The organism is Neobacillus kokaensis (assembly GCF_014656545.1).
Classification (GTDB): domain Bacteria; phylum Bacillota; class Bacilli; order Bacillales; family Cytobacillaceae; genus Neobacillus; species Neobacillus kokaensis.
In genome coordinates this window covers 57,672-115,342 of the sequence record NZ_BNDS01000005.1, presented here as the reverse complement: position 1 = coordinate 115,342, position 57,671 = coordinate 57,672, and the positions used below count along the sequence as shown (strand labels likewise).

Here is a 57,671-nt window from a genome sequence, read left to right as displayed (position 1 = left end):
AAGAACAAATTAGCTGCTGACGGCCAGTACTATTATGAAATTGCTGCTGCAATTGACTTCCCTGGTAAAGTGCCGCAAACAGTCAGGTTCCCTGTACTTGTTGATACGGCTGCGCCAAAGGTAACGGCCGTACTTGATGGGAAAAAGCTTTCCATTAATTCGACTGACGGCGATGGATCTGGAGTTGCTTACTATGATGTTTTAGTTCATGGAAAATCTGTTTTGGCTGATCCTTTAGCAGGCAGTGCACAAGAATTTACATTTGATGAAACGCCTGTTGGTTTAGTTGAGGTTGTTGCCTATGACTTTGCCGGCAACACAAGTAAAGTAGAACTGCGCGGCGGAGCGGACAACACGATTCCGTATGTTCATGTCACTTCCATTGGAGCGGCTAATGTGTATCCAACTCATGAGCTTCCAGTCGCTGGATATGTGACAGATCAGTCCAAATTAAAGAGTCTATCAGTTAAAGTAGAACCATCTAATCAAGCGGATCAAAAATATTACACTGCTCAGTCAGTCGACTTCAGCTGGAATGCGGAAGAGGCTCGGTACGAATTCGAAACAGCAGTGACTGTGAAGAAAGATGGTGTCTATAATATCCGGGTTACGGGTAAAGATGATGCTGGTAACGAAATTAATTATCTAGTACGTGATTTGATGGTGGATACGACTGCACCGCAAATCAAGGTAAATAAAGCAGTTCCTGCAAAGGTAAAAGCAGATGTTAAATCTGTAAATCTTGATGTTACGGTGTCCGACAATTATGATGAACTTCATTATTATGTTGACGGCAGCGAGGAATTCAGCAAAGATTTTGCCGAGCCATATGCAATGAGAAGCCTAAGCAAGCAGGTGACAACACCATTAGACCTTGAGCCTGGAAATAACACTTTTACCCTGGAGCTTGTTGATATTGCCGGTCATAAAACAACGAAACAAATTAAGGTCTACCGCGGCGATTTTTATAAAGTAAAATATTACAATGGCAAATCTGTTTTGAAAACAGATGAAGTGATTAAAGGTTCAAAAACAAAAGCTCCGGCAGCACCGAAGAAGTCCGGATACACTTTCATCGGCTGGTATAAAGACGCTAAGTTCAAGACTAAGTTTGACTTTACGAAACCAATTACCGCTGATGCTAATGTTTATGCACGTTACGCAAAGAATCTAGCAAAACCTTCCAAAGTAAAGGCTGTATCGACTGATTACAACAAACTAACTGTCAGCTGGGCAAAAGTATCCGGCGCTGCCCAATATGATGTGTACCGTGCAACATCAAAATCAGGTAAATATACGAAGGCAGCAACGGTTAAGGGGACAAGCTACAGCAACAGTGGTTTAACGATTGGAAAAACGTATTATTATAAGGTTTTGGCTAAGTCCACTGTAGACGGCGTGAAGCTTGCCAGCCCTTATTCGGCGGTAGTAAGCGGCAAACCGGCACTTAAGACGCCAACGGGAGTAAAAGCTGCTAAGGTAAGCAGCACTTCTGTGAAGGTTACCTGGTCTAAGGTAAATGGTGCGAGCGGCTATAAAGTATACCGTGCAACGTCAAAATCAGGAAAATATTCAGTAGTTAAGACGGTTACTTCTGGAAAAACAGTAAGCTTTACCAATACAAAATTAGCAAAAGGCAAAACATATTATTACAAGGTAAGAGCTTATAAGGTAGTGAGCGGCAAAAATGTATACAGCTCCTATTCATCAGTAGTCTCAAAGGCTTTAAAAAAATAAGTTGATTTTACTAGAAACGCTCGGAGCTTTTCAAGTCCCGAGCGTTTCTTTTTATTTTTCACGTGTCATTTTGATCAGTGCTGTAATATCTCTTGTAAGTCTGCTGTAGGAAGGGTTGTCCACCTTTATGGTAGATTTAATTCTGTCAATTAACGTGATTGCATTTGGATTGGTCACCGTCAGAATTTGGACTTGACCGTCAAACGCTTTGTTCATCAGTTTTTTTGCTTGATCTAAATTATCATCTGTATTGACGTCGGTTTCATCTACGCCATCAAAACTCCCTTTTCCGGAAAGACCTGTCGTCCCTTTTAACACTTTATTTTGCATTTCATCATATCTGGTAGAGGTCGCTTCCGGCTTTGACCGGGCAAGAATCACTGTGTCATCAAGGACAAATACTTTGATTCCGGTAATCCCTTCCCCGGCAAGTCTTGATTCTAAGTGAGACGAAATCCCCCCGTCATGCAGACTGGAGCTGCCAATTAAGCTGTAGACGTTTGTCCCCATACCTTCTGTTGTTTTCGTCGTATGTTTTTTGGATCTGTCGACACTTGGAATGACATCTGGATTGTTTGTGCCCTGAACATGTCCGTTTCCTCGTTCATTTAGTGAGTTGTCATGCAGATTTTCCGCTGCATTGGCTTCATTTTTGTGAAACTCCTGCTGGCTTGTACAAGCGCCAAGTACTAATAAGGCGCCGACAAAGGGGACACCCCAAATCTTCCAATTCCTTTTCATAAATCTTCCTCCTTTTTATCCAATACAATTCCCCTTATTTTTTCTGAGTATGCATGGATAATTTTTGGGAACTATACTAGTCAAATGGCGGAAAAAATGCCGTATTTTACATGTGAAGTTGACTATTTCCTTGGAGGTGGACCCAGGTGACTGAAGAAAACAAAGAAATGCCGCAGGACATATCGAGAAGAAAATTTTTACGAAATACCGGTTATACAGTTGGCGGACTTGCTGTTGGAGGAATCTTAGGAAGTTTAATTCCATGGAGGAAGGATGATAAAACCAACAACCCTCCCCCGCCCCATGAGGAGAATTTTAATCAGGCACTGATGTATTTTACCCCTGAGCAATTTAAGATTGCCGAAGCTGTAACGGAAAGGATTTTTCCAAAAGATGATAATGGTCCAGGGGCGAAAGAATTGGGTGTTGCCTTTTTCATTGATCATCAGTTAGCCGGCGATTGGGGCTTTAACGCCCGTGATTATATGCAGCCGCCGTTCTACCGTGGTGAAAAAGTTCAAGGTTATCAAGGAAGGTTAAAGCGGCGCGATATTTTCGATATTGGCTTACGGGAAATCGACAACCACAGTATGCAAACATTTAAGAAAACCTTTATTGAATTAAGCGGTGAAGAACAGGATAAGATTTTACAGGATTTTGAGGGAGATAAGGTGAATGTTACGACTATTTCACCAAGCGGTTTTTTCCAAATGCTGCGAAGTGCAACATTAGAAGGTGTTTACAGCGATCCGTTGTATGGCGGTAACCGCAATATGGACGGCTGGAAAATGCGGAACTATCCCGGCAGCCAAATGGCTTATGCCGATGTCATTGAGAAGGACTTTACAAAAATTAAACCGCAGAGCCTGCAAAGTCATATGAATCATTAGAAAAGCGGAAGGCGCCCGCTTATCGGCGACAAGCGAAGACGAGAGCCGGCAGGAAGGTTGCTTTTTAACCTTCATGACGGATTGGCTGAAGACCATCGAGCCGCTGGCGCCTGGAGCTAGATAATTCTTAAAGTTATTTGAAGTTTTTTATTGAATTTCGACAAAGAAGGTGAAATCATGGCGAGAAAGTTACCAAAGGTAGATGTCGTCGTTGTCGGTGTCGGCTGGGCAGGCGGTATTATTGCCTCTGAACTGACAAAGAAAGGTTTAAAAGTGGTTGGTCTTGAACGTGGAAAAGAGCGGAAGACAGAAGATTATTTTATGGTTCATGACGAATTGAGATATGCATTGCGTTATGACCTCATGCAGGATCTATCAAAAGAAACGATTAGCTTCCGCGGAAACGAGAGAATCCGCGCCCTGCCGATGCGGCAGTATGGTTCGTTTTTAATTGGGGATGGCTTAGGCGGTGCGGGTGTTCATTGGAACGGTCAAACATTCCGCTTTTTGCCGTATGATTTTGAAATTCGTAGCAAAACGATGGAACGGTATGGGAAAAGTAAAATACCTGCCGAGATGGCACTGCAGGATTGGGGCATCACCTACGATGAACTGGAGCCATACTATGATAAGTTTGAAAAAACCTGCGGGATTTCCGGAGAAGAGAATCCATTAGGGGGCAAACGCTCTGATAAATACCCGACACCGCCAATGAAAAAATCACCCGCAATAAAAATGTTTGAAGAAGCAACGAAAAATATGAAACTCCATCCTTATATGATGCCGTCAGCGAATTTGTCGCAAAGCTATACGAACCCGGATGGTGTCGCCCGGGCAGCCTGCCAGTATTGTGCCTATTGTGAACGGTTCGGCTGTGAGTATGGGGCAAAGGCCGACCCGGTTGTCACGGTTATCCCAGTGGCCAAGAAAACAGGGAAATTTGAAATTCGGACTCATTCCAACGTAAGACGCATTTTACATAAAGGCGGAAAGGCGACGGGAGTCATCTATACGGATACGACAACCGGCGAAGATATTGAGCAGCCGGCCGATATAGTGGTGCTGACAAGCTATGTATTTAATAATATTCGTTTATTATTAATGTCGGATATTGGGAAGCCATATGACCCGGGTTCCGGCAGGGGTGTAATTGGTAAAAATTATGCCTACCAGGTGATTAAAGGAAATGCGATTGGCTATTTCAATGATAAACAATTTAACACGTATGCCGGCGCTGGTGCTTTGGGCATGGTGATTGACGATTACAATGGTGATAACTTTGATCATAAAGATGTGGACTTTATCCACGGCGGTATGGTATCACTCTCTCAAACAGGACTGCGGCCGATTCAAAATAATCCGGTTCCACAAGGCACCGCTGCATGGGGCAAAGAGTTTAAGGAAACATCGTTAAAATATGCTAACCGCTATTTATCTGTCGCTGCCCAAGGATCTTCAATGCCGTTTAAGCATCACTATCTCGATCTTGATCCAACCTATAAGGATGCTTTTGGCGATCCGCTGATTCGGATTACCTTTGATTTCGAAAAACAGGACCGAAATCTCGCTGTCTTCCTGGCCAATAAATGTGCCGATATTTTAAAGGAGATGGGTGCTGATCATATTGATTCATTAAAGGAACTGGGTCCATATGATATTACCACCTATCAATCGACACATAATACAGGCGGCGTGATTATGGGGGCAGACCCGGCAACATCGGCGGTCAATAATTACCTGCAAATGTGGGATATGGACAATTTATTTGTTGTCGGGGCATCGGCGTTTGCTCATAACTCCGGCTACAATCCAACTGGAACGGTTGGAGCCTTCGCGTACCGAGCAGCTGAAGGAATTCTAAAGTATCGGGATAAGGGCGGGCAAGTTGTCTAAATAACAAAAGGGGGCTTCTCAATTTGTGAGGTCCCCCTTTAAATTTTCTTTTAGGTAGGCTGCGAATCTGGCTAATAACGTCATGGAGTTAATATCGGTTTCAAACAACGGAATCTGGCATTTCTGCTGTCCTGGGAATTCCCGGTTAATCCAGTCAAGGTACTCTTCTTCGTTTTTCCTTCTCTTTTGCCAAAACGCTCCTGTCGCTTCCTCCCCAAGCACTTTATTGATGAACAGCGTGTTGACCTCTAATCCGTGTTGTTTTAATAGTTTAATAGCCTTTGAGGTTTCTAGGATAGGCAGGCGTTCGGCATTCAGGACAAAAATAAAGCACGTTGACTGATTGTCCATAAGAATTTGGCGTACGGCCGCAAAGCGCTGTTTTCTCAGTTGCAGCACTTGATAAATCGGGTCATCGATGGGGTCACCGTCATTTAACAGCTGGGTGTAATTGTCGGTTGTTTTCTTCCGCCGTTCGAGCATACCGTTAATCCACACTCCCATGATTTCTGGCAGAGTCAGCAGCCGGATGGTGTGCCCGGTGGGTGCGGTATCAAAGACAATCGCATCATACCGCTCCCCCTCATCAAGAATAATCGAAACGATGCGGTCAAACAAGGCTGCCTCCTCTGCCCCTGGAGACGAGCTTGCGGCATCAATCTGCCGGTGCACCTCTGCTTGCATCTGGGCACTGATGACCCCGCGGATATTTCTTTTTACTGTTTTGATATAATTCCGGCATTCGGCAGCAGGGTCAATTTCGACTGCATCCAAATGAGGTGATACTTCCAGCGGTTTATTTTTCAATGGCTTGTGAAAAATATCGCCGATGTTGTGTGCCGGGTCGGTGGATACAAGCAGGGTTTTCTGTTGCAACTGCTCCGATAAGAGGAGCGCTAGAGCGGCCGCGCTGGTTGATTTCCCCACTCCCCCTTTTCCGCCGACAAACCAGATTTTTTTCATGTTTTCCCCCTCCTTTAACAGCAGCGAAAGCCGGTAAGCGGTGATTTTTCCATGCCCATTCTTAGGTGCCAATCATGGAATTTTTCAAGTATATACGGATAAAGCTCAAGCGTATAGTAGTAGGCAGGGTTTGGAAGGCCAAGCGTCTCCGACAGGCAGAGAAATAGGAATAAATCATCTTCATCACGTAGTTCTCTGGCAATCTCGGTGCGGTGATTGACAGAGATAATGTCTTCATACAGCTGTAATAGTTTTTTTAAGCTTTTCAAATCGGTCACCAGCTTTTTAAATTTAAGTAATTTCGCTAATAAATCTAGTAATTGCTTAGAAAAATGGTGTTCTTTTTTGGTTCGCCGATAAATTTGCTCTTTTCGCCGATAAATTCAAAATATCGCCGATAAGAGGTTTCGTTTCGCCGATAAATACGGAAGATTCGCCGATAAAATGCCCCAATCCATTACTGGATCGCTCTCGTATAGAAAAAACAATAGGGAGCCCGGAGGAAGCCGGGTCCCCCAACTGTTTACCTGTTCATTGGATTGCTTTTTTTCGATAACTCCATCAGAGCAGTGATGGTAATCCAGATGGCAAATACGAGAATAATCGCTCCAAAGATAAACAGCAGCAGATTGGCGTCCGTTCCCCCGAGTCCGGACCATTCAAACACGACCTGCTGAACCATCGCCCAGACGGTCATAAATAGCAGGAAGACCATAGGAATAAAGGTGACTAAATAGTTGCGTCCGAGCCGCTTCAGCCAGACGGAGATTAATAGTAAACTAATACCGGCGAGCAGCTGATTGGCTGTTCCAAATAACGGCCAGAGCAAATAACCGCCTGAACCGAAGCCGTTTGGCCCTTTCGGAAGGAGCACTAATGCCGCACTTGAGGCAACCGCGACTGCAGTAGCTGCATGTGTTCTTGTTAACGGCTTGAAGTTGTACTCATCCGCTAATTCTGCAATAATATAGCGCATTAACCGGACGGATGAATCCAGCGTGGTAGCGGCAAAGCTGACAACGATAATCGAGATGATGGTCATCGCGATATCGGCAGGAATTCCTAATCCGCCTGCTAGATTCGCCCCGCCTTGAATAAAGTTGCCTAGCCCGCCGCCGTTTGCTGCGCTGAAGCTTGAATAAGCTGCTTTAAATTCACCGGCATTGGCGAACAAGCTGACACAGGCAATAATGGAGATTAGCGCTAGGAATCCTTCGCCAATCGCCCCGAGATAGCCGACAAAGCGGGCGTCTGTTTCCTTGTTTAATTGTTTCGACGAGGTCCCAGAAGACACGAGGCCATGGAAACCGGAAATCGCGCCGCAGGCGATCGTGATAAATAAGAGCGGGAACCAGGATTTGTCCGTAGCCGCTGGATTTGTCATTGGTGCCGTAATTTTCGGATTTAAAAAGAATAATCCTAAATACATAATGGCCAGCCCTACAACCAGTTGGTGAGAGTTGATAAAATCACGCGGCTGCAGCAGCTTCCAAACAGGCAGTGTAGAGGCAAAATAACAGTAGACCATAAGAATAATAATCCAGACGAAGAAGGCCATTGATACGCCGTTTAGCCCGAATAAAGTTGTCGCGTCAGGGCCGCCGAAATATTTTACTAAATCAATCTGCAGTGCTGGAATTCTGCTGGATAAAATCGCAGTTCCATACATAATCGCCAGGGCAATTAGTGACGGAACGAGCATTTTCTTTTGCTTTTTATAAACGATATAGCCAATCCAGATGGCTAAAGGTATTTGAATAAAGACAGGAAAGACACTTGCCGGGAACTTGACAAATAGATTTGAAATGACCCAGGCAAAGACGGCATTCACCATTAATACAAGAATTAAAATAATAAATAAGAATAGTAGTTTTGCTCGTTTTCCGATGAGTTTGTTGGCCAGCGTGCCAACTGATTGCCCCTTGTTGCGGACCGATAATACGAGCGTTCCAAAGTCATGGACCCCGGCGGCAAAGACGGTACCGAGGACGACCCATAATAATGCAGGGAGCCAGCCCCAATACACCGCGATGGCTGGTCCAACAATAGGAGCGGCACCGGCAACTGATGTAAAATGGTGCCCCCATAAGACAATTTTTTTCGTAGGAACAAAGTCTACATCATCCCTAAATTCATGTGCAGGAGTAACAAAATTAGGATCAAGACGATAAATCTTTTCTGCCACAAATTTTGAGTAGTAGCGATAACCGAGAATAAATACAACGGTTCCGATTACCGCTAACCAGATTGCAGACATCTGATCTCCTCCCATTCAATTTTTTACAGGCAATGCCTGTTTAGTATCAAGTATATGAAGAGTGGCGGATATTATAATCGGAATATTTAGAATAACTAATTGCCTAAAAAAGATGTCATCTTTGCTATTTAGGGGGAACTTTTATTACAATAGCAATAGTGTTAAAATAGGAATTTGAATTGGTAAAAGGAGGAATTGTTAATGATGCAGCATGATAATAATACGTTGCCGCCAAAAACTTGTACGATTGAACGGATGGTAACATTAGAAGAGGATGTTAAAAAGGTGCTTGCCGGGGAAAAAACAGCTACCCGCCGCAATGGCCGCTACGCTGACCCTGGTGAAATCATGACGCTTGAAGGCCGTCAGTTTGTGGTTGATAAAGTGTATTCACAAAGCTTAGGCGAGTTGACAGATGATGACGCACGCCGCGAGGGCTTTGCAACGGTTGAGGAATATAAACAATCCATTCTTTCGATCCACCCTGGTATGCCATGGCTGCCGCAAATGCGAGTTTGGGTGCATGAGTTTAGCGAAGTAAAATAAGTAGCGCGGTCCACAATTGTTGTGGACCGTTTTTTTGTTTGGACACCGTTAATTGGAGAGCGATAAACGCTAATAGAAGAGGCATTCGCGCTGATTGGAGGGCGATTTATACTAATAGAATAGCCATCTGCTCAATAAGCCAGCTATCCACCAATATCCACTTTCCCCTAGATTTTATCCCCAAAAGCTCAATCATTTGTCTATTTTTAGGAAACAAAATTATAATAGCTTTATCAACGTTCAAGGAGCATACCCTATGAATTTTTTAACAAAATACATCAAAAAATATTGGCTGTCTTTCGGGGCGGCGGTGGTGTTTCTTACGTTTGAAGCGATTTGTGATCTGCTGCAGCCGACGATCATCGCCAAAATTATTGACGAAGGTGTGGTAAACAAAGACATCGACTACGTCTTAAAGATGGGCAGCGTGATGCTGCTCGTTACCGCATGCGGTGCCGTCGCCGCTACGTCTAGAAGCATTCTGGCCAGCATTGTCTCGCAAAAATTTGGTACTGAACTGAGGTCTGATTTGTTTAAAAAAGTTCAAAACCTAGCCTTTAAAAATCTTGATCAATTTGACCGCGCGTCACTGATCACAAGGCTGACAAATGACGTCACCCAGGTGCAAATTTTCGTCAACGGTTTGATGCGTATCTTCGTAAAAGCACCGCTGCTGGCAATAGGCGGACTGATTATGGCAACGAGGCTAAACCTCCACCTTGCTGTCGTCCTAGCCGTTGTCGTACCGCTTGTGGCGATACTGATTATTATCAATCTAAAACTAGGTTTCCCTCGTTTCGCTAAAGTGCAAAAGGCCCTTGATGGGGTCAACAGTATCATGAGGGAATACCTGTCAGGTGTGCGCGTCGTCAAGGCGTTCAACCGCTTTGACGTGGAGATTAACAAGTTTACCAAAGTGAATGATCAGTTTAAGGACCGCTCGATTTCAGCCAGCCGTTTGATGTCAGTGTTCAGTCCAGCTATTATGCTGATGGTTAATCTTGGGATTGTTATCGTCATTTGGCTAGGCGGCCTTGGCGTGGAATCAGGCGAAATCCAAGTCGGGCACATTATTGCCTTTATAAACTACATGACGCAAATTCTCTTTTCACTGATGATGATTTCAATGGTGTTTAATATGTTCGTCCGGGCCAAGGCCTCAGCCGGCCGAATTGGTGAAGTCTTTTCCCAGGAAAGTAAGCAGACATGGTCCAAGGAAGTTCTCCAACAAAACAGCAATCAAAAAGGCAGAATTGATTTTGAAAATGTCTCCTTCTCCTATGAAGATACCGGACTTGAGCCGGTGTTAAAGCAGATTAACTTAACGATTTTTCCAGGAGAAACCGTCGGCATCATCGGCTCAACCGGATCAGGAAAAAGCACTCTCGTCGGACTGATCCCCCGCTTCTATGACGCCGTCCAAGGGACTGTGAAGGTCAACGGTGAAGATGTCAAAACCGTAAGTCCGAAAGCACTCCGCGACAAAATCGCCTTCGTGCCGCAAAAGAATATTTTATTTACTGGCAGTGTAGCGGACAATATACGCTGGGGCAAGGAGGAGGCTACGCAAGAGGAAATTATTGAAGCAGCGAGGATTGCCGGAGCACATGATTTTATCGCCGCATCCCCCGAAGGCTATAAAACGTTGATTGGCCAACGCGGGGTTAATTTTTCCGGGGGGCAGAAGCAGCGCCTTTCGATTGCCAGGGCGTTGGTGAAAAAGCCGGAAATCCTCATCCTTGATGACAGCACGAGTGCCGTTGATGTGACGACCGAGGCGAAAATTAAAGAAGGCTTGAAAAAATATGCCCAGGGCTTGACGTGCATCTTAATTGCGCAGCGAATTACATCTATCATGGATTCTGATAAGATTGTCGTGCTCGACCATGGGATGGTTGCCGGTGTCGGGACACATCAGGAATTAATCAAGGATTGTCAGGTGTATCAAGAGATTTATCGCTCACAAATCGGCAAGGAGGTGGCCCTTAATGGCGAAGACAGCAGCACAAGAGCGGAATAATCCAGTAACCCCGCCTCCCTTGAGACCAGGCGGGGCCCACTCCCGAGGCGGGCCGGTTGTGAAGCCGAAGAATTTCGCAGGAACCCTTAGGCGGTTATGGGATTACATCGGAAAAGAAAGAAACATGCTTACGCTCATCTTCATCTTTATTTTGGTAGATTCAGTGTTAATGCTGCTTAATCCCTTCCTTATCGGTAAAGCAATCGATGCGATGAGTTTGAATCATGGCAAGGTTGATTTTGATTTTTTAGAAGTAATGATTTTAGTTTTAGCAGCTGCTTATATCGCCGATGCTGTGCTGACATGGCTGCAGGGCTGGCTGATGGCAGGTGTGGCCGGCAGGATTGTAAAGAATCTAAGGGATGCCCTATTTAAAAAACTGCAAAAGCTTCCGGTTGCCTTTTTCGACTCACGGACACACGGGGAACTGATGAGCAGACTATCCAATGATGTCGACAATATCAGCAATACGATTTCGCAATCAACAACCCAGTTAATGTCAGGTGTTGTCATCCTTACCGGGTCGTTTATCATGATGATGGTCTTAAGTCCGGTTTTAACGTTAGCCAGCATGGTGACGATTCCACTCGTGTTTTTGCTGACGCGGACAATTGCGAAACGAACTAGAGTGCTGTTTAAAAAGCAGCAAATCGAATTGGGGACATTAAATGGTCATATCGAAGAAACCATTTCTGGGATTGAAGTGGTGAAAGCCTTTAACCATGAGGATAAGGTGATTGAGGAATTTGATCAAGTCAATACAAGGCTGCGTGAGGTCGGCCTTAAGGCGCAAATTTGGTCTGGGTTCCTGATGCCGATTATGAACGTCATCAACAATCTGGGCTTTGCCATCGTGGCAATTGTCGGCGGTATCCTGGCGGTAAAAGGTCATATCACAGTTGGCGCGATTGCCAGCTTTATTACCTATTCACGGCAATTTGTCCGCCCTCTCAATGACCTCGCCAATATTTTTAACATCCTTCAGTCGGGGGTTGCCGGCGCGGAGCGGGTGTTTGAAACAATGGACGAAGAGGAGGAAACGGCTGATAAGAAGGAAGCTGTTCCATTAGAGCAGCCAAAGGGCCATGTCGTATTTGATCATGTCAGCTTCGGCTACCGTCCTGATGTGCCGATTTTGAAAAATGTCAGCTTTGAAGCGGGTGTTGGCACGAGCATTGCCCTTGTTGGCCCGACTGGCGCGGGGAAAACAACGGTCGTCAATCTGTTAACAAGATTTTATGATGTGACGAGCGGGCGAATTTTACTCGATGGACGCGATATTCGTGACTATACAAGAGACTCGTTAAGGCGTTCCTTTGGGTTTGTGCTTCAGGATACCTATTTATTTTCCGGGACGATAAAAGAAAATATTAAGTACGGGAAGCCTGATGCGACAGATGAGGAAGTCGATCTTGCGGCGAAGATGGCTGGTGCCGCCGGCTTTATTAATCGTCTCCCGCAACGGTATGACACGGTGCTTTCAGAAAATGGCGGCAACCTCAGTCAGGGTGAACGCCAGCTGTTGGCCATTGCCAGAGTAATGCTGGCTAAGCCGGCGGTGTTGATTTTGGATGAGGCAACAAGCAGCATTGATACCCGGACAGAGCTTCACATTCAGCAGGCGCTGCTTTCTTTAATGGAGAACCGAACAAGCTTCATCATTGCCCACCGTCTTAACACGATTCGCGATGCCGACATAATCATGGTGATTGACCAAGGGCAAATTATTGAAAAAGGCAGCCATGATGAATTAATGAAGCAGCAAGGCAGATATTATCAGATGTTTTTTAATCAGTTTAAAAATATAGAAGACGCGTCTGAATAGGAGAGAATCATTCTCTCCTACTTTTTTAGTGACAACTGTAAAGACACTTGTTAAAATACTTGTGTAAATAAGATTGACTATTTTTCCAAAAAAAATAGGGAATAATGGTACTAACTTGTTCAATATAGGGGGTTTAAGCAAGTGGACAATACAAAGGGGATTACCGGCGGACGTTTATACGGAGCGGCTGGTCAAAGGAAAGAAGTCTCGAGCCGCAAGCTGCTTGGTATTGCAGGAACGGCTTGGATGTTCGACGCTATGGATGTCGGGATCTTAAGCTTTATAATTGCGGCATTACACGTAGAATGGAATTTAACGCCTGGACAAATGGGCTGGATCGGCAGTGTGAATTCCATCGGTATGGCTGTTGGGGCGCTTGTCTTTGGGTTAATGGCCGATAAAATTGGCCGGAAGAATGTTTTTATGATTACTTTGTTACTCTTTTCACTTGCAAGTGGCGCCTCAGCGTTTACAAGCAGTTTAGCCATCTTTTTAATTTTAAGATTTATTATAGGCGCTGGCTTAGGAGGAGAGCTTCCGGTCGCTTCTACGCTTGTCTCAGAAAGTGTTCCGGTTGAAAAGCGCGGCAGTACGGTCGTGCTTCTTGAAAGCTTTTGGGCCGTCGGCTGGCTGATTGCGGCTTTAATATCTTATTTTGTCATCCCTGCATATGGCTGGCAGACAGCTTTGATTATCAGTGCTCTGCCTGCACTTTATGTATTATATTTACGGGTTGGGCTGCCGGATTCACCGCAGTTTACAGCGGTCCAAAAGAAAGAGAAGGTTTCCGTGGTTGAAAACCTTACAAAGATATGGGCAAAGGACTATGCACGGCAAACGACAATGCTTTGGATCGTGTGGTTCTGTGTCGTTTTCTCCTATTATGGGATGTTCCTCTGGCTCCCTAGTGTGATGGTAATGAAAGGCTTTAGTTTAATCAAAAGCTTTGAATATGTATTAATTATGACGTTAGCGCAGCTTCCGGGTTATTTTACTGCAGCATGGTGTATTGAGCGGTTTGGCCGTAAATTTGTATTGGTTGTCTATCTGATCGGAACGGCAGTCAGTGCCTATTTCTTTGGGACAGCTGATTCAACGGTCTTGCTATTGACATCAGGAATTCTCTTATCATTTTTTAACCTCGGTGCCTGGGGCGGCCTATATGCCTATACCCCCGAACAGTACCCTACGATCATCCGTGGAACCGGCTCGGGAATGGCCGCGGCAGTAGGACGGATTGGCGGCGTGCTTGGTCCATTACTAGTAGGGTATTTCGTAGCCCGAAATATCTCTGTTTCAATGATTTTTACTATTTTCTGTATATCAGTCTTAGTCGGAGCATTAGCCGTATTTATTTTGGGAAAAGAAACGAAGCAAAAAGAGTTAGTATAATATTTATTGGCAGGGATCTCCTTTTATGGAGGTCTCTTGTTTTATGCCTCGTAAGAAGATTCATATTTAGACAAAATATTTATCAAGCAACTTTTTTAAAAATAAAAAAGTAATCCTTACTGACTTTAAAGTGATAAAGCGTATAAAAACAGGATTGACACACAAGATTCATTATTTTCAAAATTATTTCAAAATAACACATCTTAGTACTAGACGAACAACTGAATATTATGTACAATGTTTTCAGAATATTATCTTTTTTGGCAAGACTTAGACTTCCATGTTGGGAAAATTATTAAAATCAGGGGGTAATGCTATGAGAAAGAAAAAAGTAGCGGGTATTTTTGCATCATTGATGCTGGCAGCAGGGGTAATGGCAGGCTGTAACTCTAGTACCAGCGGGGGCGGCGACAAGGATGGAGATAAAGGCGGCGACATTTTAATCGGTGCAAACCTTGAATTGTCCGGCGGAGTTGCGTCTTACGGCCAATCCATTAAAGAAGGTATTGATTTAGCGCTCGAGGAAATCAACAAAGAAGGAATCGACGGCAAGAAGTTAAAGCTGGTTCCATTTGATAATAAGTCAGATGCGCCTGAAGCGATTAACGGTGCCACCAAGCTGATCAGCCAGGATAAGGTTGTAGCGATTATCGGGGCGGCAACAAGCGGAAATACAAAGGCACAAATCGAAATTGCTCAAAGCAATAAGGTGCCTATTTTAACGCCGACAGGTACAGCAGATGACGTAACTTTTAAAGATGGAAAATTGAATGATTATGTCTTCCGTACCTGCTTCATTGACCCATTCCAAGGGACAGTAGCTGCGAACTTTGCAGCAAAGGAATTAAAGGCTAAAACAGCTGCCATCTTTATTGACAGCGCCAGTGATTATTCCAAAGGGTTAGCGGCTTCCTTTAAAGAATTGTTCACGAAGGAAGGCGGCAAAATCGTGAAGGAAGAGGCCTATGTAGCAAAGGATACAGACTTCAACGCCCAATTAACAAATATTAAAGGGAAAAATCCAGACTTCATTTTTATCCCAGGATACTATGAAGAGGTTGGTCTAATCGTAAAGCAAGCCCGCGAGCTTGGTATTGCCGCTCCAATGATGGGGGCTGACGGCTGGGATTCTCCGAAGCTGATTGAACTTGCCGGCAAGGACGCTTTGAACAATACGTTTATCACAAACCACTATTCTTCTGGCGACAATGATCCAAAGGTTCAGGAGTTTGTAAAAGCATTTAAAGCAAAGTACAAAGACAAATCTCCAGATGCGTTCAACGCTTTAGGCTATGACTCTGCTTACTTTATTGCTGACGCTATCAAACGCGCTGGCAGCACGGATACTGAAAAAATCCAGAAGGCCCTGGCTGAAACTGACGGTTTAGAGCTTGTAACTGGAAAAATGAAGCTTGATGATAAGCACAATCCAATTAAATCTGCTGTTATTTTGGAATACAAAAATGGCGAACAATCATTTAAAACAAAGGTTAATCCATAAATTTTATAATTTTAAATGAATAGGGAGCATGTTCATGTTCCCTATTCCAATTTTTAGAGATTGGGAGTTTATTCCTATCTCCAATGGAGGGAGTGCTTTCATGGAGCAATTAATACAGCAGCTGGTCAACGGTATTTCCTTAGGAAGTATTTACGCATTGATTGCCCTCGGGTACACAATGGTTTACGGCATAGTAAAATTAATTAACTTCGCCCATGGGGATGTCTTCATGGTCGGTGCATTTATCGGTTTTTATTCCATTACTGTTTTTCATTTAGGATTTTTCCCTGCTCTGCTCATTTCGATGGCAGCCTGTGCCATATTTGGTGTGTTGATTGAACGGATCGCCTACAAACCACTAAGGAATGCCACGAGGATTGCCGCTTTAATTACGGCCATTGGGGTTTCATTATTTATTGAGTACGGCACCATCTATATCCGTGGTGCTCAGCCGGAAGCTTATCCTAATGGGATTGTGCCGCTAAAGAGCATTGAAATCCTTGGTGTGAAAATCAGCGGCCAGTCATTATTGATTTTAGCCGTTTCCATTTTTTTAATGATTTTACTGCAATTTATCGTTCATAAAACAAAAATTGGTAAAGCGATGCGTGCTGTTTCTCATGACCAGGATGCCGCTAAATTAATGGGTATTAATGTAAACAATACGATTTCCGCAACGTTTGCCATTGGCTCGGCGCTTGCTGGTGCTGCAGGTGTGGTTTTCGGGATGTATTATACAAAAATTGAACCATTGATGGGGATCATCCCAGGACTAAAGGCCTTTGTTGCTGCCGTTTTAGGTGGAATCGGCATCCTTCCTGGAGCAATGGCCGGCGGATTATTGCTGGGCGTCATCGAGGCGCTGGTCAGTGCGGCGGGTTTCTCCCTATGGCGCGATGGTGTGGCATTTGTTGTTTTAATCCTTATCCTGATTTTCCGTCCTGCCGGATTATTTGGTAAGAATGTCAGAGAAAAGGTCTAGGGGGTGGCTTAAGCGATGAAATCTAGTAAACATGCAAAAGGATTTTGGCTCTCAATCGTTTTAGCCGTTATTTTTTCAATCGTCATGCAGTTTCTTATTTCCGGGGGAACGTTAAACCCCTTTTACGTCAACACACTTTTTTCCATCGGGATTAATATTATTCTGGCAGTAAGCTTGCACTTAATTATCGGGATTACCGGGCAGTTCTCGATTGGACATGCCGGTTTCTTGGCCGTCGGCGCCTACATGTCAGCCATCGTCACGATGAAATTAGCCTTGCCATTTCCAGTTGCCATCCTTGCTGCTGGTATGGCCGCTGCGGTTGCTGGTTTAGTTATCGGGATTCCAACGCTGCGCTTGCGAGGCGACTATTTAGCGATCGCGACGCTTGGTTTTGGCGAGATTATGAGAATCGTATTTTTAAATATTGATTATGTCGGCGGAGCGAGCGGGATGACCGTAACCCACCTGACTACCTGGCCATGGGTGATCGCCTGCGTGTTAATGACAATTATCGTGATTGTCAATTTCACTAATTCCACTCATGGGCGCGCCTGCTTGTCGATTCGTGAGAACGAAATTGCTGCTGATGCGATGGGGATTAACACGACGTATTATAAGGTTATGGCGTTTGTAATCGGTGCTTTTTTTGCCGGCGTGGCTGGCGCCCTGCACGCTCATAACTTTTACATCATTCAGCCGGGTAACTTTGGCTTTTTGAAATCATTTGATATTTTAATTTTGGTCGTAATCGGCGGTTTAGGCAGTATGTCAGGGTCCGTGTTTGCGGCAATTTTGCTGACGATTATTTCAACTTACCTCTCCAATTATCCTGAACTTAGGATGGTCATTTACAGCCTTGTACTCGTTGTGATGATGCTGTTCCGTCCGCAAGGATTGATGGGGACAAAAGAAATTACGGCATTCTTAAAAATGGGCAAGTCTGCTAAAGGAGGTTCTCATGATGACGGCAAACACACCACTGCTTAAAGTAGACAAGGCGGGAATCCGATTTGGCGGGCTGAAGGCTGTTTCCGAGGTCAATCTTGAGCTCCAAAAAGGAGAATTAGTCGGCTTAATCGGTCCAAACGGTGCCGGGAAGACGACGTTTTTTAACCTGTTAACGGGGGTATATGTGCCGACAGAAGGAAGCATCTCCCTCGATGGAGAAAAATTAAATGGCTTTGCCCCCTATAAAATTACCAAAAAGGGCATCAGCCGGACGTTCCAAAACATACGCTTGTTCAGCGACCTGACCGTTTTGGATAATGTAAAAATTGCTTATCACTCGCTTGCCAAGCATTCGATTATCAGCTCGATTTTCCGCCTCCCTTCTCACTTTGCCGGTGAGCGTGAAATGGAAGAAAAGGCGATTGAGTTTTTAAAAATCTTTAAGCTCGATAATGTCCTGTACGAGCAGGCCAAGAACCTTCCTTATGGACAACAGCGCCGGCTGGAAATTGCCCGGGCATTAGCGGCAAATCCTAAATTGCTGCTGTTAGACGAACCGGCAGCGGGGATGAACCCTCAGGAAACGGACGAACTGATGAATCTAATCGCGTTAATTCGCGAACGGTTTGATTTAACGATTCTGTTAATCGAACATGACATGAACCTCGTCATGGGTGTATGTGAGCGGATCTATGTTCTTGACCACGGGCAGTTGATTGCAGATGGTACTCCGGAGGAAATCCGAAACAACCCAAAAGTCATCGAAGCGTATCTTGGCGAGGAGGTCTCATAGCATGTTGAAAATCAATGATATCAATGTTTATTATGGTAATATCCATGCCTTAAAGGGTGTTTCCCTGAACATCAATCCGGGCGAAATTGTAACTTTGATCGGGGCGAACGGTGCCGGGAAAAGTACGCTGTTGAAGACGATTTCGGGGCTTTTGAAGCCGAAGACCGGGGAAATTTTATTTGAAGATGAATATGTGGCTGGCAAGGTGCCGCAGTTGATTGTGAAACGGGGAATTTCCCATGTTCCTGAAGGACGCCGCGTGTTCGCCAATATGTCGGTGGAGGAAAACCTGGAATTAGGTGCCTTTTTACGGAAGGATAAAAAGGGAATCCGTGAAGATTTTGAGAAGATATATGGGCTGTTCCCCCGCCTTCTGGAACGCCGCAAGCAGCTTTCTGGTACATTATCAGGCGGTGAGCAGCAAATGCTGGCGATGGGAAGAGCGTTGATGGCCCGGCCGCGGCTGCTGCTGTTGGATGAGCCTTCAATGGGGTTAGCCCCGTTATTGGTAAAAACGATTTTTAGGATTATTGAGGAGATTAATCAAACAGGAACTACAATTCTGTTAGTTGAGCAGAATGCAAATATGGCATTGTCGATTGCCAACCGTGCATATGTCATTGAGACGGGAAAAATTGTTGCTTCCGGTACGGCAGAGGAACTTGGACAAAGTGATCAAATCAGGAAGGCATATTTGGGCGGGCATTGAATGGAGATGCCCGTCTTTTCTTTGTGGTTTTATTATTAGGGGTGCTCGGGCTTGGGTGCTCGGTGCGTGGGCTGGGGCTGGCGGGATTTTACGAAAAAGGGGTGCGATTTTACGGGGTTCGGGTGGAATTTTACATAAAACGGGAGTAATTTTACAAAAGTCAGGGGTAATTCTACAAATTTTCGGGTTAATTATACAAATGTTGGTATAATTTGGAATTTAAGTTAGTGTGGGCTATTGGTGGGGAAATGGAGGTGGCGTGCATTACCTAAAATGCGGGAAAACTTTCCATTTCGGTCAATGGAGGGTGGTTGCATTGCCCAAAACGTGGGAAAACTTTCTATTTTGGCCAATGGGAAGGGGTTGCATTGCCCGAAAAGCAGGGGAACTTTAAATTTTGGTCAAAGGAAGTTGGTTGCATTGCCCGAAACGTGGGGAAACTTACTATTTTGGTCAATGGGAAGGGGGTGCATTGCCCGAAAAGCAGGGAAACTCTAAACTTTGGTCAATGGAGGGTGGTTGCATTGCCCGAAAAGCAGGGAAACTCTAAATTTTGGTCAATGGAGGGTGGTTGCATTGCCCAAAACGTGGGGAAACTCTAAATTTTGGTCAATGGAGGGTGGTTGCATTGCCCAAAACGTGGGAAAACTTACTATTTTGGTCAAAGGGAAGGGGTTGCATTGCCCAAAACGTGGGGAAACTTACTATTTTGGTCAATGGGAAGGGGTTGCATTGCCCGAAAAGCAGGGAAACTCTAAATTTTGGTCAATGGAGGGTGGTTGCTTGCCCAAAACGTGGGAAAACTTACTATTTTGGTCAATGAGAATGGTTCTACGTGCCCGACCAGCTAAAAAATAAGAGTTTGTGGTAACGTAGAAGGAGTCTACGTGCCTGACCAAGCGAAAAATAAGGAGCAGAGGTAACGTAAAGGGTGTCATGTGCCCGATCAAACCCAAAATAAGGGCCTAAGGTAACGTAGAAGGGTTCTATGTGCCCCAATTAAGAAAAAAGCAAAAATTAAAGTCGCGTAGAAGCAGTCTATATAATTAATTTGCCATAAAAAAGTACCGGAACCCGCACCGCTCCGATACCTAACTCTATTATGATTTTCCCTTTGCCTGTTCCGGATCTAATGTAAATTGCAGCCGCTGTTTTGGCTGCAGCAGGTACTTAATTTTATTGGCATAGTCCTGATACAGCTGCTCCAATCCAACCAGCGCCAGCGAGAAGAAGTTGGCATAGTTTTTTTGCACCTCCCACTTCAATTCATTTTGACCGCAAATGCTGTAGCTGTTTAGCTGCTCAATTTCGTTGCGCAGCTCTGCAAGGGCCCCAGCCTGCTCAGCCTCCGGAAGCGCAAGAATCCGATCAATTTCTCTAATATACTCTTTCGACTTTTCAATCTTCCATTTAATATCTTCATAGCTATCATGATCAATAAGACCATATGTTAGTTTAAACTCGTTGAGCCTTTCCGCTGACTCATAGGTAGAGTTGACGATGTCATTGCGGGTCATATCCTTTGTTTCATAACTCAGCATGTGCTTCCATGATGGCTGGGCAATCGCCTTGCGGTGGTCCTCAAGCGTATGGCACAGCTTTTTGTAGCCATAGATATCCGGATGCTCAAAAGCAGGACTCGCTGGGTCAAGAAATGGTGCAAGTGGTGCCACAAAATAATAGATTCGTGGATCCTTATTACAGGCGAGATGAATCGTTTCACAGAAATCAATATTTTCAACGGCACTTTGCGGTGTCTGCCCCGGAATTCCGACCATAAAGAACAGGTCGATTTTTTTACAGCTATGCTTTAAAGCGGAATTCAAGGTTTCAAAGACCTTAGCGTTCGTACAGCTGAATTTCCCGTTATATTCACGGATTTTCTCGTCATGTGTCTCCAGCGTGATTTCGATGCTGTAATTTGGCACACTCTCTTCGATTTGTTTGAAATAAGTCTCATCTGCATATTGAAACAGCTCAAAGACGATTTCATTTTTCAAATGTAATTTTTTCAGACGCTGGAGAAATTCGTCGACATACTCGCGCCTGCCCTGCCTTAGGTCATGGAGGATAAAAATCGGCGCCCGGCTGAAGCGGGAAATAAATTGAATATCATCCACTAGCTTTGCCGGCGACCTTAATGCCAATGAATGGCGTTTGCAGATTTGCTCATAAGCCTCCCGCGAACCGCCGCAAATCAGGCAATTTTGGGTGCAGCCGCGTGCGGTCAACAGTGCTGTGTTAGGATATTGCAGCCAGCCGTTATATGGCAGCGGATCAAGAAAATTCTTATATTTAAATACCGAGCGAATTGTATAGCGGTAGCCCGGAACATCGATGTCATCTAAATCCTTCGGCACATAGGTCAATGGATTATAACCGACCTCGGGCCCTTTCCTCCAGGTTAAATTTGGAATATCGGCATAATAGGTGCTGCCCATTTCCAATTTATTCATCAGAAGCAGCATCAGCTTTTCCGTCGAATCGCCTCGCATGACAAAATCAATAAATGGGTAATCAATTAATTCTTTGTGATAGTAGGTGGCTGACAAGCCGCCAAAAATAATGGGGGTATGCGGATGGAGCAGCTTTACGATTTTGGCCAGCTCAATGCTGCCATGGGCGTGCGGCAGCCAGTGGAGGTCAATCCCAAATGCGCGGGTCTTGATGCTTTTGAGTTTGTTTTCAACATCAAAATTCGGGTTCATCAGCATCCGGTTGGCGATGTTGATAATTTTCACCCGCAGCCCGTACCGTTCCAAGTAATCGGCAATGCTTGTGAGTCCAATCGGGTACATTTCAAATACCGGCGATGACGGCACGACATCGCTGATCGGCCCGGCCAGCAGGGGATTTTTTCGGAAATCATACACACTTGGCGCATGCAGCAGCACTAAATCGTATTTCATCGTAAACACCTCGAGTTTTGCAGATTTGTGATTTGATTTCACAACTGAATAGAGAGTTTTTAGAAGGTAATTATTTTGGTGAAGGTCATAAGTTGGGAATTTATGCTGCTTCTAGTTTACTATACGAATGGGTTTTGATAGTGACAAAAGAGTGACAAATTTTGGTTGATTTTGTTAAGTCAAAAGTAGTAGTCGAGAATTATTGATACAAACCGGATTTCCCTTTGCCAAGGGACTTGGATCTTCTTTTTTAATAGGTGTTGGAAGTTTTCCACTTGTCCAAAGGTTTTGGCTGCTTTTCAAGTGGTTTTGGCTATTTTTCTAAGAGGTTTGGCTATTTTTCAGCTGTTTTGGCTGATTATACATTTTCTATAAAAGAGATATGTTATTTAATAAGGGACATGAAAATGGGTTTTAAAAATTAGAAGGCTTTTGCCAAAAACTGCTATACTAAAGCTAAAGTAGACAATAAAAAGGATGAATCAAAATGGCACAAACAAAAACAAATGCAATGCGGATTTTGGATACACACAAAATCCCTTATGAAATCCTTACATACGATAATAAAGATGGAAAAATTGACGGGGTATCCGTTGCTGAAAAAATCGGCAGGGAGCCAAAAGAAGTTTTTAAAACGCTCGTGGCGCAAGGAGCAAGCAAAAATGTCTATGTGTTTGTCATTCCGGTGGAGGGGGAGCTGGATATGAAAAAAGCAGCCAAAGCCGCTGGGGAGAAGAATATGGAAATGGTTCCGGTGAAGGACATTCAAAAATGGACCGGCTATATTCGCGGCGGCTGTTCGCCAGTCGGGATGAAAAAGCATTATCAGACGTTTATCGACGAAAGCTGCCTGGCGCTCCAATTGATGGTCGTCAGCGCCGGGAAAATCGGCATGCAAATCGTCATATCACCTGGGCAATTAAAGGAGGTAACGGCGGCCGACATTACGGCGGTTACGAAGTAAGTTTTTCTAATAAAAATTCCATAGGCACTCACCTATAAAAAATCGACTGCATAAGATATGGGTGACAATGAATCAGCAACGTCATATCATAAAAACTCGCAGGCCAAAATGGCAACAGGGCGCAGTTGACTTGTAAAAAGGGAGTGTCGATAAATGGCAGGAAAAGTCAAAAATTATTTTGCTGGCGGTAACACAGCTAAGGGCTTCCACAATCTGTTCGATTCGAACCTTCAGGGGCTAAACCGGTTATTTATTTTAAAAGGCGGACCGGGAACGGGAAAATCGTCATTAATGAAAAAGGTCGGCCAAAAATGGGTTGAAAAAGGCTATGATATCGAATATTTACATTGCTCTTCCGATAATAAATCCATTGATGGTGTGATAATCCCTGCGTTGAAAGCGGGAATCGTTGACGGTACTGCGCCTCACGTGATTGAACCGAAGGCACCGGGAGCGGTTGAGGAATACATTAATTTAGGGGAAGCTTGGGATGCCAAAGCTCTTGCGGCTAAAAAAGCTGACATTGAAAGGCTTACTTTACGGGTTTCAGAAGCCTTCGAGAAGGCTTATGCCACATTTAGAGAGGCGTTGGAAATTCATGATGATTGGGAAAAAATTTATATTAACAGTATGGATTTTCAAAAGGCAGACCAATTGACCAACAAATTAATCGAATCATTTTTTGGAAAAATGAAGCTTAATAAAAGCTCTGATGTCCGCCATCGCTTTCTAGGGGCTGCTACCCCGATTGGTGCAGTGGACTTTGTACCAAATTTAACGGAGGATATTCCAAAGCGATATTTTATTAAAGGTCGCCCGGGTTCCGGAAAGTCAACGATGTTAAAGAAACTAGCGACGGCGGCTGAAGCCCGCGGAGTCGATGTGGAAATTTACCACTGCGGCTTTGACCCAAACAGCTTGGATATGTTGATTTTTAGGGAATTGGGGATTGCAATCTTTGACAGCACCGCCCCGCACGAATATTTTCCAAGTCGTGACGGCGACGAGATCATCGATATGTACGAAATTCTGATTGAAGCGGGAACAGATGAACTCTTTGCAGACGTCATCAGTAAAATTTCTGCAAAATATAAAAACAAAATGGCAGAAGCGACAGAATACCTCGCTGGAGCTAAACAACTCCGCGACGAACTTGAAGCCATTTACATTGCCGCCATGGACTTCAATGTCGTCACCGAAATCCAAAACAAAATTGAAGAAGAAATAAACGAAATGACCGGGGTTTAGAGAGCGGTGTCAGGCACCATGTGAAATTTTCACATGGTGCCTGACACCCGTTTTTATTTATGGGGATTGGTTTTGCTTTGCTGTCCCTTGTTGCGTTTGTTGCCTTTGCTGTTGTCGCCGCTTACGAATTCAGTAGCGAATTCTGCTTCAGCGTGGCCTGCTTCTGGTGCGTTTTGGTTTTGGCTGCCTTTGTTGTATTTTTTGGTCATGTGAATGCTCCTTTCCTTGATGCTATAGATAGTTTGGCAACTTTGATTTCCTTTATTCGCAATTAAAGGGAGGATGTTTTGGGAAATTATAGAATTAACTAAGAGAGTTATTATTTATTAGGAGTGAATTGTAATGTCGTCTATCATTGCCCTTTTAACTAAGCAATTTGAAGAGAACCAAGATCCGGAAAATGCGGCACAAATGGAAGGTTATATGAAAAACCACTTCCCTTTCTTTGGAATCAAGTCCCCGCAAAGAAGAGAAATTGAAAAACAATTTTTTCAAGAAACGGGAATATTAAAAGAACCATTTAACCACGAGCTAGTCTTAGATCTTTGGAAGATGGACCAAAGGGAATACCAATATGTGGCGATAACGTATATTGAAAAATCATTAAAAAAGCTGCAAATAGGTGATTTATCACTGATGGAAACATTGATTACGATGAAATCGTGGTGGGATACGGTAGATGCTCTTGCCGCAAAGCCGGTGGGGAAAATCGCCCAAAAGTACCCCGAGGTTGTAGAAGAGACCATCGATGGCTGGGCAGCCCATAATAATATGTGGCTGCGGCGGACGGCAATTCTATTTCAATTAAAATATAAACAAGAGACAAATGAAGAAAAGCTGTATGACTACATAATGCTGAATGCCGAAAGTAAAGAGTTTTTTATCCAAAAGGCGATTGGCTGGGTATTGCGGGAATATTCCAAGACCAATCCTCACTCGGTTAAATCGTTTATCGAGGTACATCGGTTAGCCTCTTTAAGTGTTAGAGAAGGCAGTAAGTATTTACCATAGGGCTTAGGGCAAGAACTATTCGGAGAAAAATGGTAAAATGTCCGTAATATTGTGAGAGGTGAGACAGCATGATTAAATGTATTGCAACAGATATGGATGGAACATTATTGAATTCGATGCAGGAAATAACCGAGGAAAATAAGCAGGCCATTTTAAAAGCTCAATCCCAAGGGGTTGAGGTGGTCGTGGCGACAGGCCGGTCTTACCAGGAAGCAACCTATGTTTTGAATGCGGCAGGCTTGAACTGCCCGGTAATTTGTGTAAACGGCGCTGAGGTCCGCTCTAAGGAGGGGGAAGTCATCTCGGCAAACCCGATTCCAAAGCAGTTAGCACGCGAGACTGCGGTAAAGCTAGCAGATAGCAATGTTTACTTTGAAGTTTATACCAATCAAGGTGCCTACACGATTGATGCGGAAAAAGCTGTTTCGATTCTCGTTGATATCGTAATGAGTGCTAATCCTGAGGCGGATCGAGACGAGATTACCGTTGCTGCAGGTGCAAGGATTCGCGATGGTTTGGTCCATACGGTGGAAGACTATGAGCTGCTATTTGCCGATGACGATATTAAGATTTATAAATTTCTTGCCTTTTCATTTGAGGATGGAAAACTGGAGGCAGCAAGCTCCTTATTGGCGGGCTTTGAGGAGTTAGAAGTTACTAAGTCAGGCGTTGAAAATATTGAAATCACTCATAAACAAGCACAGAAGGGAATTGCTCTTGAGGCCTTTACGAAGGAAAAAGAAATTGATTTAGCCGATACGATGGCGATTGGCGATAATTTTAATGATATTTCGATGCTGGAAAAGGCCGGCCGTGCGGTGGCAATGGGCAATGCCAGCTTTGAAATTAAGGCTTTATGCGATGTCATAACGGCCACTAATGAGGAAAGTGGCGTGGGCAAGGCGATTTTTGAAGTGTTGTAGTTGGATGAAGACATTAGGGAGCGTGGATTGATTGTCCTTCATAAGGCAGATGAAGGCCAAAATGTTCATAAATTGATGTCAAAATGTCTTTCATAAAGAAAGGGGGTCCCGCTTTTGGCGATACGAGTCGGTTCGATTTTAATGATGGCAGTTTTGCTTGTGTCAGGCTGTTCCTTTTTTGAAAAAAAGCAAAAGTCGGAGCCAAACAGCGAAGCGGTTGTTATCCAGCCAGAGGCCGAAGTTGTTGCGGAAAACTTATCCGTTCCCTGGTCCATCGATCGGGTGAATCAAACCTTTTACATCAGCGAGCGGACGGGAAGCATTGTTAAAATAGCGAACGGAAAAATGGAACGGCAGCCGGTGCACTTGAAAAAACCGCTGGCACAAGCGGCGGAGGCCGGCCTGCTGGGATTTGTCCTGGCCCCGGGATTCCCTAATACACAAAAGGCATATGCCTATTATACATATGGCGACGAGGACCATGGACAGTTTAATCGCATTGTTGTGTTGGAGACTGATGGAAGCGAGTGGACTGAAGCGGCCATTCTTCTTGATCGGATACCAAGTGCTGCCTACCATCACGGCGGCAGGCTGAAAATTGGACCTGATGGCAAGCTGTACATCACAACAGGCGATGCGACCGATCCGGATTTGGCGCAAAATTTAAGGTCGATTAATGGAAAAATCTTACGGATGAATTTAGACGGAACGATTCCTGCCGACAACCCCTTCCCAAATACCTATGTTTACAGCTATGGCCACCGTAATCCGCAAGGGCTGGTTTGGATTGGAAATAAGTTATATTCGAGCGAGCACGGCCAGTCGGCCCATGATGAAATTAATCGGATTACGCCGCGTGCTAATTATGGCTGGCCGGTAATCCAAGGGAAAGCTCAAAAAATGGGCATGATAACGCCGATTTTCCAATCAGGCAATAAAACGTGGGCGCCTTCTGGGATGACGGCTTATAACGGCAAGCTGTATGTCGCGGCGTTAAGGGGCAACGCGGTGCTTCAGTTTGATTTGGAGCGGAAACAGATGAAGCCCGTGATTACCGGTTTAGGAAGAATCCGCGATGTGTATATCGATGGTGAATATATGTATTTTGTAAGCAACAACACCGATGGCCGTGGGACTCCGGATGAGACGGATGACAAATTATACCGAGTGAGGCTGTAAAGTGTAAAGTAAGGTTTTTTGAGAGTATGCCTATGGGACAAATGCATGTGGAAAAAAGCTTGGAATGTCCCATAGGGAGGTTCTATGGGACAAAACCGCTGTGAAAACTAGTAAACTGTCTTTAATAAGGCTTCTAAAGGACAAAATCGAAGCGAAAACTAGTAAAACTGTCTTTAATAAGGCTTCTAAAGGACAAAACCGCGAGCGAAATTACCAAAACTGTCTTTAATAAATCCCGTTCATCAAAACAACGCTAAATAGCAACTCGTCATGACGATTGCTGTCCAAACCAACCCGCATCAAACCAACCCTGCCCTGCCCAAAACTACAAAATCTCAATCTTCAACGAGTTAACCTGCGATACCAAGAGCTCTTCGTATTTTTGCTGGGCTAAATAAAGAACCTCCTGCTCGCCGGCTTTCGGGTTTTCCTTTTTCACCTGGGCCAAAACATCTTGTTGTACTTTTTTTGAAAGGACGATCATCTGGAACTGCGTCTTTTCAGCATCCCAAAACTGATCTTCGCCATACTCTTTAATTAATTTCATTGCAGCATCATACTCACTGTACTGCTCACGGGCCTGAACAACTGCTTTTTCAACTTCCAAATCTAAAGCTTGATGCCCTTTCTCTTCAGCAAGCAGAGCCATCGCACGCAGACGGATAATCTGCGTCAAGAGCTGGTTCTCATCAACCGCTAATTTCTCCTGTGAATCCAAGTAAGCCAATTCTTCCTCTAACTGGGTGCCGCTGTATTTTTGATTAGCGGCCTCGCGGTTGATCGCGAGCTGCAGCTGGTTAATCATCTTATAAAAAGCGAGGTCATCGGCGGTAATCCACTTGCCGTTAATCGCAGCGACTCCTTTTGGTTTCCCAACATTCAGCTCAATCACCTTTTCAGCCTTATCCCCATCCTTCACCAACATAAATGCCGCTTCATATTTTCCGTTCATAGGGAGCTGTGCTTCTCCGGAATAAACACCATCAGCAGCTTCCTTAAGGGTTACATCTGAAGTGCCGTGGTCCATATTCGCCATTGATAATTCGGCTGTTACCGTTAAGCCCTTCACCGCCTTGCCGCCATCGGTTACTTTAATTTCAATTGGTGACGCCTTATCTTGTTGAAAATAAACCTCTTTTGTTACTTTAATAGTGTAATTTGACCCAGAGCTGCAGCCGGTAAGCATCGCAACCAGCAGCACCAAGGCATATATCAATCTTTTCATTCGCCATAACCTCCCAAATGATGTGTCTCTAAAAATTCCCCAACAGTATACTTTAACATTTTTCCATCTTCTAAAAATGCGACATGAGTACACACCTGTTTAATTTCGTCTAAATGGTGTGAGGAGAGAAGAATCGTTTTGTCATACAGCGATTTTAACACCTCTAAAATTTCCTTGCGCCCCATCGGATCAATGCCGCTTGTCGGTTCATCCAAAATCAGAATGCTCGAATCCTGATAAAGCGTAATCGCGAGGCCTAACCGCTGCAGCATCCCTTTGGAATATTTCTTCACCTGGACGTTGCGGTCATCCCATAGGCGGACAGACCGCAGAACTTGCTCCACCTGTTCAAGAACCGCCGAGCCTGACACAGCTTCGGCAAAAAAGGTGATATTTTCGAGCCCGGTTAAGCTAGGATAAAGCATGAATTTCTCCGGCAGATAGGCAATCGCCTTTTTCCACTCCCCATTTTTCTTAGTCACTTCCACACCGTTTATCTCAATTTTTCCTTGCTTTATCGGCAACAGCCCAAGCAGGCTATGAATAAATGTCGATTTTCCTGCCCCGTTTCGACCCACAAGAGCACAGATTTCATGTTTCTTTATTTCCAAGGTAATAGAATCTAGCACTTGTTTTTTCCCGAAGGATTGGTTCAAGTTAGAAACTTTAATCATTCATACCCCTCCTTGCGGTTTAAGAAAGTGGCCGTTCCAAAAGAAACCCCCAGCCAAACAACGAGATTTCCTAGTAAAAAGAACACTGGCTTTGTCCACATGAACGCTTCTAGAAGCCGCGACATATGTCCGAATGAATAGACGCCCATGCCGGTTTCAAGAAACATCCGAACTGCCTGCAGCGGATTTAAAAAATAGCCAACGGAAAATAGTTTGACATTTTCGTAGGTAACATCCGGTAAAAACGACAGCAGGATAAAATCATGTAAAAAGAAAAAGTAGAACCAGATAAAAATCGTGCAGCCGATAATCTGCATCCGTGAGCGAGAAAAACTTCCTATTGCCGCGCCCATCTGCAAAAACACCAGGGACATCACTACAAGTGCCAAAATAAAAACGAGATAGGCTTTAACATCAAGCTGAAATTGAAACTTCAACAATAACAGATAGATGAAAAACCACACGAGCAGCGGCAGCAATACCACCGTATAGAGCCCAAAGCTTTTGCGTAACAGGAAGCTTGAATAATTGTCCCTTTTTGTCAGCAGCATGATCAGCGTCTTTTGTTCTTTTTCCTGAAATATCGAAAAGGCGCCGATGAACAGGCAGAGAATCGGGATAAAGTAAATGATCGTATCAAATAAATTGATCATCAAAATGTAAAAACCTTTATCAAATGAAAGGGCAGAGGAACGAAGCATAATGCTGATTGAAATCAGAACAATGATGCTTAGTGCCAGCCAAAGCCCTTTACCCCTTATGTGTTCCTTCCATTCCTTCCAAATGTAATGCATAGCTTTTGTCTCCCCTTTGCAAAAATACCAACCGCCGCCAGAAGTCCAATTCCAATCCAAAGTACGAAGGTATGGCTGCGCTTTACAGGCATAAGCGGGTGCGGATCTTTAAACATAACCTCTTCGTTATTTTGCGTGGCATTTATTTTTTCATAAATCGAAATGGCCGTGCTTTTTAAAAAAAGATTCGTAAGTTCCTGGTCCTCTATCAATTGGTGGAGGCTGGAGTAATAGGTGATCGGAAAATCCCCGATATCGTCCTGATTTAAATCGGTAAGCGGGAAGGCGCTGCTCCAGTCATTGCCGAACCCGGCCTTGCTCCAGTCATTGCGCTCGCCATTGCCGCCAATCGTGACAGCTGGGATGGTGTTATCAGAAATTCGATTTAAGGTAAAAACTTGGGCCTGTGAGCTGGCCCAGAGCTCAATCCCAATTTGATTTTGAATGATGCGGTTGTTCTTGACCAGATTCCGCGTTGCCTGGTCGATGTACAAGCCGCGCTGGTTCATGTAAAACAAATTATTCTCAATATGATTATCATTGGCCTGCAAAAGCAGGAGCCCGAATGATTGATTTCCATAGTTAACGATAAATTGATTATCTTCTAATGTAAGATTGTTAGAGTTCATGACAGCAGCGCCGCCCGTGTTCATTGTGAAGATATTGCGTTTAAAAGTGTTTCCGTCAGAGTACATATAATGCAATCCGTATCTTGTATTGCTGATGTTATTGTCATAGCTTTTGTTTTTGTTAGCATAATCGAAGAACATGCCATCGCGGGTACCTTCGATTGTATTATGAGAAAGCAGGTTGTTTTTTGCATAAAAAATATGAAGCCCATTGCCTTGGGCAGCAATTTCGCCCTTGCCTATTCCTTTAATGTTGGTATAGCGGACAATATTGTGGTGGGCCTTGCTTAAATAAATGCCGTGAAAGGAACGGCGGACCGTAATATGTTCAATTAGATTATTGTTTGTATAGACTTTAATTGCAGCATACTCCTCTGAAGAGTTCCGGTTCATACTGCTGCCGGTTACGGTTAAATACTTGAGCTTTACACGTGGTGCTCTTACGGAAATCACGTTACCGGTTCCATCTCCCTTGATTACGGTATGTTTTGCTCCAATTAGCGTAAGCGGTTTATCAATGACGATGTTGCCTTCATAGGTTTTGTCTTCAAGCTTCAGTACCGCTCCCTCTTTCATGGAGTCGATCATTGCTTGCAAGTTTTCGGCTGCCATCTTTTCCTCCGGTTTTATGAAAAAAAAGAAAGAAAAAACAAGAATCAGGAGCGTCAGTTTTTTCATTTAGCTCGGTCCTTCCATAACGGAATCAGCAATAAAATAAAAGCGGCAATGATAAGGTAGAGACCTGTGCCTAAGAGACTGTGAGTGATAAAGTTTGCGACCGTGTTTTCACCAATAATTGGCGGGATAAAGGGGTCAATTTTAATCGGTGCCTCCGGGCTTAAATTTGAACCATACTTTTTTAAGGCAAAATGAAGGTCTAACACCCCGGTAAGACCGCCAGTGGCAAATAGGACAATTAATCCGTAAAGAACAGCTCTTTTACGAAGCACTGCTGTTATGAAAGTAAGGCCGGCTAATCCGCCGATAATATAGATTAAATAGGACAGTTCCGGAAAATTTTCCTCACCGAAGTTGGACATCCCAATATAGTGGTTCAGCCCGTTAATAATATCAATTTGTCCATCAAGCTTATTAGGGTAGACGATGATATTTAACCCTTCTGGATATTGCGGCGCATAAAATACCATCTTCCACCAGGGGAAGAACATCGACGCAATGATGGAGACGGCTGCCAGTCCTATCAGCAAGGAAGAAGTAAGAGATAATTTTTTGCTGCTGTCATTCAAGTTAACCACTCCTTTTATATTGCAAACTTACTAAGGGGAAGGGTACCAACTTTTACAATTGATACCCCGCCACAAAATTTTTCTGTCTAGCGCAAGCGCCCTTGCGCTTTTCTATTTCGGTTTTACTAGGAAGTAGCCGTTCATTTCCTGGTGCAGCGCGGAGCAGAAGTTTGTGCAATAGAGCGGGAATGTCCCGGCTTTATCGGCGGTAAATTCCAGTGTATTTGTTTGCCCAGGCTGTACTTCCATGTTTAAGTCATAGTCGTTAATCGCAAAGCCGTGGGTAATGTCCTCATCGAAGTCGATATTGGTTAAATGGATAAACACATGATCGCCTTCGTTCACCTCTATTACATCCGGGCGTTTTGATTTCGCGTCAAAGATGAATCTTGAGCGCATGGCAATCCCGTAGACGTGGACTTCATTGCCTTTCCGGACAATTTTTGTATCCTTTTGGTTATACACGGCATCCTTGTTTTTTGAATCCTTTTGATAGACTTCTATCGTTTTAATTTTATCTGCCTTAATCATTTGAGCGTAGTGCGGCTCTGGGTCAACCGGCGCAGATTGAACAACCTTCATCTTCTCGCCGCTGAGGTCGATTAGCTGCATCGATTCTGGATGAGAAGGGCCGACAGATAAGTAGGTGTCTTTAGCAATTTTGTTCAGAGCTATAATCCATTTTCCATCAGGTGCTACAGTGTCACCTTCAGCTGCAACAGAGTGGCCTGGAGAATATTGTACAGGCACGCGGTCTAACGTCTTGCCAGTGTTAGGGTCCCATTTCACAATTTCAGAAGAAATAAACATTGTTGTATAAGCCATGCCTTTGTCATCAAATTGTGTATGAAGCGGTCCAAGGGCGTTTTCAGGGTTGACCTCGCGCTCCATCACCGACTCATATTTCAAAATCGGAATACCATTGCGTTCCCCAGCAAATTCTTTGTTTTCAACTGCTTTAAATGCTTTTTCAAAAGAGAATACCGTCATCGCAGGGGCAAGCTTGCCGGATGCGATAAAGTAATTACCATCAGGAGTTACGTCAACACCGTGCGGCGACTTGGCAACAGGGACTAAATAAATGCCGCCTTTTTGCTTTTCAGGGAAGATCATTTTTTGCCCGCCGACATCTTCGTACTTTCCTTCTTTCACCATCTTCTCAAGCTCTTTCCAGTTGAACAGCACGATATAGTCACGGTCAGCTTGAGAGGCGTTGACTTCCATTGTCGTTGTTGCTTCTTCGGTATTGTAGGTAGTCATAACCGCCCAATCTTTGGAGCCTTTCTTTCCGGCATCGGATAAGTCATAGGACCAAGGCGGAAGAGCCACTTGATATGCAATGTTTAACTTCACTTTTTTCTCATCAAAGGTAACGGCTGACATGACACCGCGGTATTTGCTGCTATAGTCATCCAGCGATTCGTATTTTTGTCCAAGCGGCACCGCGAAACGGGTCGGCAGGAACATGTACTCTGTATTTTCAGTTACAAATGCGGCGCAGTGAGGACCGGCAGTGTTTGGCACCTTGATAATATCCTTTGTTGTGAATGTTTTTAAGTCCACAACGGCGGCACGGCTGTTGCCGACATCGGTGGCAAACATCCATTTGCCGTCATAGTCGCCATTCTTTTCGGAAAAAGCCGGGTGGTGCAGGTCGCCCCATGTATAGCCGCCCATTAATTTCTTCGAATGCTCGTCAAACCCATACCCTGTTGCAGAATCCTGCGAGAAGACAGGGATGGTTCTGATTTTGCGCATCGAGGGCACACCGTAAATAAACATTTGACCGGAGTGGCCGCCGGATGCGAATAAATAGTAGTCATCTTTCTTGCCAAATGGTACATAAACCTTTTCGGCATCGCTTTTGTTGCCTGCGGAAGCTGTTTGTGTGTCTGTCTTGGACGAAAAATCCGCAAAGGAGATCGTCGCTGCGATAAACCCGGCCAGCAAACCGGAAGCGATTGGAACCCATTTTTTCATTCATTACACCTGCCTTTTCATTATTTTTCAGACGCATCTTTCAGCACTTCTAGAACTTGCTTGCGTTCTTCATCTGTTAACGGATTGCCACCGATTACTCCCGACATTACGGCTGATGTAGGCTCTTTTAAGAATTCTTCAATTGGCTTGCCGTGTTTCCCCTCTACGTTTATAAAGGCTTTGGAAAGATCCGGACCTGTTGCCCCGCCTTTTAAATTAAGAGTTTCGACAGCGTGGCAGCCTAGGCATCCTCTTTTATTGAGGATGTTGTCGTCATTGGCAGAAACTGTTTTAGTTTCTTTTGTATCTGTGCTTTCCTCTTTGGCTGCGGATGTTTGGCTATTGTCGGCCTGTGCGGTTTGCGGTTCATTTGAGGCTTTCCCCATTATCACGTCAAATACCAGGTAGCCAAGACCAAAGCCAAGTACGGCACTGATGACAAAACTAATGATTGCTTTTTGCAATGTTTCCCCCTCCTTTTTTAGCGAATGAACAATTTCATCCTAATCTTCAGGGCAATAGATATATGTGATATACTTCACGCCTCTTTAGCTGTTTTTGAACGTTCTGTGAAGAGTAGGTGAGAACCTTGATAGAAAGCTTTTTTTTAAAAATGAACGTTTTGTGAAACGTATGTTTCCACTTTGGATGTAGGGAAAAATGAATAGTTTTGTGAAATGTATCACTTCATGCCAGAAAAAGATTGTTTACAATAGATGGTAATCAATCGTTTTTAGATAGGAAAATTAGCAAAGGTGGCGGGGAAATTGAATCGAGTCAACTGCTTAAAGGAGGAGAATTTAGCTATATATCAAGAATTAAAGAAGGCCGATTTGCTTCGGAAGATTGTGATTTTTAAAGAGTTATCGCAGGATTCACTGCAGGTTATTGAAAAGAGGATTCAAACGTACGAATTCAAAAAAGGAACGCAGATTATCGCAGAGGATGAAGTGGCTAGAGGCGTGTATTTTATTCTGTCTGGGGCGGTTAAACTGACAAAGCAGGATGAAAACGGCAATGAAATTATTGTCTGCATGAAACAGAAGGGCGATGTGTTTGCCGAAGCGTGCTTGTTTACAAACAAAACAGAATGCTATCCGGCAACGGCGACGATGCTCGAAGAAGGCAAGATTTTGTTCTTGGATAAGCTGGAGCTCGAAAAGGAATTAGCAAATTATCTCGAACTGGCACTGCAGATGGTTCGCTATATGAGCGATGGATTACGGGAGATGACCTCACAGCTTCGAGATGTTGCATTGTTGGATGTGTATGCGAAAACGGTTAAAATGCTTGAGCGGCTGGGGAAAAAATTTAATACCGACGGCAGGCGCTGGGACATTGAGATTCCGTTGACGGTGCAGGAGTTTGCGACCGTGGTCGGGACAACGCGGGAAAGCGTAAGCCGAGTGTTCTCGAAGCTGCGGAAGGAAGAACTAATCGATTTAAAGTCGCGGAAAATTGTCATTCTTGATTGGTGTAAGCTGTGTACGGTGATGCATAAGGAGTATTGAAAATGGAAAAAGCCCTTCAAAATTGAAGGGCTTTTTTCCATTATTTTTAGCAGGGAAGGTCTATGTAGAGAAGAGTAGATAAAGTTAATTTCGAAAATTCAGTTTATACAAATAGAAAACTTTGATAATATTTTATTATGGAAAATGAAAAAGGTATTTAGATAAAGATTAACCCAAAGGGAGGGGGCGTTTTGATGATGAAAAGAAACTATCGAATACCGCTGGTATATAAGTATTTATTGTTCTATATTGTACTATTAATCCTCCCTATCTTTATAATGGGCTATATCATTCATTTTCAAATCATGACGAATTTAAAGCAGCAAGTACAGGAATCAAATAAACAAAAATTAACACAAGTAAAAGATGTAATCGATACTAAGCTGCTAGAAATACATAATATTTCTACAAAAATCTCAAATCAACCTGAATTAACTCCATATGCAATCCATAATTTTTATGATGTGTATCAAGCACAAAAGTTATTAGACTATAAAGTAGGCAATGATTTTATTTATGACCTTTTTTACTTTATAAGGAATGGAAAATATATTTATTCAGCAAATTCTAGTTATTCTCTATCTATATTCTTAAAGTCCCATTTTCAATATAAAAATTGGTCAGCGGAGGATTTTTATCAGACTATTAATAAAACAAGTAAACCTATATTAAGAACAGCTGAAGATGTAACTTTATTTCAAGGATTGAATCGCCACTTAATTACTTACGTGGTACCGGTTCCTTCTAATAGTACAACACCATATGGTACCATTCTCTTTTTAGTGAAGGAACAAGTAATAAGAGATATGTTAAAAAACGTAGTAAATACACCTAATGGAAATGCTTTTATTTTGGACCAAAAGGGTAAGATCGTGGCAGGTCTTTCTCACAAGGATTTAAATGTATCTCTAATACATAAGATACTAAAAAAAGATAGTTCTACAGGAATTAGAAGTGTAAACATAGATGATCAGCCATATTTTATTTCCCAGGTGAAGTCTAATTTTTTAGATTGGTCTTATATAACGTTAACGCCTGAAAAGGAATTAATGAAAGAAGTCAATAGCATAAGAAATAAGGTGCTGATCTCGTATATGATTATATTGGGTGCTGGGGTTTTGATTATATACTTCGGTCTTCATATAAACTATAAACCATTACGCAGACTTATTCGAAGAGCGGAGGAGAAATGGGAGCAGGCAGTTGATAAACGGGATGACTTGGATAAAATATGGGGTGTGATGGATTACACCGATTCAATGAATCAGCAGTTATCTGAACGAGTTAAAAACAGCCGGCCGGTCCTTCAGCAGCACCTATTAACCCGTTTACTAAGGGGAGAAATAAAGGATTACATTGAGTTTAACAAGCTAGGGGAAGAAATGGAATTGACGCTAAATGAAGCGTCATGCTTTGTTATGGTAATGGATTTTAACAGTGACAATGTGCCAAAAATGCAAATTCGGTCTAAATTGATCAACGACTGGTTAGAAAAGCTTCCGCATATTGAAAAATATCCAGTAAATTTATTTGAAACATCAAAAGTGGCGGTTATTATCTGTGGTGAAGTCCCCTCATCAGTATTAACTAATTGGTATCAAGAATGTATTAAGAATCAACCGTTTACAGTCACTATCGGTGTAGGGAATAGCTATCATGAGTTAATACAGATTGGAAAGTCACATTTGGAGGCATCTACTGCCTTAAATTATAAATTAATCAAAGGTATTGATCAGGTGATCTTTTTTAAAGAAACGTCTGCTTTCAATCCTAAAATACAATGGTATGACAAACAAATCATTGAGCAATTGGAATCTTCCCTTAGAAAAAAGGATAAAGAAAAGGTAGATAGAATTCTTACTAAAATGGTAAGTATCATAAAGTCATCAGATACAAATTTGTATATGGCGAAATGCCTTAGTTTTGATATATCGAGTACGACAATGAGAATTGTTCAGGACATACATAATCTCCAAACAAAAGTTGAAGATGCCTTACCGGATGTTTTTCTTATTAATGACTTTTATTCAGTTGAAGAAGTTGAAAAAACGATTACAAACATGATTCATACAGCTTTTCAACTTGTTAATAAAAGCAATGAAATTCCTAAATTGTTGGATGAATTGTTAGCTTACATCAAAGAACACTATTACGACGATCAATTTTCCATTCAATCTCTGGCAAGTTATTTTTCTCTATCAGAGACATACATAATGGGATATTTTAAAAAGCAAACGGGAGAAACAATTTGGCAGCATCTAAATCGCTTAAGAATGGACCATGCTAAACAATTATTAAAGACAACTGACACACCAATAAAAGATATTGTCAAACAAGTTGGCTATAGTGATGCTTCTAGTTTTATAAGGAAATTTAAACAAATGACGGAATTAACCCCAGGAGAATTTCGTAAACACTATGCGGAAAAAAATTAAAAACTGGCAAACGGAACTGGTGCATTGCCAGTTTTTTTTTGCGTTATTGAATCATTTACTAAAAAGAAAACGTAAGCCTGTTTTTTATGTGTTACGTTAAAAGGACTGTAAAATAAACGTTTTAAAGGGTTTGTAAATCGCATATTCGTTTGTTTTTAGCATATTGCAAAGACTAATTGATGTATAAGTAATGAAGTTGTTTTAGCACATTTGTTATGAAATGGCTGATTGTGCTGCTTAAAAAAAATCCTGTATGCTTGTTTCACTGAACCAAGTATCCGGTTTCATAATTTGTATCCGTTTACAATACGGGATCCGGCAATCGAGGACAGAATTTAAAACAAGAATGGAGGAAACAGAATGGGGCACCAAGGGGGTACGGTACTCCAAAAGGATCAAGCAGTCACCATTAAAGTAAAAAGGCGATCGGCGATCATCAAAAAAGTAGTACGGAATTATGATTTATATCTGTTATTTCTACCGACATTAGTCTACTTTTTAGTTTTCCATTACTACCCTATGTATGGGGTTCAAATTGCCTTTAAAAACTTTAATCCCATACAGGGAATCATGGGGAGCAGCTGGGCAGGATTTGAACACTTTGAGCGATTTTTTAACTCTTATCAGTTTTGGGCTGTATTAAAAAACACCTTCGGATTAGCTGTCTTTGAATTAGCCATGTTTCCAATTCCAATTATCATGGCGCTTTTATTAAATCAATTGGTAAGCTCACGTTTTAAGCGGATTGTCCAGACTGTAACCTACGCTCCTCATTTTATCTCGGTAGTGGTCTTAGTTGGAATGTTGTATTTATTTTTATCCCCGCGAAATGGGATTATCAACCAGTTCATTATATTATTAGGCGGGGAACCAATTTTCTTTTTTGGCATACCGGAATGGTTCAAGTCCCTATTCGTCTTTTCAGGTGTTTGGCAAAACCTTGGATGGGGAATGATTATCTATTTAGCCGCATTAACGGCGGTCAGCCCTGATTTGCATGAGGCGGCTGTTGTTGACGGAGCCAGTAAATTGAAACGAATTTGGCATGTGGATCTTCCAAGTATTTTACCGACAATCTCTATTATGTTTATTCTGAATATTGGAAATCTAATGGGCGTAGGGTTCGAAAAAGTCTATTTAATGCAGAACTCTTTAAACATATCTTCTTCGGAAGTAATTCAAACCTATGTTTATAAGACAGGATTATTGGGAGCCCAATATAGTTATGCGGCAGCGGTAGGATTATTTAATTCGGTTATTAATTTTGTCTTTCTCATTACTTTCAATAAATTAGCGAAAAAAGCAGGTCAATCAAGTCTTTGGTAAAGAAAGGGGAAGATTCCATTGAATATTGGCAGCCGCAGCAGGGGCGACAAAATTTTTGACATTATGAATGTTGTTTTTTTTAGTCTTATTCTATTCATCACCATTTACCCGCTTTATTTTATGATTATATCCTCCTTTAGCAGTCCTGATAGTATTAATAATGGGGAAGTTTGGTTTTGGCCGAAGGATATCACATTCGAAGGGTACAAAATGATTTTTGAACATGAAAAAATTTGGACAGGGTACAAAAATTCCATTATCTACACGGTTGTGGGTACGTCGATTAATGTTGTACTAACCATTACGGGTGGATATGTGTTATCGAGAAAGGATTTAGTAGGCAACAAAATATTTATGTTCTTTATCGTTTTTACGATGTTCTTTAATGGCGGCATGATCCCAAATTATCTGCTAGTGAAAGATTTGGGGATGCTGGATACCATGTGGGCATTAGTAATCCCGAATGCCATCTCTGTGTTTAATTTAATCATCGTCAGAACCTTTTTTCAAAGTACGATTCCAAACGAACTCTTAGAGGCGGGGATTGTTGATGGGTGTTCCAATTGGAAGTTCTTTCTAAAGATTGTCCTGCCGCTATCAAGACCGATTATTGCCGTAATGGTATTGTTTAGCGCCGTTGGACATTGGAACACTTATTTTTCCGCCCTTATTTATCTAAGGGATGCCGATTTATATCCATTGCAATTAGTTCTTAGAGAAGTATTGATTCTAACCCAGGCGCAAGAGGTAATGGATTCTTCTTTAAACGGGGGATTAGCGGAATTGCAAAATATCTCCCAGCTAATTAAATATGGTGTTGTAATTATTGCTAGTTTACCAGTGCTAATCCTTTATCCATTTCTTCAAAAGCATTTTGTTAAGGGTGTTATGATCGGATCAATTAAAGGCTGATCATTTATAAAAATAAAAATAGAGTGAGGGGAAAACATTGAAGAAAAAGGTTTTTAGTTTATTTTTGGCTGTCCTTCTAGTATTAGGAGTGCTTGGTGCCTGCAGCAAGAAGAGCGAGGATGCTGCAACGAAAGAAGATGTAAATAGCAAGGAAAAAGTAGCGGTCAAGGCATTTGGGGTAAAGGCACCAGCAGCAACAACTGATTATGATGAGATGCCATTCATGAAAGAGCTGCAAGATAACGTAAATTTGGATATTAAGTGGACGTTGGCGAACGTTTCCACTTATCGTGAACAGATCAATTTAATGTTTGCCAGCAATGATATGCCTGATATTTTCTATTCGGCATGGAGCTTGTCAGGAAATGATATTGTTAAATATGGGTCTACCGGTCAGTTAATTCCTTTAGAAGATTTAATTGAAAAACATGCTCCAAATATTAAAGCATTGTTCGAAAAAAGACCGGAACTAAAGAAAACGATTACAGCCCCAGACGGTCATATTTACGCGTTGCCGCAGGTAGACGAGGCTTTGTGGAGTACCTCTAATGATGCATTTTTTATCAATAAGAAATGGTTAGATAAACTTGGACTGCCAATTCCCAAAACAACGGAAGAATTCTATAAAACGTTAAAAGCCTTTAAAGATCAAGATTTAAATGGAAATGGCAAAAAAGATGAAATTCCTTTTAGCTTTATGTTTAATAACCACATCCGAGGCCCTCATTCTTTAGCAGGATCATTTGGAGTGGTTGGCCGAAATATAGGCGTTACGGATGGAAAGGTTTATTATGCTCCAGCACAGCCGGGATATCGTGAATTCTTGAAATATATGAATCAATTATATAAAGAAGGTTTAATTGATCAAGAAGCCTTTACACATAGTGTGGAAGTATATGATTCAAAACTCAAACTGAAACCAGAAACATTAGGTGCTTTCTTTAGCTGGTCCAATTGGTCAACGTTTGGCACATTAGACAGTGATTATGTGGCGATTCCGCCGTTAAAAGGGCCAAAGGGCGATCAATTGTGGAATAAAAATGGCGGAACATTTAGTTTTTCTGGATTTTCAATCACCTCCGCCAATAAAAATCCAGTTCGATCAATTAAATGGGTAGATCAAATGTATGATCCTGAAATGAGTATTCAAGTAAGCCTCGGGCCATACGATGTGAACTTGAAAAAGGATGGAGATAAGATTCAAATTTTGGATGCACCGAATGGAATGGGATATGAAGAATTTAGACATAAATCGACGCCAGGCTCGTACGGGGTGTATGCTACATTAAAGGACACCTATGAAAAGTTGAATTTAAGTCCTGGACAGCAGGAGAAGCTAGAGTATGCAGAAATGTATAAACCTTTCCAGCCGAAGGAGATCTATCCGAATGTTTTGTACAGTGTAGAAGATGCAGACAGATTGTCCATTCTACAAACTGATATTGATAATTATATGAATCAGACTGTTCCTAAATTTATTATCGAAGGAAAAATTGATGAAAATTGGGACGATTATGTGAAACAATTAGAGAAAATGGGTCTGGAAGAATTGCTTCAAATTAATCAAAAATACTATGATAAATTTAAGGAATAATTAATAGATTACTAGAAAGGGTACGGCAATCCGTATCCTTTTTCTAAAATTGGCAGATGGATTGAGGAGTGATCTAATGGATAGGCCGAATATTTTATTAATTACAAGTGACCAGCAGCACTGGAATACGATTGGAGCCTTTAATAAGGAAGTTTCAACCCCTAATTTAGATCGATTAGTAAAAGAAGGGACGACTTTCTCGCGGGCCTATTGCCCCAATCCCACCTGCACCCCAAGCAGGTCCTCCATCATTACGGGGCTGTATCCAAGTCAACATGGTGCCTGGTCTCTAGGAACAAAGCTGCTTGAAGATGTACATACCGTAGGCGACAGTCTTACCGAAGGCGGCTATCGAACATCCTTGATAGGGAAAGCCCACTTTCAACCATTGAACGCTACGGAAGAATATTCATCCTTGGAATCCTATCCTATATTACAGGATTTAGAGTTTTGGCAGGAATTTAACGGACCTTTTTATGGGTTTGATCATGTGGAACTGGCTCGAAACCATGTAAATGAGGCCCATGTTGGACAGCATTATGCGTTATGGCTGGAGGAGAAAGGCTGTAAGAATTGGAGGGATTACTTTTTGCCCCCTACGGGCACGATGGACCGTTCAATAAAGTATAAATGGGAGATACCTGAAGAATATCATTACAATACGTGGATAGCGGAACAGACAAATAAAAGGCTTGAACAATATAAACAAGAGGGGGAGAGCTTCTTCTTATGGGCCAGCTTTTTTGACCCCCATCCTCCTTATTTAGTGTCTGAGCCATGGGATACCATGTATGATCCGGAGAAGCTGACGGTGCCAGTGGTTACAGCGGGGGAACATGAGAAGAATCCTCCGCATTTTCAAATGACCCAGGAGGATAACCCTGATTTTTCTAAGTATATTGAATCGGATATTGGCAATATTGGTTTCCGGTCACATGTGAATGTTTTACATGATGAGGCAAAGAAAAATATGGCTGTCTACTATGGAATGGTTAGTATGCTGGACAAGTACATTGGAGTAATTCTTGATCGATTAGATGAATTAGGGTTAGCGGATAATACCATCGTTGTCTTTACGTCCGACCATGGACACTTTTTTGGCCAGCATGGCCTTCATGATAAAGGTGGATTTCACTACGAGGATTTAATAAAACTGCCATTTATTGTCCGCTATCCTAAAAGGGTTCCTTCTGGTAAAATCTCAAATTCGATGCAGTCTCTTGTTGACTTAGCACCAACTTTTTTGAGCTTTGCAGGGATACCAATTCCGTCTTTGATGACAGGTGTCAATCAAAAGGATGTATGGCTTGGGGAAAAAGAGGAAGAAAGAGATCACATTATTTGTGAATATCGGACACAGCCAACCAAAGTCCATCTGAAAACATACGTAGATCGCCGCTATAAAATAACAGTTTATTATAATGAAACATATGGAGAGCTTTTCGATTTACAAGAGGACCCAGGAGAAATATGTAATTTGTGGGATGCCCCAGACTATAGCGAAATAAAGGCAAACCTGTTATTAAAATATATCTGGGCGGAGCTGGGGAAGGAACCAATGAAGATGCCAAGAATTGCAGGTGCATAACCACCGTGGATAATGATTGATGGATCTTTAAAACCTTTAAAGATAAAATGGGGGGATTATAATCATCCCCCCATTTGCTGTATGACTATTTAATTAGTAAATTTATACGTCCAAAACCGTTCATTGTTAATCCAAACCAAGATTTGCGGATCTTGGTTTTTCATTTTTTCTTCCATGTCAGCAAACATCTGCTCTGTTTGCGAACGGTGTGCTCGGATGGCTGCGAGCTTGATGTCGTTGACCGGGGTGATATCGTTAATAATGTCTGCTTCGCCGAGCTTTTCTACACAATCATTGGAAAAAGCGACGCAGTGTAAAGTCGGTCTTGCGGCGGCCGGAATCTTACCGACAGCGCGAACAACGGCCGCACCGGTGGCATCATGGTCAGGGTGAACCGCATAGCCTGGATAAAATGTAATAATCAGCGAGGGATTCAGCTCCTCAATTAACGCTAAAACCATGTTGGTCATTTTATTTTCGTCTTCAAATTCTATTGTTTTATCACGAAAGCCCATCATCCGCAAATCCTGGATGCCAAGAACGCGGGCTGCTTCCATTAATTCTTTTTTCCTGATTCTCGGAAGGTCTTCCCGGTTAGTAAATGGGGGGTTCCCCATATTACGGCCCATTTCGCCTAAGGTTAGACAGGCATAAGTAACCGGTGTGCCATTTTTGACGTAAGTCGCAATTGTTCCTGATACCCCGAAGGCTTCATCATCCGGGTGGGGGAACACAACGAGGACATGACGTTCTTTTTCCATAACCATTCTCCTTCTATTGTCCGGCTTCAGCGCCCTAGCGTCTAGTGTCCTTCGCTCTCCGCCCTACGATAAGTCAAGCACGAATGCGCCTCCGGCTCTTCGTGTTTCCTTTATCTCAGTTGGAGCGCTCCACAAGGAAAACTTCGGCAGCATAGCATCGCACGAAGAAAAAGCGTTAGCTTTTTCGAGGAGGCCATACGCCGCTGACCAGGGCGCTTCCGCTTTTCTTTTTATTCAAACGGAGTCGTGCTAATTTCGAGAGCAACGGCAAGTTTGCCTTTATAATCGTGGCCGGCGAGAAGCAGCCTTCCCTGTTCATCAATCACAAAATGGGTGATCCCTTCAGCGTAAATCCAGCCGATATTGATTTTTAGTCCGACGCGGTAAGGACCATTGCCGGTAATTTTCCCTAATTCATAGCGGACAAGAGCATTTCGAATATAGGCGCCAGCAGAAAAAAATGTTTGATCATAGTGGGATGCATAAGCACCGTTTGTTGTTTCGAGGTGGATATAAACATCTTGATTTGCGAACTGATTGATGGCTTCCTGCACGCGCTTGGCGTCAACAACTTGCATATGTGGCTCCTCCTTCCCCTTTATAGATAAAATTTAAATTTGAGAAATGTCTAGCTGCAACACCTAGGGGCTCGGGGTCACAAGCCAATCCGTCAAGAAGGTAAAGAACAGCCTTCTCGCCGGCTCGTCTTGTGCTTGTCGCCCCTGATCAAGGCTCTTCTGCTTTTATAATAATGTAACTATCATACTAAAGTTAGTAAAAAAATGCGAAATGATTGCATTTGGAAAATGTTTGAACTTGGTAATAATTAACTTTGCTAAGAAAAGTTTACTTGGAAACATTATTCCTAGAATCATTTGTTTATTATGGCCTTAAGGGGGCATACTCCATGAGAAATTGGTTTCGAAAAGCTTCAGTTGTCCAAGAGCAAGGTACACTTCCTGCCCTCATACAGTATTACAAGAAGTCGGGTGATTTTGTCCATTTTCATAACCCGCAGACACCGCAGCCGTTTTGGATTTCCTATTTTGGCTCATTAATTGATGTAGAAATACTGCATCGCGATATTCTTCCATACTTACAGCAAACTGCCCTTACTTCATTAGAAGCGGTGAGGGCTGCGCTTCCTTTTGAAGACGTGTTGATTACGAGCGAGCAGAAAAAAATTGAGGATGCTTTATTAAGAGGTTCTGTTCTCATTCAGCTTGACGAAACTGCCTCCATTTGCGCCCTTGTTCGGGCGGAAATGAAAAAGTCCCGTGAGGTAACGATTCCTGAAGAGGAATATAGTGTAGTCGGACCGAAAGAGGCATTTGTCGAATCAATCACGACGAACTTAAATTTAATTCGAACCCGCCTGCCAATCACAGAATTACAGGTGAAAGAATTTACAATTGGTACACTTTCTAAAACAAAAGTAGCTGTGCTTTTTATTGATGGCATTACGAATGAAGAAAATGTAAACACAGTTTGTCAACGTCTGGAAAATCTGCAATTTCATCAAATCCTGGATAGTTCCTTTATTTCACAATTAATAGAGGATAATACTATTTCCCTCTTTCCGCAATTAATCGACACGGAGCGGCCGGATCGTGTCGCAGGCGCGCTTGGAGAAGGAAGCGTAGTGATAGTTGTAGATGGCTCATCCCATGTCTTAATTGGACCTATTTCAATTATGGAACTTTTTAATGCGTTCGAAGATTATTTTGTTAATTGGCAAATTGCGTCAGCATTTAGACTTATTCGGGTATTCGCGGTATCATTTTCGATCATGGTGACCCCGATTTACGTAGCCGTCTTAACCTATCATTATCAATTAATACCAAAGGATTTAATGGTGACATTGGTTTCATCCCGGCGAAATATTCCGTTGCCGCCGTTCTTAGAAGCAGTCATCCTTGAGCTAACGATTGAGCTCCTCAGGGAGGCTGGGGCAAGGCTTCCTTCAAAGGTTGGTCAAACGATTGGTATCGTGGGCGGTATCGTTATTGGGACGGCTGCCGTAGATGCCGGATTAACGAGCAATGTACTGCTGATTATTGTCGCGCTGGCCGCCTTGGCTTCGTTTACCACCCCGGTCTATCGCATGGGTAATACGATTCGTTTATTGCGGTTCCCCTTCCTGTTACTGGCGGAATTGTGGGGACTGCTCGGGATTGCAATAGCTTTTATCTTTTTAATGAACCACCTGCTGCGGTTAACCTCGCTGGGAAGGCCTTATTTGGAACCGATTTACCCACCGAGATGGAAGGATTTAAAGGATTCCTTTATCCGGCTGCCATTTTCAAAACAATCGAGGAGACCGCATTTTTTTCAAGCAAAAGATCAAATTCGCTTTCCCGCTAAAAAAGTGAATGAAGTAAAGGATATAGATGAGTAGAATCCAATCCTAAAGGGGGATTGTATGAGCATACAAATTAAAGACGAGTTTCGTGTCTCGCCGTTCCTTGTTTTGTTCCTTGTTCATGGTACACAATATGGGATTGGAGTTTTAAGCTTTCAACGGGATGTTGCTTCCATTGTAGGTCATGATGCTTGGATTTCGGTTATTATCACAGGGGTTATTTTACATCTCCTCATTTGGATGATGTACTCTATGTTAAATAAAGATAAGGGTGATTTAATTACCATTAACCAGCATACATTCGGAAAATGGATCGGAAACCTGTTAAGTATTTTCATTATTATTTTTATTCTTTCGCATACGATTACTGTACTGCGTTCGTATATTGAAATTGTTCAAGTATGGATGTTTCCTTTGCTAAAAACATGGCCATTTGCTTTAGTTATATTACTTGCTGTCTACTATATCGTTACAAGCGGATTTCGGGTAGTTACCGGTGTGAGCTTTTTATCTGTCGTCCTGCCCTTCTATTTAGTTTTCACATTTTTCGTGCCAATTGAATTTTCAAACTTTCGTAACCTGTTGCCCGTATTTGACCATTCCTTTGTTGAAATGGCACGTTCGATTAAAACAACAGCCTTATCCTTTTCCGGCATTGAACATATATTGTTCTTTTATCCGTTTATCCAAAAACCGGAGAGTTCGCAAAAGTGGGCACATTATGGAAATCTTTTAACCACATCTCTGTATCTTCTGATTATGGTTGTAACATTAGTTTTCTTTGAACATGAATATTTAAATTCCGTTATTTGGCCAACGTTAATGTTGTGGAAGATAATTGAATTACCGATTGTTGAACGCTTCGAAATTATTGGCGTGACCTCTTGGGCGGTAGTGATGATTCCAATCATTTGCGTCATGTTTTGGTCAGCGAGTCGAGGAATTAAGGAGATATTCAAGGTGAAACAAAAAAAAGCACTCGTATTGCTGTTATTCATTTGTTTTATGATTAGCTGTTTTTTAACAGAAAGAGAAATGATTCAACAATTCAATAAATGGCAGTCGGAAGTTTCCTTTTTTATCCTGCTTATTTACATACCTATTCTTTTTGTTTGTTACCACATACGTTATAAGTTGAGGCGAAAAGGATGATAAAAAAGGTAAAAATAGCTGCCGTGCTCGGTATTATTTTTTCTGCCCTTTTTTTTGGCCGTGTACCAAGCCAGATTTTAGATGATTTGAATTTAGCATCAGCTGTAGGATACGACTTTGCCGGTGAAAATCGAATCAAAACTACATCGGTTGTTCCTGTGTTCAACCCCGACAAAAGCGTTGGAAATGAAACCTTTACCGCCACGGATGAACTAAGTAAAGAAACCCTTAGAAAAATGAATCTAAGCTCTGCCCGGCGGTTGGTAAACGGCAAATTAGAGGTGGCTCTATATAGCAAAGAATTGGCGAAGCGCGGAATTGGCGATTTATTGGACACCTTGCAACGGGACCCCTCTATTAGTGAGAGATTGTTGGTTGCTGTTGCCGATGGAGAGGCAGAGCAGCTATTAACGAATAAGTATGGAGATCGTGATACCGGTGTATTTCTATCCATGTTAATTGATCAAAATATAAAGGCAGGGTTAGTGCCGACATATAACCTTCACCTTTTTCTTAATAACTATTACTCTAAGTTAAGTGATCCATTTTTGCCGCTTATCGGACAAAAAGGGAAGGATGTTCAAATTAAAGGCATTGCCTTATTTAAGGGAGACCGTTTTCTTAAAACCCTTCATGAGGACCATCAATTTGTTTTTAAAGCCCTTTTGGAAAAACTTAAGTCAGCTAACTATAAGCTTAGGTTGAAGGAAGATGAATTTGTGGTAATTGAAAATGTTAATTCAAAACATAGAGTTCGTGTCCGGAATGGTAAACATACTCCGGAAATTTCTATTGGACTTAGGGTGAAAGGAATTATAAGGGAAAAAATGGGGAAGACGACAAACAAGAGAGAAATACACTATATTAAGAAACAAATGAAGAAACAATTAGAAAAGCAGGGAACGGAGATGATCCGCTCGTTTCAGCAGTCAGGGATTGATCCATTACATTTAGGAAATGAGGTAAGAAGCCGTACAAGAAACTTTAATACTAAAAAGTGGTTAGCACAATATCCTGATATAAAAATAACGATAAAGGTAGATGTAGACATTTTAGAAAAGGGAGTAATTGATTAAGAGCTTGGGATCGAATTCTAAGCTCTATTTTAGATAAAAAAGGTGTCCCAGGGTTCGGGACACCTTTAATATATTATTTTGTTAAGCTGCTGCGGTAAGCACCATGCCATGTAGGGCCGACGTATTGGTTCAACTGGAAGCCCTGCTGAATGGCGGCAGAGACAAAGTCTTTAGAAACCTGGACGGCCTCATAAACTGATTTTCCTTTTGCCAGTTCGGCAGCAATGGCGGCGGAGTTTGTGCAGCCTGCACCGTGTGTGAAGGTTGTTTCAATTTTTTCTGATTCGTACACTTTGAACTCTTTTCCATCATAAAGCAGATCAATCGACTTTTCCTCTGCCTGCAGCTTGCTGCCGCCCTTGATGAGGACGTTTTTAGCTCCTAAATCATGGATTTTCGCAGCTGCCTGCTTCATGTCATCCAATGTTTTTGGTGTTTTCATTCCCGCAAGCTGGCCGGATTCGAATAGGTTTGGTGTTACGACGAGCGCACGCGGCAGCAGCAATTCACGCATTGCATCAGCTGTTTCTGGATTTAAGACTTCATCTTCCCCTTTGCATACCATTACAGGGTCGATGACGACGCGCTCTAACTTATGTTCGTCAATTTTTCTTGCTGTTAATTCGATGATTTCAACCGTACCAAGCATACCTGTTTTCATGCCGTCAATGCCAACAGATAGAATCGTCTCTAGCTGTTTTTCAAGAATATTGACATCAATTGGAAACACATTGTGGTGCCAATTGTCGTTTGGATCCATCGTCACAATACAGGTAAGTCCTGTCATTCCATAAACGCCAAGCTCCTGGAATGTCTTTAAATCGGCCTGAAGTCCAGCCCCGCCGCTTGTATCCGAGCCAGCAATCGTCATTACTTTCTTAATCGACATTATGTAGATCCCTCCTGCAAAATCGGACTCATTTCCTTTATTAGTATAAATCATTTGATAAAAATTAGCAGAAAAAAAGCGGGTGCCTTACACCCATTGCTTGTTTGCGATATTTGTTACAGCTAGATTAAAATGAATGTTATAAGGTAAAGAGGGTGAAGTGATGAAAGCTGCCGCAATTATTTTATCAGGCGGAAAGTCAAGCCGTATGGGGTCAAACAAGTCCTTTTTAAAGATTAAAAACAAAATGAATATTGAAATAATCAGGGACAAAATTAAACCTGTCTTTGATGATATAATTCTAGTAACGAATGATTCGCAAGCCTACAAGTTTCTCGGGGTAAAAATGACCGGGGATGAATACCCTGGAATGGGGCCGCTTGCGGGGCTTCATGCGGGATTAGAGGCTAGCGACCATGAGGTGAATCTTGTCGTTGCCTGTGACATGCCGTTTATTTCGGCGGAGCTCGCCGAGATTATGATAAGCTTCAGCCGTGATGTGGATGCGGTTATCCCTGTCATCGCTGGCAAGGAGCACCCATTATTCGCTGTGTATAAAAAGGATTTAGCAGTCGCTGCGGCGAAGTGTATTAAAGAAGGCAGACTGAGGATGAAGCACCTGCTTGAAGAAGTAAGTGTACGGTACGTAACGGAAAAGGACTTTACAGATTTTACCGATATAGAGATTCAGCGCATTTTTTTCAATATGAACCGTCCGCAAGATTACGAGGATGCTAAAAAATGGGCAGAAACAGAGTAGGGGGACAAGGAAGCCATGCAATTTTTCAAAGTAAAATCCCGAGATTAGTTCCGAAAAAGAAGGGGTGTCACGGGGTGAATATGTGCCCTGTATTCCATCACGATTTTCCAAGCAACAAAGAGTTCTGATATCATCGTCATCAACGCCGGTTGATCTGGTTGCAGCAAGGATTACACCGATCATATTATGGAAGAAATGGGCGAAGTGTTGACACATGGATTCAGTGGAGATGAAAATCGTTTCCTCCCACATCGGCATATGGCTGGCATCATGGCGATTCGTAAAAGGTAAGGCTCGTGTCAGCGGGAATCCATTTGCTTAACCCGGAGTGGAAGTAATATAATATTTCATATGTTAAAAGAATGTTAGCGAGGCAGGTTGTTGTCTTGTATCCCTTTTAAAACGATAATCCAATCAGCTGCCTTTAAAGCGCGAGTGAAGCAGATTGGCGGGTATCAAGTGGTGGAGAATGCTGAGCCAAAGTGCTTAGACTAAGAGGTGAGTTCATTGAAATTCTACGAAATCTCAAAAGAACCGATTCATATACAATCAGTAATAGATAAAGTAGTTCAGCGCGAAGCCGGGGCGATAACTACCTTTATCGGCACCGTGCGGGAATTGACCCATGGTAAGAAAACATTATTTTTAATCTATGAAGCTTATGAAGCAATGGCTGTTAAAAAGCTTGAGCAAATTGGACAGGAAATTGAGGAGCGCTGGGGAGGTTCGCGGGTCGCGATTACCCACCGGGTTGGGCGCCTTGATATTACTGATATTGCCGTTGTAATCGCAGTGTCAACACCGCACCGTGCCGATGCCTATGAAGCGAATCGCTATGCGATTGAGCGGATTAAGGAAATCGTCCCAATTTGGAAAAAAGAACATTGGGAGGACGGCGAAGAGTGGATCGGCAACCAGCTGGAAACGGTCGCTTACCCAAGCGGCAAACCCGAGGCAGGTGATGTAGATGAATAAGGTGCTGTTTTTCGCCCATCTGCGTGATGTCGTTGGTGAAGAGTTTCTTATGGTAGAGGCCGCTGGAAAAACTGTTGCTGAGCTAAAGGCCGAGTTGGCTGGGAAATACGACCTGCCACGGCTGGAAACAGTAATGACAGCGATTAATGAAGAGTTTGCGTCGAATGATGAGGTTATTAAGGACGGCGATGAGATCGCGTTTATTCCGCCGGTTAGCGGGGGATGAAGTTTTTTATAACCGGTCTCTGTCTTTATTAAAACAAATGCTGCAACCTAAAGCTCGCCGACTCGGCGAGTTTTCCTTTCAAAAAGGGGGAATGAAGATGAACGAACGCTATTCACGCCAAATCCTCTTCCCCGGAATTGGCAAAGAAGGCCAGGATAAAATAAGCCGTAAGCATGTTTTAATTATTGGCGCTGGGGCATTGGGCTCGGGAAATGCGGAAATCCTGACACGTGCGGGAGTCGGCAAAATTACCATCGTTGACCGTGATTACGTCGAGGCAAGCAACCTGCAGCGGCAGCAGCTATATACCGAAGAAGATGTAGCTGAAAAGCTCCCGAAAGCAGCAGCGGCAGAAAAACGGCTAAAGGCGATTAATTCAGATGTTGATATACGCGCCATCATCGGTGATGCAACACCAGAGATGCTGGAAGAGCTCGTACCCGATGTAGATGTTATGATGGATGCCACCGATAATTTTGAAACGCGGATGGCGATGAATGATGTCGCACAAAAACACAATATTCCGTGGATTTACGGGGCATGCGTCGGCAGCTTCGGGATGAGTTTTTCGATCATTCCAGGAAAAACACCGTGTTTGAATTGTTTGCTTCGTACAATCCCGTTGCAAGGGATGACGTGTGATACCGGCGGGGTTATTTCACCGACAGTGCAAATGGTCATTTCTCACCAAACGGCTGAAGCGTTAAAAATGCTGGTAGAGGATTGGGATGCTGTCAGGACTTCTTTTGTCAGCTTCGATTTATGGCGTAATCAATATACAAGCATGAAAATGTCGAAGGCCAAGTTTGCCGGCTGCCTATCCTGCGGCGAGGAACGGACATATCCATACTTGGACCGTGAGAATATGACGAAAACGACTGTGCTTTGCGGCAGGGATACCGTCCAGATCCGCCCAGCCAATACAGGAGAGATTTCTTTAGAACAGCTGGCGGCGCAGCTTAGTTCGCTAGGTTACAATGTCAAAGGAAATCCATATTTGCTGTCTGTTGAAATGGGTGAAGAACGGATGGTTATTTTTCAAGACGGTCGCGCCCTTATACATGGGACGAAGGATTTGACACATGCGAAGACAATTTATCAGCGGATTATGGGATAATGGATTCTAGACTCGTACTTGAAACGTAACGGGTTGTCTTCTGGGGGACAAAAAACAAAATCAACATATGAAATCACAATAAATTAGCAAAGAAAAAACTGCGTTTTTATATAAAATTCGCAGTTTTTTTATCGTTATTTATCAACTGTTAGATGTTGATGTTACCGTGTTTGAAAAATAAACGGAAAAATTCCGTTTAAATTGGGAAATACCCATATTTCCCTAAAAATAAGGGGAGGTTTTCCGTTTATCTTATCCAAATCTTTGGATTTTGACTTATTTAGATCAGTTAATCGGAATATCTCCTCTTATATCTGCTTCTTAAGCCTCTCTTTTATGTATTAGCCGGAAATTCTCCGCCTATGAACTTTCATACTACACGAAAATCAAAAATGAATAATTTGATATAAAAAATGAATATAAAATCAGTAATTAAAATCACCAGAAACATACCATTGTACAAGGTTAATTAATGCAAGATCGAGTGCGATTTTAATAATAAAAATCCTATCAATGGCTTAATATCAACAAAAAACATCTACTCAAACAATGCGAGTAAGTGTGCGATTTTGTCCCCTTCAAGAGAACCCGTTACTTGAAACGTACGAGTTTTATTTTTGGCAAAAGTACGGAAGCCAGCCCTGTGATTATGATGATAGGAGATACAAATTACCATAATCCGACATGTTCCACGTGAAACATGTGGAAACATGTCGACGGTCTAATTTTTCGAAAAAAAGGCGATACTCATGTAGAATAGATAACGAGATTGAAGGGCAGGGGTGGCGCTCGTGAATATATCTGTACAAAAGCTGTTAGCGAAAATGGAAGAGGAATTAATGCAGGCAAAGGCTGCTTCCAAGCAGGAAAACTTGCGGGAAAGGATTTACTCTATTAAAATATTATGCGAGTTGATTCTTGACGAAAAACAGGCAAAGGCGGCGGAGTCATGGAATGAACCGGTTATTGGCCGGCCAGTTCCTGTTGTGGTTCCACAACAGCCTGCGGTTCCAATTGTTCAGCAGCCGGTTTCTACACTACAGCTAAAAAAACTGGAGCTTGAGGATGAAGCAAACGGTGACTCATTGTTCGACTTTTAAGAGGAGATCGTTTAGATCTTTAGCAAGCATAAGCGGGAGGATCATTGTTCTACTGTCGTAAAACAGTTTCGCGATGAAACAAAAGAACCGTCCCATGCTTCAAAAAATGGAGGAAATTGATGATGAAGACGTTTATTGTAATTGGAGCAATTAATGCGTTTTTGGCGGTGGCGCTTGGGGCTTTTGGGGCGCATGGGCTGAAGGATAAGCTTGATGCGCATTATTTGGAGATTTGGAAGACGGGTGTGCAGTATCAGATGTTTCATGCAACGGGGATTTTAGTGATTGCTCTGCTGCTTGGAAAGGCCGCTTCTAGTTCGTTGTTTTCTTGGTCGGGCTGGTTGATGCTCGTTGGAATTATTTTGTTTAGCGGCAGCTTGTATGTCCTAAGCTTAACAAAAATAGGACCGCTTGGTGCGATTACCCCAATTGGCGGCGTTTGTTTTTTAGCGGCTTGGATTCTAATGATTGTTGGTGCACTGAAAAATTTTTAACACAGGAAAAAAGGCATTGGGCTTTCGAATACAGCTCCAATGCCTTTTTATATTATCTTGGTGGAAATGTACCTAACGTCGGCCCCCCGCCGAATGGGTATTCGTACTCGATTTCTTCAGCAAATGTGATGTAGTCGACCGCTACCATTGGGATGAGATAACGGGTTCCGGTTTGCGGATCACTCAAAATGACATGGTCTCTTCCTGCCGCCTCGATGATACCTTTAAATTCCTTTGCATTCCATTGGTTGTTGCCTTCAAAGGTTGCAAATACACTTACTAATTTCCCTTTGTTCAAACGTAGGATGTTTTCAATGTATGACTGCTCAATTGGGAGCATGCCTGGTACGGACGAACCTCCCGATGGCGGACGCGGGACAGTTCCTGCGCCCGGCGGTGGAAATTGCGGCTGCGTCGGGAAAAACGTCTGACTTTGGCCTCCGCCCGCAATCGGCTGTGCCCCCTGCTGCCCAGCCGCACCAGTATACGGCTGGTATCCTTGAGGATTGTAATATTGGTTCATCATTTTCCCTCCTAATAAGAAATAAACAATGGCCCCAAACTTTAATGGCGAAGTACACTCAATTTACTATGGAACCTATGGAACCCCATTCAGAACACTACATCTTGCCAATAAAGGCGGTGTGAGCAGAGCAAAAATGCGCTAATCCTTGAAATGTGAAAAAATAATTTTTACTGCAATTGGTTAGAATGAATCACCTTATGCGGCGCTCCGCCCCTTTTCCTTAAACAATTTTATTCATACTCCATAAACCCCAAATTGGTGCCTAAAAGGGCAGGAATTATTTTTTTATAGAGATTTAGTTCGGGGCTTAGCTTATGCTCTCACTGTTTAATAGTATGAGATAAATGAAGGATATATGACTTGAGGTTTAGGTGGAAAAATAAAAAAGCTCTCAGCATTTGCTGAGAGCCTCGTTATTTACACATGGAGAAAGCTGGATACGCGTTCTTCCTCTAAAATATTTCCTACGAAGAAAGCACCAAATTCGCCGTAGCGGGCACTGACTTCATCAAAGCGCATTTCATAGACAAGCTTTTTAAACTGCAGCACATCGTCTGCGAATAACGTTACGCCCCATTCATAATCGTCAAAGCCGACTGAACCGGTGATGATTTGCTTCACCTTTCCAGCATATTGGCGGCCAATCATGCCATGGCTCTTCATCAAGCTGCGGCGATCTTCCATCGGCAGCATGTACCAGTTGTCATTGCCCTCGCGGCGCTTGTCCATTGGATAGAAGCAGACATGCTTCGCTTTAGGTAGAATTGGGTAAAGACGGCCTTGTACATATGGGTTTTGGTATGGGTCACCGCCGTCAGATGGAATATAGTTGCTGAGTTCTACTACTGACACATAAGAAAAAGCAGGAATTGTATATTCTGCTAATTTGGTTTTATTGAATTCGGTTTCAATTTCATTCAGCTCTTCCATTGTCGGACGAAGGATCATCATCATAAAATCAGCCTTTTGACCAACAACGGTATATAATGCATGGCTGCCTTCTTTACGTTCTTGGGTTGTATTCCATTTTTCAACTAGACTTAAAAACTCGTGGATCGCTGCTTGGCGCTCATCGCTGGAAAGCATTTTCCAAGCTGTCCAGTCCATGCTGCGGAAATCATGCAGACAATACCAGCCGTCAAGCGTTTGTGCTGCTTCATTCATTGATAATCACTCCTAAATAATCATTGTTCATAGAACACCATTACTATAACATAGTTTGACCAACACATGCCTATATAAAACCTTAATTCAACTGAGTTGGATATTTTTATAAGAATGGGAAGATAGTAAAAGACAGGGCGCAATTTTTAAAATAGAAAAATTTTTGCTTGAAAGCGTAATTTGGGGATGTACATAGTTTGAAAAATTGGCTTAGTAAAGTATGCTAAAGGTAGAGTTTAATTATAGGAGGTTTGGGGTTATGAGTGACTTATTTACAGGATTGAAAAATAAGATTTCCGGACGGGAAATGAAAATTGTTTTTCCAGAAAGCTTAGATGAACGGATTTTAAGAGCAGCAGGCCGTTTAGCGGAAGAAAAATTACTGATACCGATTTTGCTTGGCAATATTGAACAGATTCAGGCAAAGGCTGCTGAACTTGGGGTATCGTTGGATGCAGTGGAAATTTATGACCCTTCGAATTACGCTGGGATGGACGAGCTTGTCGCCGCGTTTGTGGAACGGCGCAATGGAAAGGCGACCGAAGAGGATGCTCGCAAGATTTTATTAGATGTTAACTACTTTGGCACGATGCTTGTGTATCTAAATAAAGCGAACGGACTTGTCAGCGGTGCGACTCATTCAACAGCTGATACGGTCCGACCTGCTTTACAGATCATTAAGACAAAAGAAGGCGTGAAGAAGACGTCAGGTGTGTTCATTATGGTGCGCGGCGAAGAGAAGTATGTCTTTGCTGACTGTGCGATTAATATTGCACCGGACAGCAATGATTTAGCGGAGATTGCATTGGAGAGCGCGAAAACGGCTGAGATGTTTGACGTGGAACCACGTGTGGCAATGTTGAGCTTTTCGACAAAGGGCTCAGCAAAATCAGAAGAAACTGAGCGCGTGGTGGCTGCCGTTGCGGAAGCGAAACGCCGCGATCCATCGGTTGTGCTTGATGGTGAGTTCCAATTTGATGCTGCGTTTGTCCCGTCTGTTGGGAAAAGCAAGGCGCCAGGATCTGTGATTCAAGGTGACGCTAACGTATTTATCTTCCCAAGCCTTGAAGCGGGCAACATCGGCTATAAAATCGCCCAGCGCCTAGGCGGCTTCGAAGCAGTCGGACCAATTCTCCAAGGCTTAAACCGCCCGGTAAACGACCTATCCCGAGGCTGCAACGAAGAAGATGTTTATAAACTTGCACTGATTACGGCAGCGCAGGGATTATAATGTAAAGTGGATTTTATAAGAGGTGTCAGGCACCATGAAAGCGGAAGCGCTCGTTTAGCAACGTATGGAAGGAGCGCTTCGAATGAGATAAAGGAAACACGACGAGCAAAGCGAATCGATGTTGACTTATCGTAAGGAGAAGAGCGAAGTACACTAGTTGCTGGGCGCTGGAGCTAGATAATGTGAAATTTTCACATGGTGCCTGACACTAAATGCAAAAAGGGAGTTACCATTATGGAAGGTTTATTGCATCAGCCTGAGTGGCGGGTGATTGATCAGTCTTCTGCAGGTTTGCAGTTTTCGGCGCTGGATTCATTTGGTTATGATGATGCGTTGTGTGCCTCTGTTGGGGCGGGAACGGCACCGGCGACGGCGCGCACATGGGTTCATGACAATACAATTGTATTGGGCATACAGGATTCGAAGCTGCCCTATTTGCAAGAGGGGATTCAATTTTTAAATGCACAGGGGTATCAGGTGATTGTCCGG

General features: G+C 42.9%; 52 protein-coding genes (2 of these 52 cut by a window edge). 34 read left to right on the top strand and 18 right to left on the bottom strand.

What is annotated here, in order from left to right; translation table 11 throughout:
* A protein-coding gene (locus IE222_RS26690) for a S8 family serine peptidase (protein WP_191271471.1) crosses the window boundary here: on the top strand, window positions 1–1,737 show its 3' end. 2,850 nt of this gene lie to the left of the window's left edge; the window shows 1,737 of its 4,587 coding nt (coding positions 2,851–4,587); its start codon lies beyond the left edge, outside the window; it ends in the stop codon at window positions 1,735–1,737.
* A 51-nt stretch (window positions 1,738–1,788) separates the two neighbouring features.
* Here the strand turns inward: IE222_RS26690 and IE222_RS07835 are convergent, their stop codons facing one another.
* Window positions 1,789–2,478: a hypothetical protein gene (locus tag IE222_RS07835; RefSeq protein WP_191271470.1), complete on the bottom strand. Its 690-nt coding sequence runs from the start codon at window positions 2,476–2,478 to the stop codon at window positions 1,789–1,791.
* Window positions 2,479–2,624: 146 nt separating this feature from the next.
* Here IE222_RS07835 and IE222_RS07830 point away from each other — a divergent pair, with 146 nt between their 5' ends.
* Together IE222_RS07830 and IE222_RS07825 are read left to right on the top strand one after the other, a co-directional pair.
* Window positions 2,625–3,368, top strand: coding sequence for a gluconate 2-dehydrogenase subunit 3 family protein (locus tag IE222_RS07830; RefSeq protein WP_370465022.1), 744 nt, complete (start codon window positions 2,625–2,627; stop codon window positions 3,366–3,368).
* Between the two features lie 177 nt (window positions 3,369–3,545).
* A complete protein-coding gene (locus IE222_RS07825; protein WP_191271468.1) occupies window positions 3,546–5,261 on the top strand; it encodes a GMC family oxidoreductase in 1,716 nt (571 codons plus the stop codon).
* An 18-nt stretch (window positions 5,262–5,279) separates the two neighbouring features.
* Here IE222_RS07825 and IE222_RS07820 read toward each other — a convergent pair whose 3' ends face one another.
* The 3 genes from IE222_RS07820 to IE222_RS07810 all read right to left on the bottom strand — a co-directional run bounded on the left by IE222_RS07820 (window position 5,280) and on the right by IE222_RS07810 (window position 8,481).
* Window positions 5,280–6,224: an ArsA family ATPase gene (locus IE222_RS07820; protein WP_191271466.1), complete on the bottom strand. Its 945-nt coding sequence runs from the start codon at window positions 6,222–6,224 to the stop codon at window positions 5,280–5,282.
* A 14-nt stretch (window positions 6,225–6,238) separates the two neighbouring features.
* Complete coding sequence (locus IE222_RS07815; protein ID WP_191271464.1) at window positions 6,239–6,502, bottom strand: cory-CC-star protein; 264 nt, start codon at window positions 6,500–6,502, stop codon at window positions 6,239–6,241.
* A 245-nt stretch (window positions 6,503–6,747) separates the two neighbouring features.
* Entirely contained in the window at window positions 6,748–8,481 is a 1,734-nt protein-coding gene (locus tag IE222_RS07810; protein ID WP_191271462.1) for a carbon starvation CstA family protein, read from the bottom strand.
* Window positions 8,482–8,685: 204 nt separating this feature from the next.
* Here IE222_RS07810 and IE222_RS07805 point away from each other — a divergent pair, with 204 nt between their 5' ends.
* From IE222_RS07805 to IE222_RS07765, 9 genes are all read left to right on the top strand, one after another.
* Window positions 8,686–9,027 (top strand): ASCH domain-containing protein, encoded by a 342-nt coding sequence (locus tag IE222_RS07805; protein WP_191271682.1) that lies wholly within the window; start codon window positions 8,686–8,688, stop codon window positions 9,025–9,027.
* A gap of 256 nt (window positions 9,028–9,283) precedes the next feature.
* On the top strand, window positions 9,284–11,047 hold the full coding sequence (locus IE222_RS07800) for an ABC transporter ATP-binding protein (protein WP_191271461.1): 1,764 nt from the start codon (window positions 9,284–9,286) through the stop codon (window positions 11,045–11,047).
* Window positions 11,016–12,872 carry an ABC transporter ATP-binding protein gene (locus IE222_RS07795; RefSeq protein ID WP_191271459.1) on the top strand — a complete coding sequence of 619 codons (1,857 nt, stop codon included), beginning with the start codon at window positions 11,016–11,018 and terminating at the stop codon, window positions 12,870–12,872. Before IE222_RS07800 ends, IE222_RS07795 begins: the two co-directional genes overlap by 32 nt.
* Window positions 12,873–13,118: 246 nt before the next feature.
* Window positions 13,119–14,264: an MFS transporter gene (locus IE222_RS07790; protein ID WP_191271680.1), complete on the top strand. Its 1,146-nt coding sequence runs from the start codon at window positions 13,119–13,121 to the stop codon at window positions 14,262–14,264.
* 316 nt (window positions 14,265–14,580) lie between these two features.
* Window positions 14,581–15,765: an ABC transporter substrate-binding protein gene (locus tag IE222_RS07785; protein WP_191271457.1), complete on the top strand. Its 1,185-nt coding sequence runs from the start codon at window positions 14,581–14,583 to the stop codon at window positions 15,763–15,765.
* 100 nt (window positions 15,766–15,865) lie between these two features.
* On the top strand, window positions 15,866–16,747 hold the full coding sequence (locus IE222_RS07780; protein WP_191271455.1) for a branched-chain amino acid ABC transporter permease: 882 nt from the start codon (window positions 15,866–15,868) through the stop codon (window positions 16,745–16,747).
* A gap of 15 nt (window positions 16,748–16,762) precedes the next feature.
* Window positions 16,763–17,737 (top strand): branched-chain amino acid ABC transporter permease, encoded by a 975-nt coding sequence (locus IE222_RS07775; RefSeq protein WP_191271453.1) that lies wholly within the window; start codon window positions 16,763–16,765, stop codon window positions 17,735–17,737.
* Window positions 17,712–18,491, top strand: a complete 780-nt coding sequence (locus tag IE222_RS07770; protein WP_191271451.1) for an ABC transporter ATP-binding protein — start codon at window positions 17,712–17,714, stop codon at window positions 18,489–18,491. Before IE222_RS07775 ends, IE222_RS07770 begins: the two co-directional genes overlap by 26 nt.
* A 1-nt stretch (window position 18,492) precedes the next feature.
* A complete protein-coding gene (locus IE222_RS07765; RefSeq protein WP_191271449.1) occupies window positions 18,493–19,200 on the top strand; it encodes an ABC transporter ATP-binding protein in 708 nt (235 codons plus the stop codon).
* Between the two features lie 1,100 nt (window positions 19,201–20,300).
* Here the strand turns inward: IE222_RS07765 and IE222_RS07760 are convergent.
* The gene (locus IE222_RS07760) at window positions 20,301–22,109 is read right to left on the bottom strand and encodes a TIGR04190 family B12-binding domain/radical SAM domain protein (protein ID WP_191271447.1); all 1,809 of its coding nucleotides are present in this window, start codon (window positions 22,107–22,109) and stop codon (window positions 20,301–20,303) included.
* 487 nt (window positions 22,110–22,596) lie between these two features.
* Between IE222_RS07760 and ybaK the strand changes: the two genes are divergently transcribed.
* Window positions 22,597–23,073 carry a Cys-tRNA(Pro) deacylase gene (gene ybaK / locus IE222_RS07755; RefSeq protein WP_191271445.1) on the top strand — a complete coding sequence of 159 codons (477 nt, stop codon included), beginning with the start codon at window positions 22,597–22,599 and terminating at the stop codon, window positions 23,071–23,073.
* A gap of 153 nt (window positions 23,074–23,226) precedes the next feature.
* Window positions 23,227–24,321: a PRK06851 family protein gene (locus IE222_RS07750; RefSeq protein ID WP_191271438.1), complete on the top strand. Its 1,095-nt coding sequence runs from the start codon at window positions 23,227–23,229 to the stop codon at window positions 24,319–24,321.
* A 53-nt stretch (window positions 24,322–24,374) separates the two neighbouring features.
* Here IE222_RS07750 and IE222_RS07745 read toward each other — a convergent pair whose 3' ends face one another.
* Window positions 24,375–24,530, bottom strand: a complete 156-nt coding sequence (locus IE222_RS07745) for a hypothetical protein (protein ID WP_191271436.1) — start codon at window positions 24,528–24,530, stop codon at window positions 24,375–24,377.
* A 133-nt stretch (window positions 24,531–24,663) separates the two neighbouring features.
* Here IE222_RS07745 and IE222_RS07740 point away from each other — a divergent pair, with 133 nt between their 5' ends.
* The 3 genes from IE222_RS07740 to IE222_RS07730 all read left to right on the top strand — a co-directional run bounded on the left by IE222_RS07740 (window position 24,664) and on the right by IE222_RS07730 (window position 27,434).
* Window positions 24,664–25,332 carry a DNA alkylation repair protein gene (locus IE222_RS07740; RefSeq protein ID WP_191271434.1) on the top strand — a complete coding sequence of 223 codons (669 nt, stop codon included), beginning with the start codon at window positions 24,664–24,666 and terminating at the stop codon, window positions 25,330–25,332.
* A 68-nt stretch (window positions 25,333–25,400) separates the two neighbouring features.
* Window positions 25,401–26,255 carry a Cof-type HAD-IIB family hydrolase gene (locus IE222_RS07735; RefSeq protein WP_191271433.1) on the top strand — a complete coding sequence of 285 codons (855 nt, stop codon included), beginning with the start codon at window positions 25,401–25,403 and terminating at the stop codon, window positions 26,253–26,255.
* A 141-nt stretch (window positions 26,256–26,396) separates the two neighbouring features.
* Complete coding sequence (locus tag IE222_RS07730; protein WP_191271678.1) at window positions 26,397–27,434, top strand: PQQ-dependent sugar dehydrogenase; 1,038 nt, start codon at window positions 26,397–26,399, stop codon at window positions 27,432–27,434.
* 325 nt (window positions 27,435–27,759) lie between these two features.
* Here IE222_RS07730 and IE222_RS07725 read toward each other — a convergent pair whose 3' ends face one another.
* The 7 genes from IE222_RS07725 to IE222_RS07695 form a co-directional block, all read right to left on the bottom strand.
* Window positions 27,760–28,659, bottom strand: a complete 900-nt coding sequence (locus IE222_RS07725) for a FixH family protein (protein WP_191271431.1) — start codon at window positions 28,657–28,659, stop codon at window positions 27,760–27,762.
* Entirely contained in the window at window positions 28,656–29,333 is a 678-nt protein-coding gene (locus IE222_RS07720) for an ABC transporter ATP-binding protein (RefSeq protein WP_191271429.1), read from the bottom strand. Before IE222_RS07720 ends, IE222_RS07725 begins: the two co-directional genes overlap by 4 nt.
* A complete protein-coding gene (locus tag IE222_RS07715) occupies window positions 29,330–30,127 on the bottom strand; it encodes an ABC transporter permease (RefSeq protein ID WP_191271427.1) in 798 nt (265 codons plus the stop codon). The genes IE222_RS07720 and IE222_RS07715 overlap by 4 nt, the downstream gene beginning before the upstream one ends.
* Window positions 30,091–31,368, bottom strand: coding sequence for a nitrous oxide reductase family maturation protein NosD (gene nosD / locus IE222_RS07710; protein WP_223282620.1), 1,278 nt, complete (start codon window positions 31,366–31,368; stop codon window positions 30,091–30,093). Before nosD ends, IE222_RS07715 begins: the two co-directional genes overlap by 37 nt.
* Window positions 31,369–31,430: 62 nt before the next feature.
* A complete protein-coding gene (locus IE222_RS07705; protein ID WP_191271423.1) occupies window positions 31,431–32,003 on the bottom strand; it encodes a hypothetical protein in 573 nt (190 codons plus the stop codon).
* Between the two features lie 111 nt (window positions 32,004–32,114).
* Window positions 32,115–33,983: a Sec-dependent nitrous-oxide reductase gene (gene nosZ / locus IE222_RS07700; protein ID WP_191271421.1), complete on the bottom strand. Its 1,869-nt coding sequence runs from the start codon at window positions 33,981–33,983 to the stop codon at window positions 32,115–32,117.
* Window positions 33,984–34,003: 20 nt separating this feature from the next.
* Window positions 34,004–34,447, bottom strand: coding sequence for a cytochrome C (locus tag IE222_RS07695; protein WP_191271419.1), 444 nt, complete (start codon window positions 34,445–34,447; stop codon window positions 34,004–34,006).
* A gap of 303 nt (window positions 34,448–34,750) precedes the next feature.
* On the opposite strand from IE222_RS07695, the gene IE222_RS07690 reads away from it, so the two are divergent.
* The 6 genes from IE222_RS07690 to IE222_RS07665 all read left to right on the top strand — a co-directional run bounded on the left by IE222_RS07690 (window position 34,751) and on the right by IE222_RS07665 (window position 43,349).
* Entirely contained in the window at window positions 34,751–35,494 is a 744-nt protein-coding gene (locus IE222_RS07690; protein ID WP_223282619.1) for a Crp/Fnr family transcriptional regulator, read from the top strand.
* A gap of 194 nt (window positions 35,495–35,688) precedes the next feature.
* Entirely contained in the window at window positions 35,689–37,929 is a 2,241-nt protein-coding gene (locus tag IE222_RS07685; protein WP_191271417.1) for a helix-turn-helix domain-containing protein, read from the top strand.
* Between the two features lie 360 nt (window positions 37,930–38,289).
* On the top strand, window positions 38,290–39,255 hold the full coding sequence (locus tag IE222_RS07680; protein ID WP_191271415.1) for an ABC transporter permease: 966 nt from the start codon (window positions 38,290–38,292) through the stop codon (window positions 39,253–39,255).
* A gap of 63 nt (window positions 39,256–39,318) precedes the next feature.
* Window positions 39,319–40,167: a carbohydrate ABC transporter permease gene (locus IE222_RS07675; protein WP_191271674.1), complete on the top strand. Its 849-nt coding sequence runs from the start codon at window positions 39,319–39,321 to the stop codon at window positions 40,165–40,167.
* A 37-nt stretch (window positions 40,168–40,204) separates the two neighbouring features.
* A complete protein-coding gene (locus IE222_RS07670; RefSeq protein WP_191271413.1) occupies window positions 40,205–41,761 on the top strand; it encodes a type 2 periplasmic-binding domain-containing protein in 1,557 nt (518 codons plus the stop codon).
* 76 nt (window positions 41,762–41,837) lie between these two features.
* Complete coding sequence (locus IE222_RS07665; protein ID WP_191271404.1) at window positions 41,838–43,349, top strand: sulfatase family protein; 1,512 nt, start codon at window positions 41,838–41,840, stop codon at window positions 43,347–43,349.
* Between the two features lie 89 nt (window positions 43,350–43,438).
* Here IE222_RS07665 and bshB2 read toward each other — a convergent pair whose 3' ends face one another.
* On the bottom strand, window positions 43,439–44,110 hold the full coding sequence (gene bshB2 / locus IE222_RS07660; protein WP_191271402.1) for a bacillithiol biosynthesis deacetylase BshB2: 672 nt from the start codon (window positions 44,108–44,110) through the stop codon (window positions 43,439–43,441).
* 230 nt (window positions 44,111–44,340) lie between these two features.
* Window positions 44,341–44,688, bottom strand: a complete 348-nt coding sequence (locus tag IE222_RS07655) for a YojF family protein (protein WP_191271400.1) — start codon at window positions 44,686–44,688, stop codon at window positions 44,341–44,343.
* A gap of 329 nt (window positions 44,689–45,017) precedes the next feature.
* Between IE222_RS07655 and IE222_RS07650 the strand changes: the two genes are divergently transcribed.
* From IE222_RS07650 to IE222_RS07640, 3 genes are read left to right on the top strand one after another with little or no spacing between them, the layout of a single operon-like run.
* Window positions 45,018–46,508, top strand: a complete 1,491-nt coding sequence (locus IE222_RS07650; protein WP_191271399.1) for a spore germination protein — start codon at window positions 45,018–45,020, stop codon at window positions 46,506–46,508.
* A gap of 24 nt (window positions 46,509–46,532) precedes the next feature.
* Window positions 46,533–47,624 carry a GerAB/ArcD/ProY family transporter gene (locus IE222_RS07645; RefSeq protein ID WP_191271397.1) on the top strand — a complete coding sequence of 364 codons (1,092 nt, stop codon included), beginning with the start codon at window positions 46,533–46,535 and terminating at the stop codon, window positions 47,622–47,624.
* The gene (locus tag IE222_RS07640; RefSeq protein ID WP_191271395.1) at window positions 47,621–48,700 is read left to right on the top strand and encodes a Ger(x)C family spore germination protein; all 1,080 of its coding nucleotides are present in this window, start codon (window positions 47,621–47,623) and stop codon (window positions 48,698–48,700) included. The genes IE222_RS07645 and IE222_RS07640 overlap by 4 nt, the downstream gene beginning before the upstream one ends.
* Before the next feature lie 73 nt (window positions 48,701–48,773).
* On the opposite strand, the gene pdxK is transcribed toward IE222_RS07640, so the two are convergent.
* Window positions 48,774–49,589, bottom strand: coding sequence for a pyridoxine/pyridoxal/pyridoxamine kinase (pdxK, locus tag IE222_RS07635; RefSeq protein WP_191271393.1), 816 nt, complete (start codon window positions 49,587–49,589; stop codon window positions 48,774–48,776).
* 163 nt (window positions 49,590–49,752) lie between these two features.
* On the opposite strand from pdxK, the gene mobA reads away from it, so the two are divergent.
* The 6 genes from mobA (at window position 49,753) to IE222_RS07605 (ending at window position 54,261) form a co-directional block, all read left to right on the top strand.
* Window positions 49,753–50,349, top strand: a complete 597-nt coding sequence (gene mobA, locus IE222_RS07630; RefSeq protein WP_191271391.1) for a molybdenum cofactor guanylyltransferase — start codon at window positions 49,753–49,755, stop codon at window positions 50,347–50,349.
* Window positions 50,350–50,856: 507 nt separating this feature from the next.
* On the top strand, window positions 50,857–51,324 hold the full coding sequence (locus IE222_RS07625) for a molybdenum cofactor biosynthesis protein MoaE (RefSeq protein ID WP_191271389.1): 468 nt from the start codon (window positions 50,857–50,859) through the stop codon (window positions 51,322–51,324).
* Window positions 51,317–51,550: a molybdopterin converting factor subunit 1 gene (moaD, locus tag IE222_RS07620; RefSeq protein WP_191271387.1), complete on the top strand. Its 234-nt coding sequence runs from the start codon at window positions 51,317–51,319 to the stop codon at window positions 51,548–51,550. The genes IE222_RS07625 and moaD overlap by 8 nt, the downstream gene beginning before the upstream one ends.
* 97 nt (window positions 51,551–51,647) lie before the next feature.
* Window positions 51,648–52,667, top strand: a complete 1,020-nt coding sequence (locus tag IE222_RS07615; protein WP_191271385.1) for a thiazole biosynthesis adenylyltransferase ThiF — start codon at window positions 51,648–51,650, stop codon at window positions 52,665–52,667.
* A gap of 791 nt (window positions 52,668–53,458) precedes the next feature.
* Complete coding sequence (locus IE222_RS07610) at window positions 53,459–53,767, top strand: YwdI family protein (protein WP_191271383.1); 309 nt, start codon at window positions 53,459–53,461, stop codon at window positions 53,765–53,767.
* A gap of 122 nt (window positions 53,768–53,889) precedes the next feature.
* Window positions 53,890–54,261 carry a DUF423 domain-containing protein gene (locus tag IE222_RS07605; RefSeq protein ID WP_191271381.1) on the top strand — a complete coding sequence of 124 codons (372 nt, stop codon included), beginning with the start codon at window positions 53,890–53,892 and terminating at the stop codon, window positions 54,259–54,261.
* Window positions 54,262–54,313: 52 nt separating this feature from the next.
* Here the strand turns inward: IE222_RS07605 and gerQ are convergent, their stop codons facing one another.
* Both gerQ and hemQ read right to left on the bottom strand, forming a co-directional pair.
* Window positions 54,314–54,787 (bottom strand): spore coat protein GerQ, encoded by a 474-nt coding sequence (gerQ, locus tag IE222_RS07600; protein ID WP_370465021.1) that lies wholly within the window; start codon window positions 54,785–54,787, stop codon window positions 54,314–54,316.
* Window positions 54,788–55,204: 417 nt separating this feature from the next.
* Window positions 55,205–55,951 (bottom strand): hydrogen peroxide-dependent heme synthase, encoded by a 747-nt coding sequence (hemQ, locus tag IE222_RS07595; protein WP_191271378.1) that lies wholly within the window; start codon window positions 55,949–55,951, stop codon window positions 55,205–55,207.
* A gap of 259 nt (window positions 55,952–56,210) precedes the next feature.
* On the opposite strand from hemQ, the gene pta reads away from it, so the two are divergent.
* Together pta and lipL are read left to right on the top strand one after the other, a co-directional pair.
* A complete protein-coding gene (pta, locus tag IE222_RS07590; protein ID WP_191271376.1) occupies window positions 56,211–57,182 on the top strand; it encodes a phosphate acetyltransferase in 972 nt (323 codons plus the stop codon).
* A 234-nt stretch (window positions 57,183–57,416) separates the two neighbouring features.
* Window positions 57,417–57,671, top strand: the 5' end (the start) of a protein-coding gene (lipL, locus tag IE222_RS07585; protein WP_191271374.1) for an octanoyl-[GcvH]:protein N-octanoyltransferase. Its footprint extends 600 nt past the window's final position; only the first 255 of its 855 coding nucleotides appear in the window; the start codon lies at window positions 57,417–57,419; the stop codon falls past the right edge of the window.

What these genes read in the sequence shown, in the direction of transcription:
- IE222_RS07740 (WP_191271434.1), top strand. Translation starts at nt 24,664, where the DNA reads ATGTCGTCTATCATTGCCCTTTTAACTAAGCAATTTGAAGAGAACCAA.
- IE222_RS07615 (WP_191271385.1), top strand. Translation starts at nt 51,648, where the DNA reads ATGAACGAACGCTATTCACGCCAAATCCTCTTCCCCGGAATTGGCAAA.
- IE222_RS07650 (WP_191271399.1), top strand. Translation starts at nt 45,018, where the DNA reads ATGAGAAATTGGTTTCGAAAAGCTTCAGTTGTCCAAGAGCAAGGTACA.
- IE222_RS07805 (WP_191271682.1), top strand. Translation starts at nt 8,686, where the DNA reads ATGCAGCATGATAATAATACGTTGCCGCCAAAAACTTGTACGATTGAA.
- IE222_RS07795 (WP_191271459.1), top strand. Translation starts at nt 11,016, where the DNA reads ATGGCGAAGACAGCAGCACAAGAGCGGAATAATCCAGTAACCCCGCCT.
- IE222_RS07775 (WP_191271453.1), top strand. Translation starts at nt 16,763, where the DNA reads ATGAAATCTAGTAAACATGCAAAAGGATTTTGGCTCTCAATCGTTTTA.
- IE222_RS07715 (WP_191271427.1), bottom strand. Translation starts at nt 30,127, where the DNA reads ATGCATTACATTTGGAAGGAATGGAAGGAACACATAAGGGGTAAAGGG.
- IE222_RS07810 (WP_191271462.1), bottom strand. Translation starts at nt 8,481, where the DNA reads ATGTCTGCAATCTGGTTAGCGGTAATCGGAACCGTTGTATTTATTCTC.
- IE222_RS07825 (WP_191271468.1), top strand. Translation starts at nt 3,546, where the DNA reads ATGGCGAGAAAGTTACCAAAGGTAGATGTCGTCGTTGTCGGTGTCGGC.
- IE222_RS07645 (WP_191271397.1), top strand. Translation starts at nt 46,533, where the DNA reads ATGAGCATACAAATTAAAGACGAGTTTCGTGTCTCGCCGTTCCTTGTT.
- IE222_RS07770 (WP_191271451.1), top strand. Translation starts at nt 17,712, where the DNA reads ATGACGGCAAACACACCACTGCTTAAAGTAGACAAGGCGGGAATCCGA.
- IE222_RS07735 (WP_191271433.1), top strand. Translation starts at nt 25,401, where the DNA reads ATGATTAAATGTATTGCAACAGATATGGATGGAACATTATTGAATTCG.
- moaD (WP_191271387.1), top strand. Translation starts at nt 51,317, where the DNA reads ATGAATAAGGTGCTGTTTTTCGCCCATCTGCGTGATGTCGTTGGTGAA.
- bshB2 (WP_191271402.1), bottom strand. Translation starts at nt 44,110, where the DNA reads ATGGAAAAAGAACGTCATGTCCTCGTTGTGTTCCCCCACCCGGATGAT.
- IE222_RS07605 (WP_191271381.1), top strand. Translation starts at nt 53,890, where the DNA reads ATGAAGACGTTTATTGTAATTGGAGCAATTAATGCGTTTTTGGCGGTG.
- IE222_RS07800 (WP_191271461.1), top strand. Translation starts at nt 9,284, where the DNA reads ATGAATTTTTTAACAAAATACATCAAAAAATATTGGCTGTCTTTCGGG.
- IE222_RS07790 (WP_191271680.1), top strand. Translation starts at nt 13,119, where the DNA reads ATGTTCGACGCTATGGATGTCGGGATCTTAAGCTTTATAATTGCGGCA.
- IE222_RS07685 (WP_191271417.1), top strand. Translation starts at nt 35,689, where the DNA reads ATGATGAAAAGAAACTATCGAATACCGCTGGTATATAAGTATTTATTG.
- IE222_RS07720 (WP_191271429.1), bottom strand. Translation starts at nt 29,333, where the DNA reads ATGATTAAAGTTTCTAACTTGAACCAATCCTTCGGGAAAAAACAAGTG.
- pdxK (WP_191271393.1), bottom strand. Translation starts at nt 49,589, where the DNA reads ATGTCGATTAAGAAAGTAATGACGATTGCTGGCTCGGATACAAGCGGC.
- IE222_RS07665 (WP_191271404.1), top strand. Translation starts at nt 41,838, where the DNA reads ATGGATAGGCCGAATATTTTATTAATTACAAGTGACCAGCAGCACTGG.
- pta (WP_191271376.1), top strand. Translation starts at nt 56,211, where the DNA reads ATGAGTGACTTATTTACAGGATTGAAAAATAAGATTTCCGGACGGGAA.
- ybaK (WP_191271445.1), top strand. Translation starts at nt 22,597, where the DNA reads ATGGCACAAACAAAAACAAATGCAATGCGGATTTTGGATACACACAAA.
- IE222_RS07750 (WP_191271438.1), top strand. Translation starts at nt 23,227, where the DNA reads ATGGCAGGAAAAGTCAAAAATTATTTTGCTGGCGGTAACACAGCTAAG.
- IE222_RS07760 (WP_191271447.1), bottom strand. Translation starts at nt 22,109, where the DNA reads ATGAAATACGATTTAGTGCTGCTGCATGCGCCAAGTGTGTATGATTTC.
- gerQ (WP_370465021.1), bottom strand. Translation starts at nt 54,787, where the DNA reads ATGATGAACCAATATTACAATCCTCAAGGATACCAGCCGTATACTGGT.
- hemQ (WP_191271378.1), bottom strand. Translation starts at nt 55,951, where the DNA reads ATGAATGAAGCAGCACAAACGCTTGACGGCTGGTATTGTCTGCATGAT.
- IE222_RS07820 (WP_191271466.1), bottom strand. Translation starts at nt 6,224, where the DNA reads ATGAAAAAAATCTGGTTTGTCGGCGGAAAAGGGGGAGTGGGGAAATCA.
- nosD (WP_223282620.1), bottom strand. Translation starts at nt 31,368, where the DNA reads ATGGCAGCCGAAAACTTGCAAGCAATGATCGACTCCATGAAAGAGGGA.
- IE222_RS07835 (WP_191271470.1), bottom strand. Translation starts at nt 2,478, where the DNA reads ATGAAAAGGAATTGGAAGATTTGGGGTGTCCCCTTTGTCGGCGCCTTA.
- IE222_RS07640 (WP_191271395.1), top strand. Translation starts at nt 47,621, where the DNA reads ATGATAAAAAAGGTAAAAATAGCTGCCGTGCTCGGTATTATTTTTTCT.
- IE222_RS07730 (WP_191271678.1), top strand. Translation starts at nt 26,397, where the DNA reads ATGATGGCAGTTTTGCTTGTGTCAGGCTGTTCCTTTTTTGAAAAAAAG.
- nosZ (WP_191271421.1), bottom strand. Translation starts at nt 33,983, where the DNA reads ATGAAAAAATGGGTTCCAATCGCTTCCGGTTTGCTGGCCGGGTTTATC.
- IE222_RS07785 (WP_191271457.1), top strand. Translation starts at nt 14,581, where the DNA reads ATGAGAAAGAAAAAAGTAGCGGGTATTTTTGCATCATTGATGCTGGCA.
- IE222_RS07680 (WP_191271415.1), top strand. Translation starts at nt 38,290, where the DNA reads ATGGGGCACCAAGGGGGTACGGTACTCCAAAAGGATCAAGCAGTCACC.
- IE222_RS07780 (WP_191271455.1), top strand. Translation starts at nt 15,866, where the DNA reads ATGGAGCAATTAATACAGCAGCTGGTCAACGGTATTTCCTTAGGAAGT.
- IE222_RS07745 (WP_191271436.1), bottom strand. Translation starts at nt 24,530, where the DNA reads ATGACCAAAAAATACAACAAAGGCAGCCAAAACCAAAACGCACCAGAA.
- IE222_RS07675 (WP_191271674.1), top strand. Translation starts at nt 39,319, where the DNA reads ATGAATGTTGTTTTTTTTAGTCTTATTCTATTCATCACCATTTACCCG.
- mobA (WP_191271391.1), top strand. Translation starts at nt 49,753, where the DNA reads ATGAAAGCTGCCGCAATTATTTTATCAGGCGGAAAGTCAAGCCGTATG.
- IE222_RS07725 (WP_191271431.1), bottom strand. Translation starts at nt 28,659, where the DNA reads ATGAAAAGATTGATATATGCCTTGGTGCTGCTGGTTGCGATGCTTACC.
- IE222_RS07765 (WP_191271449.1), top strand. Translation starts at nt 18,493, where the DNA reads ATGTTGAAAATCAATGATATCAATGTTTATTATGGTAATATCCATGCC.
- IE222_RS07655 (WP_191271400.1), bottom strand. Translation starts at nt 44,688, where the DNA reads ATGCAAGTTGTTGACGCCAAGCGCGTGCAGGAAGCCATCAATCAGTTC.